60 protein-coding genes and 1 pseudogene (2 of these 61 running past the window's edge) are annotated in these 55,390 nt (G+C 63.2%); 49 read left to right on the forward strand and 12 right to left on the reverse strand.

What is annotated here, in order from left to right:
- Window positions 1-41: the 5' portion of an amidohydrolase gene (locus tag BQ4436_RS05550; RefSeq protein WP_070976036.1), read on the reverse strand. The gene continues 1,192 nt to the left of window position 1, outside the view; only the first 41 of its 1,233 coding nucleotides appear in the window; the start codon lies at window positions 39-41; the stop codon falls past the left edge of the window.
- Between the two features lie 323 nt (window positions 42-364).
- On the opposite strand from BQ4436_RS05550, the gene rpsH reads away from it, so the two are divergent.
- Genes rpsH through rplO form a run of 6 tightly spaced genes read left to right on the forward strand, consistent with a single transcriptional unit; the run spans window position 365 to window position 3,048 of the window.
- Window positions 365-763: a 30S ribosomal protein S8 gene (rpsH, locus tag BQ4436_RS05555; RefSeq protein ID WP_070363078.1), complete on the forward strand. Its 399-nt coding sequence runs from the start codon at window positions 365-367 to the stop codon at window positions 761-763.
- Window positions 764-781: 18 nt separating this feature from the next.
- Window positions 782-1,318 (forward strand): 50S ribosomal protein L6, encoded by a 537-nt coding sequence (gene rplF, locus BQ4436_RS05560; RefSeq protein WP_070975801.1) that lies wholly within the window; start codon window positions 782-784, stop codon window positions 1,316-1,318.
- Between the two features lie 2 nt (window positions 1,319-1,320).
- Complete coding sequence (rplR, locus tag BQ4436_RS05565; RefSeq protein WP_070363076.1) at window positions 1,321-1,725, forward strand: 50S ribosomal protein L18; 405 nt, start codon at window positions 1,321-1,323, stop codon at window positions 1,723-1,725.
- Window positions 1,726-1,765: 40 nt separating this feature from the next.
- Window positions 1,766-2,401 (forward strand): 30S ribosomal protein S5, encoded by a 636-nt coding sequence (gene rpsE, locus BQ4436_RS05570; protein WP_070363075.1) that lies wholly within the window; start codon window positions 1,766-1,768, stop codon window positions 2,399-2,401.
- A 5-nt stretch (window positions 2,402-2,406) separates the two neighbouring features.
- The gene (gene rpmD, locus BQ4436_RS05575; RefSeq protein ID WP_070363074.1) at window positions 2,407-2,592 is read left to right on the forward strand and encodes a 50S ribosomal protein L30; all 186 of its coding nucleotides are present in this window, start codon (window positions 2,407-2,409) and stop codon (window positions 2,590-2,592) included.
- Between the two features lie 6 nt (window positions 2,593-2,598).
- On the forward strand, window positions 2,599-3,048 hold the full coding sequence (rplO, locus tag BQ4436_RS05580; RefSeq protein ID WP_070975803.1) for a 50S ribosomal protein L15: 450 nt from the start codon (window positions 2,599-2,601) through the stop codon (window positions 3,046-3,048).
- Between the two features lie 71 nt (window positions 3,049-3,119).
- On the opposite strand, the gene BQ4436_RS05585 is transcribed toward rplO, so the two are convergent.
- The 4 genes from BQ4436_RS05585 to BQ4436_RS05600 are packed head-to-tail and all read right to left on the reverse strand — an operon-like array spanning window position 3,120 to window position 7,808.
- Window positions 3,120-3,722, reverse strand: a complete 603-nt coding sequence (locus BQ4436_RS05585) for a TorD/DmsD family molecular chaperone (RefSeq protein WP_070975805.1) — start codon at window positions 3,720-3,722, stop codon at window positions 3,120-3,122.
- Window positions 3,722-4,663, reverse strand: a complete 942-nt coding sequence (locus BQ4436_RS05590) for a dimethyl sulfoxide reductase anchor subunit family protein (RefSeq protein ID WP_070363071.1) — start codon at window positions 4,661-4,663, stop codon at window positions 3,722-3,724. The genes BQ4436_RS05585 and BQ4436_RS05590 overlap by 1 nt, the downstream gene beginning before the upstream one ends.
- Window positions 4,664-4,666: 3 nt before the next feature.
- Window positions 4,667-5,311: a DMSO/selenate family reductase complex B subunit gene (locus BQ4436_RS05595; RefSeq protein ID WP_070363070.1), complete on the reverse strand. Its 645-nt coding sequence runs from the start codon at window positions 5,309-5,311 to the stop codon at window positions 4,667-4,669.
- A gap of 25 nt (window positions 5,312-5,336) precedes the next feature.
- Window positions 5,337-7,808, reverse strand: coding sequence for a DMSO/selenate family reductase complex A subunit (locus BQ4436_RS05600; RefSeq protein WP_070975807.1), 2,472 nt, complete (start codon window positions 7,806-7,808; stop codon window positions 5,337-5,339).
- A gap of 277 nt (window positions 7,809-8,085) precedes the next feature.
- Between BQ4436_RS05600 and secY the strand changes: the two genes are divergently transcribed.
- The 13 genes and pseudogenes from secY to eccB all read left to right on the forward strand — a co-directional run bounded on the left by secY (window position 8,086) and on the right by eccB (window position 19,657).
- On the forward strand, window positions 8,086-9,414 hold the full coding sequence (secY, locus tag BQ4436_RS05605; RefSeq protein ID WP_070477568.1) for a preprotein translocase subunit SecY: 1,329 nt from the start codon (window positions 8,086-8,088) through the stop codon (window positions 9,412-9,414).
- Complete coding sequence (locus BQ4436_RS05610) at window positions 9,414-9,959, forward strand: adenylate kinase (protein WP_070363068.1); 546 nt, start codon at window positions 9,414-9,416, stop codon at window positions 9,957-9,959. The genes secY and BQ4436_RS05610 overlap by 1 nt, the downstream gene beginning before the upstream one ends.
- A gap of 92 nt (window positions 9,960-10,051) precedes the next feature.
- Entirely contained in the window at window positions 10,052-10,849 is a 798-nt protein-coding gene (map, locus tag BQ4436_RS05615) for a type I methionyl aminopeptidase (protein WP_070976037.1), read from the forward strand.
- Between the two features lie 14 nt (window positions 10,850-10,863).
- Window positions 10,864-11,637 (forward strand): L,D-transpeptidase, encoded by a 774-nt coding sequence (locus BQ4436_RS05620; protein ID WP_070477570.1) that lies wholly within the window; start codon window positions 10,864-10,866, stop codon window positions 11,635-11,637.
- 196 nt (window positions 11,638-11,833) lie between these two features.
- Complete coding sequence (gene infA, locus BQ4436_RS05625; RefSeq protein ID WP_018017508.1) at window positions 11,834-12,052, forward strand: translation initiation factor IF-1; 219 nt, start codon at window positions 11,834-11,836, stop codon at window positions 12,050-12,052.
- Window positions 12,053-12,231: 179 nt separating this feature from the next.
- Window positions 12,232-12,600: a 30S ribosomal protein S13 gene (gene rpsM / locus BQ4436_RS05630; protein ID WP_070477572.1), complete on the forward strand. Its 369-nt coding sequence runs from the start codon at window positions 12,232-12,234 to the stop codon at window positions 12,598-12,600.
- A 3-nt stretch (window positions 12,601-12,603) separates the two neighbouring features.
- On the forward strand, window positions 12,604-13,008 hold the full coding sequence (gene rpsK, locus BQ4436_RS05635) for a 30S ribosomal protein S11 (protein ID WP_070363064.1): 405 nt from the start codon (window positions 12,604-12,606) through the stop codon (window positions 13,006-13,008).
- A 27-nt stretch (window positions 13,009-13,035) separates the two neighbouring features.
- The gene (gene rpsD / locus BQ4436_RS05640) at window positions 13,036-13,641 is read left to right on the forward strand and encodes a 30S ribosomal protein S4 (protein ID WP_070363063.1); all 606 of its coding nucleotides are present in this window, start codon (window positions 13,036-13,038) and stop codon (window positions 13,639-13,641) included.
- 117 nt (window positions 13,642-13,758) lie between these two features.
- Entirely contained in the window at window positions 13,759-14,772 is a 1,014-nt protein-coding gene (locus tag BQ4436_RS05645; protein ID WP_070363062.1) for a DNA-directed RNA polymerase subunit alpha, read from the forward strand.
- 42 nt (window positions 14,773-14,814) lie between these two features.
- Window positions 14,815-15,195, forward strand: a pseudogene (gene rplQ / locus BQ4436_RS05650) (50S ribosomal protein L17); the annotation flags it as partial.
- Between the two features lie 122 nt (window positions 15,196-15,317).
- Entirely contained in the window at window positions 15,318-16,157 is an 840-nt protein-coding gene (truA, locus tag BQ4436_RS05655; RefSeq protein ID WP_070975809.1) for a tRNA pseudouridine(38-40) synthase TruA, read from the forward strand.
- 58 nt (window positions 16,158-16,215) lie between these two features.
- Window positions 16,216-18,354 (forward strand): DUF6541 family protein, encoded by a 2,139-nt coding sequence (locus tag BQ4436_RS05660; protein ID WP_083329456.1) that lies wholly within the window; start codon window positions 16,216-16,218, stop codon window positions 18,352-18,354.
- Window positions 18,355-18,403: 49 nt separating this feature from the next.
- The gene (eccB, locus tag BQ4436_RS05665) at window positions 18,404-19,657 is read left to right on the forward strand and encodes a type VII secretion protein EccB (RefSeq protein WP_070975811.1); all 1,254 of its coding nucleotides are present in this window, start codon (window positions 18,404-18,406) and stop codon (window positions 19,655-19,657) included.
- Here eccB and BQ4436_RS05670 read toward each other — a convergent pair.
- Complete coding sequence (locus BQ4436_RS05670) at window positions 19,654-20,592, reverse strand: S8 family serine peptidase (protein ID WP_070975812.1); 939 nt, start codon at window positions 20,590-20,592, stop codon at window positions 19,654-19,656. The two genes, eccB and BQ4436_RS05670, sit on opposite strands and share 4 nt — an antisense overlap.
- A 172-nt stretch (window positions 20,593-20,764) precedes the next feature.
- Between BQ4436_RS05670 and BQ4436_RS12005 the strand changes: the two genes are divergently transcribed.
- Window positions 20,765-20,980 carry a hypothetical protein gene (locus tag BQ4436_RS12005; RefSeq protein WP_143000829.1) on the forward strand — a complete coding sequence of 72 codons (216 nt, stop codon included), beginning with the start codon at window positions 20,765-20,767 and terminating at the stop codon, window positions 20,978-20,980.
- Here BQ4436_RS12005 and eccD read toward each other — a convergent pair.
- Window positions 20,964-21,581, reverse strand: coding sequence for a type VII secretion integral membrane protein EccD (eccD, locus tag BQ4436_RS05675; RefSeq protein WP_070975814.1), 618 nt, complete (start codon window positions 21,579-21,581; stop codon window positions 20,964-20,966). The genes BQ4436_RS12005 and eccD overlap by 17 nt on opposite strands.
- Window positions 21,582-21,662: 81 nt before the next feature.
- Window positions 21,663-22,454 carry an EsaB/YukD family protein gene (locus tag BQ4436_RS05680; protein WP_176754818.1) on the reverse strand — a complete coding sequence of 264 codons (792 nt, stop codon included), beginning with the start codon at window positions 22,452-22,454 and terminating at the stop codon, window positions 21,663-21,665.
- Window positions 22,455-22,591: 137 nt separating this feature from the next.
- On the opposite strand from BQ4436_RS05680, the gene eccCa reads away from it, so the two are divergent.
- From eccCa to BQ4436_RS05730, 11 genes are all read left to right on the forward strand, one after another.
- On the forward strand, window positions 22,592-24,622 hold the full coding sequence (gene eccCa, locus BQ4436_RS12655) for a type VII secretion protein EccCa (RefSeq protein ID WP_369822029.1): 2,031 nt from the start codon (window positions 22,592-22,594) through the stop codon (window positions 24,620-24,622).
- Window positions 24,623-24,710: 88 nt separating this feature from the next.
- Window positions 24,711-26,339 carry a type VII secretion protein EccCb gene (gene eccCb / locus BQ4436_RS12660; protein ID WP_143000830.1) on the forward strand — a complete coding sequence of 543 codons (1,629 nt, stop codon included), beginning with the start codon at window positions 24,711-24,713 and terminating at the stop codon, window positions 26,337-26,339.
- Window positions 26,336-27,253, forward strand: a complete 918-nt coding sequence (locus BQ4436_RS05690; protein WP_070975817.1) for a type VII secretion-associated protein — start codon at window positions 26,336-26,338, stop codon at window positions 27,251-27,253. Before eccCb ends, BQ4436_RS05690 begins: the two co-directional genes overlap by 4 nt.
- Window positions 27,254-27,407: 154 nt before the next feature.
- Window positions 27,408-27,725 carry a WXG100 family type VII secretion target gene (locus tag BQ4436_RS05695; protein WP_070477585.1) on the forward strand — a complete coding sequence of 106 codons (318 nt, stop codon included), beginning with the start codon at window positions 27,408-27,410 and terminating at the stop codon, window positions 27,723-27,725.
- A 65-nt stretch (window positions 27,726-27,790) separates the two neighbouring features.
- On the forward strand, window positions 27,791-28,075 hold the full coding sequence (locus BQ4436_RS05700) for a WXG100 family type VII secretion target (protein WP_070477587.1): 285 nt from the start codon (window positions 27,791-27,793) through the stop codon (window positions 28,073-28,075).
- A gap of 194 nt (window positions 28,076-28,269) precedes the next feature.
- Window positions 28,270-28,713, forward strand: coding sequence for a 50S ribosomal protein L13 (gene rplM, locus BQ4436_RS05705; RefSeq protein WP_070975819.1), 444 nt, complete (start codon window positions 28,270-28,272; stop codon window positions 28,711-28,713).
- The gene (gene rpsI / locus BQ4436_RS05710) at window positions 28,713-29,243 is read left to right on the forward strand and encodes a 30S ribosomal protein S9 (protein WP_070363052.1); all 531 of its coding nucleotides are present in this window, start codon (window positions 28,713-28,715) and stop codon (window positions 29,241-29,243) included. Before rplM ends, rpsI begins: the two co-directional genes overlap by 1 nt.
- A 95-nt stretch (window positions 29,244-29,338) precedes the next feature.
- Window positions 29,339-30,682: a phosphoglucosamine mutase gene (gene glmM, locus BQ4436_RS05715; RefSeq protein ID WP_070363051.1), complete on the forward strand. Its 1,344-nt coding sequence runs from the start codon at window positions 29,339-29,341 to the stop codon at window positions 30,680-30,682.
- Between the two features lie 122 nt (window positions 30,683-30,804).
- Window positions 30,805-31,140: a hypothetical protein gene (locus BQ4436_RS05720; RefSeq protein WP_070975820.1), complete on the forward strand. Its 336-nt coding sequence runs from the start codon at window positions 30,805-30,807 to the stop codon at window positions 31,138-31,140.
- Window positions 31,134-32,501: a hypothetical protein gene (locus tag BQ4436_RS05725; protein WP_070975822.1), complete on the forward strand. Its 1,368-nt coding sequence runs from the start codon at window positions 31,134-31,136 to the stop codon at window positions 32,499-32,501. The genes BQ4436_RS05720 and BQ4436_RS05725 overlap by 7 nt, the downstream gene beginning before the upstream one ends.
- A complete protein-coding gene (locus BQ4436_RS05730) occupies window positions 32,502-32,807 on the forward strand; it encodes a hypothetical protein (protein WP_070975823.1) in 306 nt (101 codons plus the stop codon).
- Here the strand turns inward: BQ4436_RS05730 and BQ4436_RS05735 are convergent.
- Entirely contained in the window at window positions 32,796-33,650 is an 855-nt protein-coding gene (locus BQ4436_RS05735; protein ID WP_070975825.1) for a dienelactone hydrolase family protein, read from the reverse strand. The genes BQ4436_RS05730 and BQ4436_RS05735 overlap by 12 nt on opposite strands.
- A 128-nt stretch (window positions 33,651-33,778) precedes the next feature.
- Between BQ4436_RS05735 and BQ4436_RS05740 the strand changes: the two genes are divergently transcribed.
- From BQ4436_RS05740 to BQ4436_RS05785, 10 genes are all read left to right on the forward strand, one after another.
- A complete protein-coding gene (locus BQ4436_RS05740) occupies window positions 33,779-34,438 on the forward strand; it encodes a GAP family protein (protein ID WP_070975827.1) in 660 nt (219 codons plus the stop codon).
- A 20-nt stretch (window positions 34,439-34,458) separates the two neighbouring features.
- On the forward strand, window positions 34,459-36,006 hold the full coding sequence (gene alr / locus BQ4436_RS05745) for an alanine racemase (protein ID WP_083290813.1): 1,548 nt from the start codon (window positions 34,459-34,461) through the stop codon (window positions 36,004-36,006).
- A 20-nt stretch (window positions 36,007-36,026) separates the two neighbouring features.
- Complete coding sequence (locus BQ4436_RS05750) at window positions 36,027-36,527, forward strand: hypothetical protein (RefSeq protein ID WP_070363044.1); 501 nt, start codon at window positions 36,027-36,029, stop codon at window positions 36,525-36,527.
- A complete protein-coding gene (gene tsaB, locus BQ4436_RS05755; protein WP_070975829.1) occupies window positions 36,527-37,195 on the forward strand; it encodes a tRNA (adenosine(37)-N6)-threonylcarbamoyltransferase complex dimerization subunit type 1 TsaB in 669 nt (222 codons plus the stop codon). The genes BQ4436_RS05750 and tsaB overlap by 1 nt, the downstream gene beginning before the upstream one ends.
- On the forward strand, window positions 37,192-37,665 hold the full coding sequence (gene rimI, locus BQ4436_RS05760; RefSeq protein WP_070363042.1) for a ribosomal protein S18-alanine N-acetyltransferase: 474 nt from the start codon (window positions 37,192-37,194) through the stop codon (window positions 37,663-37,665). Before tsaB ends, rimI begins: the two co-directional genes overlap by 4 nt.
- Complete coding sequence (gene tsaD / locus BQ4436_RS05765; RefSeq protein ID WP_070363041.1) at window positions 37,662-38,714, forward strand: tRNA (adenosine(37)-N6)-threonylcarbamoyltransferase complex transferase subunit TsaD; 1,053 nt, start codon at window positions 37,662-37,664, stop codon at window positions 38,712-38,714. The genes rimI and tsaD overlap by 4 nt, the downstream gene beginning before the upstream one ends.
- A gap of 166 nt (window positions 38,715-38,880) precedes the next feature.
- A complete protein-coding gene (gene groES / locus BQ4436_RS05770; RefSeq protein ID WP_070363040.1) occupies window positions 38,881-39,180 on the forward strand; it encodes a co-chaperone GroES in 300 nt (99 codons plus the stop codon).
- Between the two features lie 21 nt (window positions 39,181-39,201).
- Window positions 39,202-40,812, forward strand: coding sequence for a chaperonin GroEL (gene groL, locus BQ4436_RS05775; RefSeq protein ID WP_070477601.1), 1,611 nt, complete (start codon window positions 39,202-39,204; stop codon window positions 40,810-40,812).
- A gap of 136 nt (window positions 40,813-40,948) precedes the next feature.
- Entirely contained in the window at window positions 40,949-41,533 is a 585-nt protein-coding gene (shbA, locus tag BQ4436_RS05780) for an RNA polymerase sigma factor ShbA (RefSeq protein WP_070477602.1), read from the forward strand.
- Window positions 41,530-42,288: a hypothetical protein gene (locus BQ4436_RS05785; protein ID WP_070477604.1), complete on the forward strand. Its 759-nt coding sequence runs from the start codon at window positions 41,530-41,532 to the stop codon at window positions 42,286-42,288. Before shbA ends, BQ4436_RS05785 begins: the two co-directional genes overlap by 4 nt.
- Here BQ4436_RS05785 and BQ4436_RS05790 read toward each other — a convergent pair.
- On the reverse strand, window positions 42,285-42,707 hold the full coding sequence (locus tag BQ4436_RS05790) for a DUF5319 domain-containing protein (RefSeq protein WP_070363036.1): 423 nt from the start codon (window positions 42,705-42,707) through the stop codon (window positions 42,285-42,287). The two genes, BQ4436_RS05785 and BQ4436_RS05790, sit on opposite strands and share 4 nt — an antisense overlap.
- A gap of 104 nt (window positions 42,708-42,811) precedes the next feature.
- Here BQ4436_RS05790 and guaB point away from each other — a divergent pair, with 104 nt between their 5' ends.
- The 4 genes from guaB to guaA all read left to right on the forward strand — a co-directional run bounded on the left by guaB (window position 42,812) and on the right by guaA (window position 48,609).
- On the forward strand, window positions 42,812-44,335 hold the full coding sequence (gene guaB, locus BQ4436_RS05795) for an IMP dehydrogenase (RefSeq protein ID WP_070975831.1): 1,524 nt from the start codon (window positions 42,812-42,814) through the stop codon (window positions 44,333-44,335).
- 36 nt (window positions 44,336-44,371) lie between these two features.
- Window positions 44,372-45,526, forward strand: coding sequence for a GuaB3 family IMP dehydrogenase-related protein (locus BQ4436_RS05800; RefSeq protein WP_070363034.1), 1,155 nt, complete (start codon window positions 44,372-44,374; stop codon window positions 45,524-45,526).
- A 24-nt stretch (window positions 45,527-45,550) separates the two neighbouring features.
- Window positions 45,551-46,843, forward strand: coding sequence for a PAS domain-containing protein (locus BQ4436_RS05805; protein ID WP_070477610.1), 1,293 nt, complete (start codon window positions 45,551-45,553; stop codon window positions 46,841-46,843).
- 212 nt (window positions 46,844-47,055) lie between these two features.
- The gene (gene guaA / locus BQ4436_RS05810; protein ID WP_083329458.1) at window positions 47,056-48,609 is read left to right on the forward strand and encodes a glutamine-hydrolyzing GMP synthase; all 1,554 of its coding nucleotides are present in this window, start codon (window positions 47,056-47,058) and stop codon (window positions 48,607-48,609) included.
- Between the two features lies 1 nt (window position 48,610).
- Here guaA and BQ4436_RS05815 read toward each other — a convergent pair whose 3' ends face one another.
- The gene (locus BQ4436_RS05815) at window positions 48,611-49,687 is read right to left on the reverse strand and encodes a PspC domain-containing protein (protein ID WP_070363031.1); all 1,077 of its coding nucleotides are present in this window, start codon (window positions 49,685-49,687) and stop codon (window positions 48,611-48,613) included.
- Between the two features lie 111 nt (window positions 49,688-49,798).
- On the opposite strand from BQ4436_RS05815, the gene BQ4436_RS05820 reads away from it, so the two are divergent.
- Window positions 49,799-50,926, forward strand: a complete 1,128-nt coding sequence (locus tag BQ4436_RS05820) for an ATP-binding protein (RefSeq protein WP_070363030.1) — start codon at window positions 49,799-49,801, stop codon at window positions 50,924-50,926.
- Window positions 50,923-51,558 carry a LuxR C-terminal-related transcriptional regulator gene (locus tag BQ4436_RS05825; RefSeq protein ID WP_070363029.1) on the forward strand — a complete coding sequence of 212 codons (636 nt, stop codon included), beginning with the start codon at window positions 50,923-50,925 and terminating at the stop codon, window positions 51,556-51,558. Before BQ4436_RS05820 ends, BQ4436_RS05825 begins: the two co-directional genes overlap by 4 nt.
- Here BQ4436_RS05825 and BQ4436_RS05830 read toward each other — a convergent pair.
- Window positions 51,555-53,450, reverse strand: coding sequence for an FAD/NAD(P)-binding protein (locus tag BQ4436_RS05830; RefSeq protein ID WP_070975834.1), 1,896 nt, complete (start codon window positions 53,448-53,450; stop codon window positions 51,555-51,557). The genes BQ4436_RS05825 and BQ4436_RS05830 overlap by 4 nt on opposite strands.
- A gap of 109 nt (window positions 53,451-53,559) precedes the next feature.
- Between BQ4436_RS05830 and BQ4436_RS05835 the strand changes: the two genes are divergently transcribed.
- Both BQ4436_RS05835 and BQ4436_RS05840 read left to right on the forward strand, forming a co-directional pair.
- Window positions 53,560-55,215 (forward strand): TIGR04028 family ABC transporter substrate-binding protein, encoded by a 1,656-nt coding sequence (locus BQ4436_RS05835; protein WP_255366137.1) that lies wholly within the window; start codon window positions 53,560-53,562, stop codon window positions 55,213-55,215.
- Window positions 55,200-55,390: the 5' portion of an ABC transporter permease gene (locus tag BQ4436_RS05840; protein ID WP_083290815.1), read on the forward strand. It continues 823 nt past the right edge of the window; 191 of the gene's 1,014 nt are visible here — the first part of the coding sequence; its start codon is at window positions 55,200-55,202; the stop codon falls past the right edge of the window. Before BQ4436_RS05835 ends, BQ4436_RS05840 begins: the two co-directional genes overlap by 16 nt.

Here is a 55,390-nt window from a genome sequence, read left to right on the forward strand (position 1 = left end):
GTGGCGGAGAGGGCGTCGAAAAGTTCGTCGAGGTGCTTCATAGCACCGACTATACGGCGCAGCGACCGGGCCAACGTGACTTGTTTCTTGTATAGAGGGAGTGTAATGTGGCCAAACGGACTTGTGCACAGATGGTTGTCTGCGCGCAAAATCCGAGAGAACATTGTACATCCAACTTTGTTGCAGGCCCCCCGCCGAGAAGCGGACCGCGTGCAAGGGAGGCGGCGAGCGCCCCGCGTTATTGAGCGTGGGGAGCGTGAAGTAGCCCCCGACAGATCATGCGGAAAACGCGACCTGGCACGACATAGTTTTGCTGGTCAGGTGGGTAGGGAACCGCAACGAGAAAGGTAAACGGTCACATCTTATGACGATGACTGATCCAATCGCAGACATGCTGTCTCGCGTGCGCAACGCGTCGCACGCACAGCACGAGAGCGTGACAATGCCTTCCTCCAAGATCAAGGCAAACATCGCCGAGATCCTGAAGCAGGAAGGCTACATTGCTGATTACAAGGTTGAGGACGCCAAGGTTGGCAAGCAGCTGACCCTGGACCTCAAGTACGGCCCGACCCGTGAGGCTGCCATCGCTGGCCTGCGTCGCGTGTCCAAGCCTGGTCTGCGCGTGTACGCAAAGTCCAACGACCTGCCGCAGGTGCTGGGTGGTCTGGGTGTGGCGATCATCTCCACGTCCCAGGGTCTCCTCACTGACCGTCAGGCCCAGGAGAAGGGTGTAGGCGGAGAAGTTCTCGCCTACGTCTGGTAAAGGGAGGTTGAAAAGACTATGTCGCGTGTAGGTAATGCACCCATCGCCATCCCGAATGGTGTCGAAGTTAAAATTAACGGTCAGGTCGTAGAGGTCAAGGGCCCTAAGGGTTCCCTCAACTTCGAGATGCCTGAGCCAATCACCGCTGCGGTTGAGGACAACGAGATTGTCGTCTCCCGTCCGGACGATCACCGTAAGCACCGTGCGCTGCACGGTCTGTCCCGTTCCATGGTCAACAACCTCGTTGTTGGCGTGACCGAGGGCTACAAGATCAACATGGAGATCTTCGGTGTCGGCTACCGTGTCCAGGCCAAGGGCAAGAACCTCGAGTTCTCGCTCGGCTACTCCCACCCGATCCTCATTGAGGCTCCGGAAGGGATCAGCTTCGCAGTCGATGGCAACACCAAGTTCTCCATCGAGGGCATTGACAAGCAGCAGGTTGGCCAGATCGCGGCTAACATCCGCCGCCTCCGTAAGGATGACCCATACAAGGGTAAGGGCATCCGCTACGAAGGTGAGCAGATTCGCCGCAAGGTCGGAAAGACGGGTAAGTAATCATGAGCAATTCTGCAGAGAACACCAAGCGCACCCCGGTCGGCAAGGATATTTCCTCCCGCCGCCGCGAGGCTCGTGCACGTCGCCACTTCCGTATCCGCAAGACGCTGCGCGGCACCCCGGAGACCCCACGTCTCGTTGTGCACCGCTCTTCGCGTCACATCCACGTCCAGCTGATCGACGATCTCGCTGGCCACACGCTCGCAGCGGCATCCTCCATCGAGGCTGACGTGCGCGCAATGGAAGGTGACAAGAAGGCAAAGGCAGCCAAGGTTGGCCAGCTGATCGCTGAGCGCGCCAAGGCTGCAGGCATCGAAGCTATCGTCTTCGACCGCGCAGGTTACAAGTACCACGGTCGCGTCGCAGCTCTTGCCGACGCCGCTCGTGAAGGTGGTCTGAAGTTCTAATGACCACCGCAATCATCACCATCAACGGAAGGATCGCGTAATGGCCGAACGTGAACGGCGTGACGGCGGACGCTCCGCCGACAACCAGAACAAGAAGAATGAGCGCAACAACCGCGGTGGCCGTGGCCGTCGCGATGATCGTCGCAACCAGAATGATGACCGCGACAAGTACATCGAGCGGGTCATCACCATCAACCGTGTCGCAAAGACCGTGAAGGGCGGACGCAACATGTCCTTCACCGCTCTCGTCGTCGTTGGCGACGGCAAGGGCATGGTCGGCGTTGGCTACGGCAAGGCAAAGGAAGTTCCTGCCGCTATCCAGAAGGGTGCAGAAGAAGCACGTAAGAACTTCTTCCGCGTCCCGATGATCGGTGGCACCATTCCTCACCCAGTCCAGGCAGAAGAGGCAGCAGGCATCGTTATGCTGCGCCCGGCTGCACCAGGTACCGGTGTTATCGCCGGTGGCGCAGTTCGCCCAGTGCTCGAGTGCGCTGGCGTCCAGGACATCCTTGCTAAGTCGATCGGTTCTGACAACGCTCTGAACGTTGTTCAGGCAACGGTTGCAGGTCTCAAGCAGCTCGTACGCCCTGAGGAAGTCGCTGCGAAGCGCGGCAAGGACCTCGAGGACGTCGCACCTGCTCGCATGCTGCGCGCACGCGCAGGACAGGAGGCGTAAGAACAATGGCTTTGAAGATCACATTGCACCACGGCAAGGTTGGCGAGAAGCCACTGACCCGTAAGAACCTCGAGGCGCTCGGTCTGCGCAAGATCGGCCAGTCCGTTATTAAGAAGGACAACGCCGCAACCCGTGGACAGATCCTGAAGGTTCGCCACCTCGTTACCGTCGAAGAAGTTGCAGGGGAGTAGAACAACATGGCTGAAATTATCAAGCTCCATGATCTGCGCCCAGCAAAGGGCGCTAACAAACCAAAGTTCCGCGTAGGTCGCGGTGAAGCAGGCAAGGGCGGCAAGACCGCTGGCCGTGGTACCAAGGGCACCAAGGCTCGCAAGCAGGTCTCCGCAGCATTCGAGGGTGGCCAGATGCCACTTCACATGCGCCTGCCGAAGCTCAAGGGCTTCAAGAACCCGAACCGCGTGGAGTACCAGGTAGTCAACGTTCAGGCGCTCGCAGAAGCGTTCCCGGACGGCGGCACCATCACCATCGACGACATCGTCGCAGCTGGCCTGGTTCGCAAGAACCACCCAGTCAAGGTGCTGGGCAACGGCGACATCAACGTCAAGTTGGACGTCACCGCTACCAAGTTCTCCAAGTCTGCGGTTGAGAAGATCGAGGCAGCCGGCGGGTCCACCACCCAGGCATAAGCCTTCATCTTCGCGCCACAGCGCAGAGAAAAGCTCCCCACTCGTCAACGACGAGGTGGGGAGCTTTCGTATTAGAGGGTTTCGACGGCGGCCAGCACGCCCCGCGTAAGCCCAGGCAGCGCCCGGTAGATCGCGGTGTTCGCATGCTTTTCGACGCCCCCAAGCACCTGCTCAGCGAAGCGGGCGGGGTGCTCGGCGGTGAAGGAGCGAAGAACCGCCAGCGCTGCGGCTTGATCGGCCTCGGAGGACGCGTTGAGCGCCAGGGCGCACATGTGGCTGATACAGCGGAACTCCAGCCCGATGTGGTCCGGCGGGAGGTTATCGGCGCCGGGGTCAAAGCCGACCTGGTGGTAAACGGCGGCGACGGCCACGGCGTCCTCATCCATGACGAGTCCGTCCTTGGAAAAGTACGGGGACTCATACGGCTGGGCAAGCGGGGAGCTTACGCCAATGAACAGGTAGAGGTGGTCTCGCTGCAACGCTTCGGCGGTGTCGCGCTCCGCTTCCAGCAGGGCGTTGATGGCTTGCTGCGAGGCGTCGTCCTCGAGCGGCCATGATTGCAGGAAGGAGGGGTCGGAGAGGGCGTCGAGAAGCGGGCCTTGCGGCTCGTCGAGGAAGAGCTGCCCCACGATGTCTGCTGCGATGTGGCAGCGTTCAAGTAACTCTGTGTGCATCAGATTCCGATCCGGTCAACTGCGCCGTAGAACATGAAGCGGCCGAGCAGCTCCGCGATGACCACCAGGATGTACGCGACGGTGATCCACAGCATCGCGCTCGAGGTGGGGCGGCGGGTGCGGCCGCCGAACGCCAGGATGAGGCCCACGATGAACGCGCCGACCAGCAGCAGACCAATGCGGATGACGAACGCGGTCATGTTGAATTCAAACTGCGCCGGGTTCGGGCCCGCGGGGCGGCCGTAGTTGAACACCATCACGATGAAAATGAGCGGCACGACGACGGTCAGCGCGATGCCGATCCAGCGCAGGGACGCGTGGATGAGGTCCCAGACCTCTTCCTTCTGGGCGTCTGTCTGGTCTTCGTTGCGCGCGGACGGAATCAGCTTTTTGATGAGCTCTGAGTCCTCGAGCCAGTTGTACGCCGTGAGCGCGACCGCAATCGCGAGCAGACCGGTGACCGCGGCGGAGAGATAGAACGCCGCCGGGGTAGTCCAGTGGTTCCACGATGGGATCGTGGGCAGCATGTAGAGGCGCGCCATGGTGGCGATGAACCCGATGCCGGCAATCGCGGTGATGACCGCGATGGTTGTGCGGGTGCCCACGGAGCCCCAGTCGAAGAACTGACAGGCCGCGAACAGGAAGCCGAGCGCCGCGAAGATGCAGCCGCCCACGAGCTCCTGGGTGAGTCCGGAGGAACTGATGTGGCGCATCACGTTCAGCGCGTTGATCGGGTTGCCGAGGTGGAAGAACGCGAGGCAGAAGCCTGCGATCATGATTGGGCCGATTGCGTAGAGCGCCGGCACACAAATCCGGTTAATCGCGTTCGCGGAGTAGCGGGTGCGTCCCACCATTGTGATGACGCCGAGGACGAAGAACGCGCCGACCGCCATCTGCCCGAACGTAGTGAAAAACGTGAGGGGCCATTCGTGCATATTCATGAGTTAGACCTCTTCCGGGTTCATGATCTCGCCGGCGTCCAACGCGTCCCAGCGTTTCGCGTCCTTGTGCGGCTTGATGGTCAGGCGTGGTTCGGTAAACGTTGGGTCCGGCAGCGGCGCGATGCCGGCGACGTCGCCGTGTTCCTTGCGCAGCTCGTCGATAGGCCCCCAGTCGAGCGCGCGCGACGGGCACGCGGCCACGCACGCGGGGTCTTTGCCCTCGGCGCGGTAGTCGGCGCACAGGTCGCACTTCGTCATGACGCCCTTTTCAGGGTTGAACTGTGGCGCGGAGTAGGGGCACGCCCACTCGCAGTAGCGGCAGCCCACGCACTTGTGCGGGTCGACGGAGACGACGCCGTCCTCGCCGATGTGCATCGCGGTGGTCGGGCAAACCTTGGTACAGATCGGGTTGTCACAGTGGTTGCAGGACACCGATGTGTAGTAGGTGAACGTGTTGGTGGTCAGCTCGCCGTCGGCGTTGCGGTTCCAGTCGCCGCCCGAGTACTCGACCACGCGGCGCCAGTTCACGCCGATCGGTGTGTTGTGCTTGTCCTTGCAGGCGATCTGGCAGGCTTTGCAGCCGTTGCACAAGGTCTGGTCGAAGAAGAAACCAAGGCGCTTGCTCGGCTTGTCGTTGTTGTTAGCCATGTTGTTGTTTCACTCCTTGGTGTTGTTATTTCGCTTTTTCAACCTGGCACAGCGCCGTGTGCTGCGCGTTGCCCTTGGCAAGAGGGGAGGGATGCCAGCTGGTCAGCGTATTGACGGATGCCCCTACGTCCACGCCGCCGTCCTTCGGGTTGAACCAGGAACCCTGCGGCACCGAGATGACACCCGGTGCGATTCGCGGGGTGACGCGGGCGATGGAGCGGATCCGGCCACGCTTGTTGTAGGCGTAGACGGGGTCGTCGTTCTTGATGCCGCGTTCCTTGGCGTCGATGGGGTTGATCCAGAGGACCTGCGGGTGGGCGTCGTCGCGCAGCCAATCGACGTTGCCGTAGGAGGAGTGGGTGCGGCCCTTGGTGTGGTGGCCGATGACCTGCAGCGGGTACTCCTTGTTCTCTGCGGCTTCCTCGGCGCCTTCCCAAGTTGCGACCTGCTCCGGCAGCGGTGTCAGCTTGTCGCCTGCGATGTTCGGGTCAAACTCCCACTCCTTCGACATTTCGTAGAGCTCGGAGGAGAAGATCTCGATCTTGCCACTCGGGGTCTCCAGGGGGTTGGCCACTGGGTCCTCACGGAAGTCTTTCAGTGCGACCGTGGTTTCGCCTTCTCGACGCCACACACCCATCTTCTTGAGCTCCTCAAAGGACGGAAGCTCCGGGATCTCCTTGCGGGATTCGTCGAGGGTGTAGCGCAGCCACTCTTCCTGGGTGCGGCCTTCGGTGAATTTGTCGCGCACACCGAAGCGTTCAGCGAGATCGGCGACGACGTCGTAAATCGGCCGACAGTCGTACAGTGGCTTGATCGCGCTGGAGGCCAGGATGGTGTACTCCAGGTTGCCCGCCGAGCCCTGCTGGATGATGTCGGTTTGCTCAGCGGTGGAGCAGTCCGGCAGAACGTAGTCCGCGTAGCGCGCGGACACCGTCATCTGGATGTCGCTGACGACGATGAGTTCGGCCTTGGAGTCGTCGCGAAGCAGCTCGACCGTGCGATTGAGGTCGCCGTGCTGGTTCGTGTTGGTGTTGCCGGCGTATTGCCAGATCATCTTGATCGGGACGTCGAGTTTGTCCTTGCCGCGTACGCCGTCCTTCGTCTTGGTCATCTCTGGGCCGTGGTCGACGGCCTGTGGCCACATTGCAACCGAGATCGAGGTCTCCACCGGGTTCTCGTACTGCGTGTTGAACGGGTACGTCATCGGCAAGCTTGCCGAGCCCTCGCGAGCGCCGGTGCCTCCACCAGGGATACCGATCTGCCCGAGCAGCGCTGCCAGCGTAAACACCGCGCGCGACTGGTTCTCGCCGTTCGCGTGGCGCTGCGGACCCCAGCCCTGGGTAATTGCGGTTGGCTTTGCGGTGCCCATCTCGCGGGCAAGCTGGCGGATCTTCTGCGCGGGTACACCGCAGACGCGGGCGGCCCACTCAGGAGTCTTTTCGACGCCGTCCGGCCCCTTGCCCTCAATGTAGGAGCGGTACGAGCCGTTCTTCGGCGCGCCCTTCGGCATGTGGTCCTCGTCAAAGCCGACACAATACTTGTCCAGGAACGCTTGGTCGTGCAGGTTCTCGGAGAGCAGTACGTGCGCGATACCTGCCACGAGCGCTGCGTCGGTGCCCGGGCGGATCGGAACCCATTCGTCGCCAAGGCCGACTGCGGTCTCGGAGTAGCGCGGGTCGATCACGATGGTCTTCACGCCGTACTTGCGTTTCGTCTGCTGGGTGACGAACGTCTCGCCACCACCGGACATGCGGGTCTCAAGCGGGTTGTTGCCGAACATGACCTGCAGCTTGGAGTTCTTCACGTCGTCGAAGGAGTTCGACGTGACCCAGGAACCGTAGTGGTACGGGTAGGCTGCCGTGATCTGCGCGGTGGAGTAGTCGGCGTAGTGGTTCAGGTAGCCGCCGATGAGGTTCATAAACCGTGCGAAAGGAGTCTCGACAGGCGGCCAGGAGCGCGCGACGGTGCCGCCGATGGTCCCCGTGCCGTACGCGAGGTAGATCGACTCGTTGCCGTATTTGTCCAGGATGCCCTTCATCTGGTCGGCGATTTCGTCGAGCGCCTGCTCCCAGGAGATTTCGATCCACTCGCCGTCGCCGCGCTTCGTGCCGGGCTTGCGCTTCAGCGGCGTCTTTAGCCGGTCCGGGTTGTAGATGCGGTGGCGGATTGAGCGGCCGCGCACGCAGGCGCGGATCTGCTGCGAGCCGATGGAGTTGTCGCCGCCATCGTCCGGAAGGACGCGGGTGACGCGCCCGTCCACAACTTGGAGGCGCAGTGGGCAGCGGGAGCCGCAGTTGACGGTGCAGGCGGACCAGACGAACTTCGGGTCGGTGCTCGTGCCTTCTGCGGCCTCTGCGGCGCCGACACCTGGGGTGCCGCGCAGGAGCGTGCCAGAGACGGCCGTCGTCGCTACGGCCGCGCCTCCTACGAGGCCTGACCATTGGAGAAATTTACGCCGACTCACGGGAGTCGGCGTTGGTGTAGGTGCTGTGCTCATCGCTGTCCCTTCGAATGCGAGGATTTTCTACAGAAAAGTCGTGAATAAATGTAATACCAATTACCTATTTTTGAGTGTAGTGATTTTCAATCGAAAGTTGGAAACCCTCGCGGGGGTGCTGGCCGAATCGGGGGTTTGGCCTGCTAACTGGTAGAGTAGTGGGGTCAATCCTGTCTGGAGTGTCCCGTCAGCCCGCTACGGTGGTTGTGACGTGCACTTTTGGCAACCGTACTGTCCACTATCTCCTGCGTGAGTGCTGCAGGAGCCAGGAGGCTTTGTGTCCGCTATATTGCAAGCGTTCAAGGACCCGGATCTTCGGAAGAAGATTCTGATTACCCTTGCGTTGATGATTCTGTACCGCATTGGTGCCCAGATTCCGACGCCTGGTGTCGACTACGCGTTGATTAACTCCCGTCTGGAGGAAGTCGCTCAGGGTGACAACGCCACGATGTTCTCCATCATCGGGCTGTTCTCTGGTGGTGCGTTGCTGCAGTTGTCCATCTTCGCGATTGGCATCATGCCGTACATTACGGCGTCGATTATCGTGCAGCTGCTGACCGTGGTGATTCCGAAGTTCGAGGAGTTGAAGAAGGAAGGGCAGTCGGGCCAAACCAAGATGACGCAGTACACGCGTTATCTCACGGTTGCGCTGGCGCTGCTGCAGTCCGCAGGTATTGTGGCGCTGGCCGACCGTGAGCAGCTCCTCGGCCAGGGGATTCCGGTGCTTATTGAGGACCGCAACATCTGGACGCTCATCATGATGATCATCGTCATGACGTCGGGTGCGGTCCTGATTATGTGGCTCGGCGAGATCATCACTGAAAAGGGCGTTGGCAATGGTATGTCCCTGCTGATCTTCGCTGGTATTGCGACGAAGCTTCCGTCCGAGGGTGCCTACATCCTGAAGAACTCCGGCGCGGTTACCTTCGCCATGGTCGTTGCGGCGATCATTGCGTTGGTCGTCGGCATCATCTTCATCGAGCAGGGCCAGCGTCGTATCCCGGTGCAGTACGCCAAGCGCATGGTTGGGCGCCGTCAGTACGGCGGTTCTTCTACGTACCTGCCGCTCAAGGTCAACCAGGCTGGCGTTATTCCTGTGATTTTCGCCTCCTCGCTGATGTACGTTCCTGTCTTGATCACGCAGATCGTGACCATGAACAACACGACCCCGCCGGACAACTGGTGGATGAACAACGTCATGGCGTGGCTGCAGAACCCAGGCTCCTGGCAGTACATCCTGGCGTACTTCGCCATGATCATCTTCTTCTCCTACTTCTACGTCTCTATCCAGTACGACCCGGTCGACCAGGCAGAGAACATGAAGAAGTACGGTGGCTTCATCCCAGGCATTCGTCCGGGTCGCCCAACCGCCGAGTACCTCGCGTTTGTGATGAACCGTCTCTTGTTCGTTGGCGCGCTCTACCTTGCACTCATCGCGATCCTGCCGAACCTGGCGCTCGACGCCGGCATTGGCGGCGCTGGCCGCGGTGGCATGAGTGCGTTCGGCGGTACGGCTATCCTGATTATGGTGTCCGTAGCATTGACTACGGTCAAGCAAATTGAATCCCAACTTCTCCAATCCAACTACGAAGGACTGTTGCGATAATGCGACTTGTACTACTTGGCCCTCCCGGCGCTGGCAAAGGCACTCAGGCAGCCATTCTCTCCGAGAAGCTCGGCGTTCCGCACATCTCCACCGGTGACCTGTTCCGTGCGAACATCGGCCAGGGCACCCCGCTTGGTGTCGAAGCGAAAAGCTACATCGATGCTGGCAAGCTTGTGCCGACCGATGTCACCGCACGCATGGTGGAAGACCGACTCAGCCAGGAAGATGCTGCGAACGGCTTCCTGCTCGACGGTTTCCCGCGCACCGTTGAGCAAGCAGAGATCCTGAAGGAGCTGCTGAGCAAGCAGGGCCTGAAGCTGGACGGCGTGCTCAACTTTGTTGTCGACGAAGACGTGGTGGTCGAGCGCATGCTCGCGCGTGGCCGCGCGGACGACAATGAGGAAACGATCCGCACCCGCCTCAAGGTCTACCGCGACGAAACCGCGCCGCTGATTGACCACTACGGCGACGAGATCATCTCCATCGACGCCGTTGGTGACGTTGATGAAATCAACGAGCGCGCGATGGCGCAGCTGAAGAAGTAACATACAGCGTCTATATAGGCGCAAGGGCCGGTAGGGACTCGACGAGTGCCTACCGGCCCTTTTACGCAGTAACTCTAGGAAGGAAGCGAATGATGGGGTTCCGGAAGCGCAAGATTGTCGCAAAGACACCTGAGCAGCTCGACGCGATGGAGAAGGCAGGCCGAATCGTCGGCTTGGCGCTGCAGGAGGTGCGGGCGGCGGCCGCCCCCGGCAAGTCGACGCTCGACTTAGACAAGGTCGCCGAGACTGTTATCCGTGATCACGGGGCCACGCCCACATTTTTGGGGTATCAGGGCTTTCCGGGGTCGATCTGTGCGTCAGTCAACGAGGTAGTCGTGCACGGAATTCCGAACAAAGAGACTGTGCTCCGCGAGGGAGACCTGGTCTCCATCGACTGTGGCGCGACCTTGCATGGTTGGGTAGGGGATTCCGCGTGGACGTTCGGTGTGGGTGAGCTCGAAGCGGACGTCGAAAAGTTGAACCAGGCAACCGAATGGGTGCTGCACGAGGGGCTGAAGGCGATGGTGCCGGGCAACCGGTCGACCGACGTGTCGCATGCACTCGAACGCGCGACGTACGCAGCAGAGGAGAAGTTCGGAGTGGAGCTCGGCATTGTGGACGGGTACGGCGGCCACGGGATCGGACGCACGATGCACGAGGATCCATACCTTGCCAACGAGGGAAAACCCGGACGCGGCCCTGTGATCCAGGAGGGGTCGGTGTTGGCGATTGAGCCGATGCTGATCCTCGGCGGAGAGATCGACACGGAGGTGCTCGGTGACGACTGGACTGTCGTTTCCATCGACGGCGCCCCGGCATCGCACTGGGAGCACACGGTCGCCGCCACGGCTGACGGGCCGCGCATCCTCACTGTCCGCGAAGCGAAGTAAGCTATACTGCCCACATGCGTTATCAACCTCGACATGCGAAGCCATCCCAACTGAGCCGCAAGCTTGCCGGTTTGAGTGTTGGAATCGGCGTCGCCGCCTCCATGCTTGCCCAGCCAGCGATGGCGGAGGCGCAGCAGATGCCAGCGATGTCTTCGAATGGTGGACTGGGTGCCCTGCTTGAGCAGACGCAGTCTCAGCTCTCCAGCATCGGCTCCAGTACGCCCGACGCACGTGAGCGAGCATGGCAGACCCGCAACTCGCTGCGCGCGCAGGCCGACGGATTGGCGGCAATCAACAAGGACCTGCCAGCCCAGGCGAAGGCAAGCATCGATGCTACTGTCGAACGCTTCTACCCAGGCCTGATCGCCGAGAAGACTCCGAAGCCAGCGCCGAAACCAGCTGCACGCCCGGCGCCACCTGCACAACCCGCGTTCGATTACGGCCCATGTCCGAAGGATGCGAAGGTGTGTGTGGACACCGGCGGACGCCGTTCCTGGCTGCAGAATAACGGCCAGATGTACTACACGGCTGACCTGATCGGTCCGGGCAGGCCTGGCCTTGATACGCCGAAGGGTACGTTCTACGTCAACCGCAAGGTGAAGGATGAGATCTCGTGGGAGTTCGGCAATGCGCCGATGCCGTACGCGACGTACTTCACCAACAACGGTATCGCGTTCCACCAGGGGGATCCGTCGATTCTCTCGCACGGCTGCGTTCGCATGTACCGCGCGGACGCCCAGCGCTACTTCCAGGATCTCGCTATCGGGGACAAGGTCTTCGTCTTCTAGCTGCTCCATTCTTTTCGACGCCCACCTGCGGACTTAGCTTCGCAGGTGGGCTTGTGTTTGCGCTGGTGACGGGATATAGTTGACCACTGGTGTTTATGCACCACGTAGTACAAGTATGTTTTACGTCAGCTACCAGCGGAAACACTGCGCATCAATGAGGATCGCTGTGTTCCGTGAGCTATAGGAAGTGGAGTGTATGGCAAAAGAAGGCGCCATTGAGGTAGAGGGTCGCATCGTCGAACCTTTGAAGAATGCTATGTTCCGTGTCGAGCTCGACAACGGGCATGAGGTCCTTGCTCACATCAGTGGCAAGATGCGCCAGCACTACATCCGCATCCTTCCTGAAGACCGGGTCATTGTGGAGCTGTCTCCATATGACCTGGACCGTGGGCGTATCACGTACCGCTACAAGTAATTTCGTTTGAAGCCTCCTTACCCAGACGCGTGGCGTTGCTGCGCGTCGCTTACCTTTGGCTACGGTGGCCAAAGCCACGTGTATCACGGCCCATCCTCCGGTACGGTCCGGATAAAGAGTCGGTTGGCGTGGGCGGATAGGGAGAAAACCGCCGTAACAACCCGAAAGGTACGTTCCACATGGCACGTCTAGCTGGTGTTGATCTTCCGCGCAATAAGCGCATGGAGATCGCACTTACTTACATTTATGGCATCGGCGCAACCCGCGCCAAGGAGCTGCTCGAGAAGACGGGCATTTCTCCAGACCTGCGTACGGACAACCTGAGCGACGATCAGCTGTCCGCACTGCGTGACGCAATCGAGTCCTCCTACACCGTAGAGGGCGACCTGCGTCGTGAGGTGCAGGCAGACATCCGCCGCAAGATTGAAATCGGCTCCTACCAGGGCCTTCGTCACCGTCGTGGCCTGCCTGTTCGCGGGCAGCGCACCAAGACGAACGCTCGCACTCGTAAGGGCCCGAAGAAGACCATCGCAGGAAAGAAGAAGTAATCCATGCCTCCTAAGACTCGTTCCGGTGCGCGCCGTGGTGGCCGTCGCATCGTAAAGAAGAACGTGGCTGCTGGCCACGCATACATCAAGTCGACCTTTAACAACACCATCGTCTCGATCACGGATCAGACCGGTGCTGTTATCTCCTGGGCTTCCTCCGGCCACGTTGGCTTCAAGGGATCCCGCAAGTCCACGCCGTTCGCTGCTCAGATGGCAGCTGAGAACGCTGCTCGCAAGGCGATGGACCACGGTATGAAGAAGGTTGACGTTTTCGTCAAGGGTCCAGGCTCCGGCCGTGAGACCGCAATCCGTTCGCTCCAGGCTGCTGGCCTGGAGGTGTCCTCGATCTCTGACGTGACCCCACAGCCGTTCAACGGCTGCCGTCCGGCGAAGCGTCGTCGCGTTTAAGGCAGAAAGGAAAAGAGGTAATACATCATGGCTCGTTATACCGGCCCTGCTACCCGTAAGTCCCGTCGCCTCCGCGTCGATCTCGTCGGCGGTGACATGTCCTTTGAGCGTCGCCCGTACCCTCCGGGGCAGGCTGGCCGCGCTCGCATCAAGGAATCTGAGTACCTGCTCCAGCTCCAGGAGAAGCAGAAGGCTCGCTTCACCTACGGAGTGATGGAGAAGCAGTTCCGTCGCTACTACGAGGAGGCCAACCGCCTCCCAGGCAAGACCGGCGACAACCTGCTGATCCTGCTTGAGTCCCGTCTGGACAACGTTGTATACCGTGCAGGTCTGGCGCGCACGCGCCGCCAGGCACGTCAGCTTGTTTCCCACGGTCACTTCACCGTGAACGGCAAGCGTATCGACGTTCCTTCTTACAAGGTCACGCAGTACGACATCATCGATGTTCGTGACAAGTCCCGCAAGATGCTCTGGTTCGAAGAGGCCCAGGACAACTTGCTGGACGCCGTTGTTCCGGCATGGCTCCAGGTCGTTCCGGACACCCTGCGCATTCTCGTGCACCAGTTGCCGGAGCGCGCTCAGATCGAGGTGCCGCTGCAGGAGCAGCTCATCGTCGAGCTCTACTCGAAGTAAGCCCGCTTACTTCACCCCGCACTGCGTCGATACGTACGTATACAAGTGGTGCGATATCTTTCCGAAAGTCCATATTCTCGCGGCTTCATATAGTGGTAGCCGGAAAAGGAGAAGTTCATGCTCATCTCACAGCGTCCGCAGCTGACCGAGGAGTACATCGATACCAACCGCTCGAAGTTCATCATTGAGCCACTCGAGCCAGGTTTTGGTTACACGCTGGGTAACTCCCTGCGCCGTACGCTGCTGTCGTCCATTCCGGGCGCAGCGGTTACCTCGATCAAGATTGATGGTGTGCTCCATGAGTTCACCACCATCAACGGTGTGAAGGAAAACGTTTCCGAGATCATCCTCAACATCAAGGACATCGTGCTGTCGTCGGAGTCCGACGAGCCAGTCGTGATGTACCTGTCCGTTGAAGGCCCAGGAGTCGTTACCGCCGGCGACATTGAGACGCCAGCTGATGTTCAGATCCACAACCCGGATCTGCACATCGCTTCGCTCAATGAGCAGGCACGCCTTGAGATGGAGCTTGTCGTGGAGCGTGGCCGTGGCTACGTCCCAGCGATGCCGAACTCTGGTGGGGAAGCCGGCCGCATTCCGGTCGACCAGATCTACTCGCCAGTGACCCGTGTTGCCTACAAGGTTGAGGCAACCCGTGTTGAGCAGCGCACTGACTTCGACAAGCTGATCATTGACGTGGAGACGAAGAACTCCATGTCTGCTCGCGACGCGTTGGCTTCGGCCGGTTCCACCCTGGTGGAGCTGTTCGGCCTGGCACGTGAGCTGAACACGGCAGCAGAAGGCATCGAGATCGGCCCGTCCCCACAGGAGACGGAGTACATCGCGGCTTACAACCTGCCGATTGAGGATCTCAACTTCTCCGTCCGGTCCTACAACTGCTTGAAGCGCGAGGGCATCAACACCGTCGGCCAGCTGGCTGAGTGCTCTGAGACCGACCTGATGGATATCCGCAACTTTGGCGAGAAGTCCATCAATGAGGTCAAGATCAAGCTCGCCTCCATGAGCCTGACGCTGAAGGACGCTCCGGAAGATTTCGACCCGACCCAGATCGAAGGCTACGACGCCGAGACTGGTGACTACGTCGACGACACCGCGGAAGAAACCGAGTAAACCAAGAGCACGCGCTCACAATCCCATACGAGGAGTACGAAAATGCCTACCCCGAAGAAGGGTGCCCGTCTCGGAGGGTCCGCCGCCCACCAGAAGCACATTCTGTCTAACCTGGCGCAGTCCCTGTTCGAGCACGGCGCCATCACGACGACCGATGCAAAGGCGAAAGCACTTCGCCCATACGCTGAGAAGCTGATCACCAAGGCGAAGGGCGGTTCCCTGCAGGAACGCCGCGCTGTTGCTGCGAAGCTTCCGAACAAGCAGATCGTTGCATACCTGTTCAACGAGCTTGCACCGAAGTTCGAAAACCGCAACGGCGGCTACACCCGCCTGATCAAGGTTGCACCTCGCTCCGGCGACAACGCTCCAATGACCCAGATTTCCCTGGTTCTGGAGCCAGCTGAGGCGAAGGCTTCCAAGGAGGACTAGTCCTCCGCTGAGTGAGCTTTTCTAGCTCAACCACATGAGACCCCGCGTCCACCTTCACGGTGTCGCGGGGTTTTCGCATTCCAAAAGCACGCGACCAGTTTGCTAGCCTGTAACGAATGAACACGATGCGGCTGCGTTTCGACATCGCCTATGACGGCACCGACTTTCACGGCTGGGCCCGGCAGAAAGGCGACCTGCGGACCGTCCAAGGAACCGTGGAGGACGCGCTCGCGCTTGTGCTGCGCCACCCCGTCGCCCTGACGGTCGCGGGCCGTACGGATGCGGGGGTCCACGCCCGTGGCCAGGTTGCGCACGCAGACATCGACCCGGCCGCGTTGCAGCAGCGCTCTCTTGACGGTGATCCTGCACGCCTGGTGCGTCGCCTTGCCAAACTGCTACCGGACGACATCCGAGTTCAACAAGTCCGGGAGGTTGCCCCTGAGTTCGACGCTCGCTTCTCGGCGATGGCGCGTCACTACATCTACCGCGTCACTACCAACCCAGCGGGGGCGCTGCCGACACGGACGCGTGACACTGCGGTGTGGGCTCGCCCGGTCGACGTGCAGCTAATGCAACAGACCGCCGACGTGCTGCTCGGGCTGCACGACTTCGCGGCGTTCTGCAAGCCGCGACCGCACGCGACGACGATCCGCGACGTGCACAGCTTCCGCTGGGTAGACGCTTCCACGGAGGCGGAGCCGCAGCTCTACGAGGCACACATCAGTGCCGACGCGTTCTGTTGGAACATGGTGCGCGCACTGACCGCGACGTGCCTCACGGTCGGGCAGGGCAAGCGCGACCTGGCGTGGGCCACTGGACTGCTCGACGCCACTGAGCGGCGCGCCGACGTACCGTTAGCCCCCGCGAAGGGGCTGACCTTCGACCACGTTGTGTACCCACCAGAGCAGGAGTGGGAGGCACGAGCCAACACAACTCGTGATCGGCGTTCGCTCTGAGAGCGCAAAGCGATAAGATTTCACCAGTCTCAACGTCTTAGGTCTCGAAGGAGTACGCGTGGTCACTGCCGGGATGTTCATAGCAGCGGTACTTGTGTTTGTGCTGCCAGGATTCCTGGTCAACGTCATCTCCGGCATGCGTGTGCCGGCGTCGGTGGTGGCGTCGATACCCGTGAGCTTCGGCATTATTGGCTTCAGCGCCTGGTCTTGGGGCCTGACGTCGGCGAGGTTTTCGCCGTGGACGTTCTCTGTGAGCGTGGTGTTTGTGATGTTGTGTGCTGCGGGGTGGCGCTACGCGTTTGCGCGCCGCGCCCACGAGCGCTGGACTGGCACTGGGCAACTGTCGTGGCGTCGGGCGCTGCTGCCGGGGACTCCGCAGGAGCGGCGCGAAGGCAGTGTGGTTGACCCCGTCTGGGTGCTGCCGCTGCTTGGTGTGATTGCGGGGTCGGCGATGCTGATCAGTGACAAGCTGCGGTGGCTGCAGGGAACTCCGCTGGGTTTGGCCAATATCGTGCAGGGTTGGGATTCCCAGTGGCACGCCAATACTGTGCGCTTCATCATGGATGAGGGGATTGCGTCGCCAACGCGCATGGGGGAGCTGATGTACCAGGAGACGCACAGTTCGCTGTTGTATCCCTCGGGGTACCACGCGGGGGTTGCGTTGTTTGCCAAGACCGCTGGGATGGCGCCGATCCCCGCGCTGAATGTGGCGCAGGCGATCGTGCCATCGGTGGCGGCTTGCGTGTCCGTGGCGTGCCTGGTGTTTGCGTTTCTGCGGTCGCGGGGGCTGACGGCGCAGATCGCGGCGGGGTTCGCGCCGCTGCTGGTGTACGGTGCGCCGCAGCTGATGTGGGTGTCGGATTTTGTTGGCATGTGGCCGTACATGATGGCAGTTGCGCTCACGGGCATTGTGATTTGGCAGTTCCTGGAGGTGCCACGGCATCACAACTCGGCGTTTGCGGCGGCCATCGGGTTCTTCGGGGTGGTGGCGGTGCACCCGTCGCCGGTGACCACGATTGCGCTGGCGGTGGCCTTCGCTTGGTGCTTTTCGACGCTTCTTCGTCCCGTCCGTTCACGCCTCGTGGACACTGTCTGGTTAGCGGCCCCGGCGCTTGCCGGTGCGGTGCTGTTCCTGCCACAGATGTTTGCTGGTTCCGAGCAGGCGCAGGAGGTCGCGGGGTGGTCTACTCCGGAGGATGGCACGGCGCCAAATCCGTGGGCGCTCGCGATCACGATGGATACGCGCCACGTCACTGAGTACTTCCCGAACTACAACCCGACTGTGCTGCTGTGGCTCGCGCTCGTGGGGGCGGTGGCGGTTGTGGCGTGGCGTCGCCAGGTGTGGCCGGTGGCGTTCTACGTCCTGTCACTTGCGACGGTGGTGCAGGCAACCGCACCGCTTCCGCCGGTGCTGGACGTGGTGCCTTCGCTGGTTTCGGGGCTGCACTACAACACGGCGCACCGCCTGGTGTTGCCGGTGGTGATGTGCGTCATCGTCGCGGCGGCCATAGGGGCCTCGGTGATGATTCGGATGCTGACGTTGGCGCCGGTTGCCGCGCGTGAGGGCACGGTGGTGGCGAAGGGGGCGTCGACAATTGGGGCGGTGCTCGTGTCCCTCGTGGTGGCTGCGAGTACTGCGACCGCCGTGCACGCGAATGCAGCTCAATCGGCGGAGGGCATTTACACCGCTCCGCGCGTTGGCGGTCGAATGGTCAACGATGACGACCTGGCTGCGTTCGACTGGCTCGCGACGCAGCCTGTGGCGTGGGAAGGCGTGACCTACGGCGAGCCCGCGGACGGGCATTCGTGGCTGTATGCCTACACCGGCGTGCCGACGCTCTCCCGGCACTACCTGTGGCCAGCGAAGACACGAGGCGACGACACCGCAACCGCGTTGTTCGACGTAGAGATGCTCGGGCGCGGGGTGCTCGGCGACGCGACGGCGAAGAACGCCGTGGACCGGGCCGTTGAACGGCTGAACATCAAGTTTTACATCGCATCGCCGCCGTCGTTCTGGGCGCAGCAGCCGCCGCGCGTGAATTTGAACAATGCCACGGCCAATAGCGCGCTGACCCCGGTGTACGTGAAGGGAGACACGGTGATCTTCGCGGTGAACGAGGCGTTTACGCGCGCCGAGCTCGCGGAGATGCAGCACGACGCCGTCAAGCACGGCTCGGAACCGCTGGAGCTTTGGTAGTGTAAGGCAGCGTTATTGGTTATCGGGGGATACAACATCGGGGGTATACATGTCGCAGCGATTGTTGCCAACAACGCGACCGCAGGTGTCGGGGCACAGGTTCATGCAGCGCCGTGTGGAGCACGGCCTGATCTACGGCGATATCCGGATGATCCATGACCCGCTGGCGGCGCGGCGCCGCGCGGGGATCTTCGGGGCGGTCGGGGTGGTGCTGATCGCCGCGGTGATGGGGCTATTCGCCTGGATGAGCCCGAACCCGCACCCCGGCGAAGCCCCGATCGTGCGAGCTACTGACGGCGGCCTGTTCGTGCGTGTCGACGGCACCTTGCACCCTGTGACGAACTTGACTTCCGCTCGCCTCATCGCCGGGGAGGCCGCCGAGCCTGCCCGCGCCGGTGGGGACTACTTGGCCACGGTGCCGCGCGGCCTGCCAGTGGGCATCGTCGCGGCTCCTGGGATGTTTGCCCCTGAGGCCACGGAGGCGCATGCCTGGTCCGCGTGCCACACCGAGGGCAAGGTCACGGTGGTCGCGGGTCAGGCGCCTGCGCCGCTACCGAGGGGTACGGCGGTGCTGGCGGTGGCGGATCACCGTGAGTGGGTCGTCGATGCGCACGGTCGCAGGCAGCTGCCGCCATCCACCACGCCGGAGGGGCGCATCATGCGCCGTGCCCTGGGGATCGACGCCACGACGCCGCGCTGGTCGCCGCCGAACGCGGTGCTTGGTGCCCTGCGCGAGGGGCCGGCGTTCACGCTGCCACCGCGCCTCCCTGAGGTACTGCGCACCCCGGAGGCTGCCTGGGTGCTTACGGAGCACGGCGGTGTGCAGCAAGTCTCTGACACAGCCGCCCAAGTGCTTCTCGACGCCGGCGCCGCCCCCCGCAACGTCAACCGCGCAGACATCGCGCATTCCCCGGACGCACAGCCGCCACTGGACCTGCGCATCCCGCACGAGGCTCCGCGCTGGGTGCAACCCACACAGGACACGGTGTGCGTGAACGACAAACGTGGCGCAGCCACCTGGCCGAAGGACGCCGGTGGCGTGCTCGAAGGAGCGATTGCGCTGGCGGGGACGGGCACCGCGACCCACTTCACGGGACTGCGCGAGGGTGCCGTCGGCGTGGATACAGGGCAAGGCCTGCTCGTGGTGTCGCCGGAGGGCACCCGCCACGAGGTCGCCGGGCGGGACACGCTGGAGCTGATCGGCGTGCGCCACACCGAGGAAGCGCCGTGGCAGATCGTTGCGCTGCTGCCGAGTGGAGCTCCGCTCGAGCGGTCGGTGGCGCTGAAACCGGTGGCGTCTTAGAGCCCGCGGCGTCCGCGGCCCCCACGGAGGGAGCGCGCCACGATCGCCAGCGCGATGCATGCCAAGAGCCCACCGAGCGCCAGTCCGGCGCGCCGGACCGCAAGGGATGCGGTGGGCAACGGTGCGTCGATGGTGGTGACGGTTGCCTCGCGCGGTGGCGTGGGTGGGAGTTGCGTGACGATGTCTTCTGGGCGCAGCGCCCCGCCGTTGGGTTCCGCGGCGGCGTAGACGATCTCACGGACTTGTTGCGGTGAGAGGTGCGGGTAGCGCTCGAGGAGGAGGGCGATGGCGCCACTGACGACGGGTGCGGCGAAGCTGGTGCCCACGTAGGGCTGTACGGTTGGTGTGCCGTCGGGTTGGAGTTCGCCGGTGATGCCGGTGGCGAACCCTGCGCCGTCGGACGCGAGGACCACGGGTGTGGTGCCGCGGGCGGAGAGCGGCGGCTTTGGGGATGCGATGGAGTAGTCGGCGACAGTGTGGGCGTCCTCGCGTGCGCCGACGGCAAGGACCGTGGGCATGTGCGCGGGGAAGACGGCGAAACCGTGGGCGCATTCGTTGGTGGCGTTGCCTGCGGCGGCCACGACGACGGCACCGGAGGTTTCGGCGCGGTGGAGCGCGGCCTCCAGCTCGCGGGTGTCCAGGCTTGCGGCGAGGTAAGGCGGCATGCAGGAGACGATTGAGATGTTGATGACGCGTGCGCGCTCGTCGACGGCGTTGTTGATGGCGTCAGTGAGGGTGGCGAGTGATCCCGCGGCCTGCTCTTCGCGGTAGTGCGCGGAGGTTTGCCGGATTGAGATGAGGTGCGCTGCGGGCGCGATGCCGAGGTCGCGGCTGGCGATGATGCCGGCGACGACGGTGCCGTGGCTGTCGCAGTCGAAGAATGGATCGGGGTCGTCGGGTGTGACGAAGTCCCGGCCGGGTGTGACCGGCGGCAGTTGCGGGTCTGGCTCTTATACACATCTAGGTGGGTATAAGAGACAGATTTTCGCCTCCCCGCTGATGTACGGTCCTGTCTTTAGCACGCCGATCCTTACCATGGAAAAAACGACCCCCCCCGACAACTTGTGGATCAACCACGCCACGGCGTGGCCGCCAACACCACGGCCCGTGGCTGCGGGACGCGGCGACGGATGGGTCAGGCTCCAGTGGCGTGTCGCGGTCTGGCGGCAGGTGCGCGGGGCGGGTGCAGGCGTAGTCCTGGGCCTGCGCCGGTGGGGCCGGGATCGAGATTGGCAGCGTCGTTCCAACGGCGAGTGGGGCGCAGAGGGTGGCGAAGAGGCGTCGAGAAGCAGTGGTGTGCATGGGCTTACAGCCCCCGGATGAGGTCGAACAGCCCGGTGAGGTGCACCGCGAGCGGGATGACTGCGATGATGGCGGCGGCTTCGGCGCGCTCGAACCACACCACCGTGGTTGGCTCGAGGTCAGGCACGCGGCGCGACCAGATGACGGCGGTAGCGCACACAATGGCGATGCACCCCGCTGCCACGAGGAACGCTGGGTGCGGGCTTGGCTCGTATACGGTGGCGAGCACCACGGTACCGAGCGCGCCGAGGGCCAGCGCCGTCAGCGCGATGCGCGGGGTGGGGTAGTGGTGACGCACCGCGTGGATGAGTAGCGCGCCAGCCATGCAACCGGCGAGTGCGACGCGCCAGCCCAGTGCGGCGTCCATCGTGGCAATGCCGTAGAGCGCTGGTAAGCAGCAGGTGGTCACGGCACATGCAATCGCGGCAGATACGGTCAGCGCGGTGCGGCTGCGTGTATCGACGTCATGCTGGTACACATCCGAGCGATCAAATTCCTCGCCAGCGGTGGGGATGCGTGGCACCTTCAAGCCCGCGGCGGCCGTGGCGATATGGGGCGTGAGCATGACCAGCAGCAACCCGAGCAGCACGACCACCGCCGCCCCCGCGTGGTGCTGCGGCAACCACGCACCTGTCTCTTCTCCACATCTAGATGTGTATAAGAGACAGGCGGTGATCGACGCCGCCTCCCCCCCGGGCGGTCGTCACCGCCGTGGAGGCCGACCCCACCCGGGTTGGGCGCTTGTCCCACCCCTTCTCCTGTCTCGTAGACAATCCGAGGGCGGCAACCACGCACCGAGCGGGGCCGCGGCAAGGAGCAGCGCGCACACCGCCGCGAAGGTCGCGACCGCCGCACCGCACAGCCTGAGCATCGCGCCGATGACCACGCAGGACACGGCGGTGATCGCGGCGGCTAGCATCCCGATTGCCGTATCGCTCGACCCGTCCCATGTAGCCGGAGGCCCAGCCACCCAGGCGCCGACTGCGAAAGGGGCCGTGCACAGAAACGCCACGTAAACCGCGCTGCTTCGCGCCGCGAGCGACAACACCAGCGCCGCTGCAGCCGCCAGGCCCGCGCCGAACGCCACTCCGCCGACCGTGCCAGCCACCGCTGCAATGCACAGCAGCCCCAACATTGTTGCGCCTATGTGCAGGCCACGCACATCGCGCGCAGAAGCCGCCGCGGCGCTGAGCGAGTGGGCCGCGTCGCGGATCACGGGCGGTGCCGCCTGCTCCTGTGGGCGCATCACCACCGTCGCGCCGTTTCGCATCTTGAGCTGGTACAACGGCACGTGTCCGTCCAGTGGGATGCCAGCTACGTTGGTGAACTCCCAAGGGCGGTGCAGCTGCGGCAGTTCCACGAAGCGCGCGATCTCGGGTATCAGCTCGTAGAGCGACGAGGACGTCGGCAAACTGAGATCGATATCGCGATGAAGCGAAGCGACGTCGATACGAATGGTGACGTGCACGATGTGATGCGTTGCAGAAACTGCCACGATGAATCCCCCCGGAAAACAAACAAATGCGCGACTTGGCGCTTAACTTGAACAATGTAGCGCACCATCGCCTAGAATGCATGCAGACGTTGCGCGAGGGGGAATGCGTAACCGGGGAAATGCATGAGGGGGAATGCATGCTAGGTCTTGACCACGAACCAGTCGTGACACCATCGACGGCGCACACACTCGCGCCGCCACCACCACTGCCGACCGGCCAACTCCGCGCCGAAGCGGTACCGCAGGCGCACAAGGACCAGCCGATGCCACTGTTGAAAGTACTGCTGCCCGTGGTCATGGTGGTTGCCATCGGGGCGGTGATGGCGCTGATGGTGATGTCCGGGCGCACTGTGAGCCCAATGATGCTCATCTTCCCGGTCATGATGCTCTTCGGCATGGTCACCATGTTTTCGCCACAGGAGCGCCAGGGGGACATCGACGAGACGCGCCGGGTCTACCTGCGCCACCTGGACGCCCTCGCTCACCGGGCGCGCAGCAACGCCGAGGTCCAGCGCGAGCACGCCGAATATCTCCACCCGGCACCGAACGCCCTGCTCACGGCGGTGCCTGCGGAGCGTGTCTGGGAACAGTACGCCGCCTCGCCGTACGCGCTGCAGGTGCGCATTGGTGTTGGCGCGGTGGCACTGCATACCCCAATCGAGGTCGACGACCCTGGCTCGCCCGAGGACCTCGACCCGGTGTGCGCGGTGAGCCTGCGCAGGACGGTCGCCGCGGTGAACACGATCCAAGAGATGCCGATCGTGGTGGCGCTCAATGCGTTTCCCGTGATCACGATGGTGGGGCCGCGTGCGGCGGAGGTCGCGCGCTCGATCATTGCCCAGCTGGCGTTTTTCCACGGCCCGGAGCTCGTCGGCATCGACGCCGCCCAGGCGCCGAGAGAATTTGAGTGGGTGAAGTGGCTGCCGCACTCCGCCACGCCGGAGGCGGCCGAGTTCCAAGTCATACTTCTCGACGCCACCACCCACCCCTCCGTGATCTCCTTCAGCACCAGTGCCTCCAGCAGCGAGAACGTGTGCGTGCTGGTTATCCACCCGGACCCGGACTGGTTGGTGGATGAGGAGGCGTTCCACCTTGTCTGCGACGACGAACTCCACGCGCTGACCGGGATGGGCCTAGAGTTTCTGGGCAGGCCCGACAGGATTAGTGTCGCAGAGGCGGAGCTGATCGCGCGCCAACTGGCGTTCTATCGCCGCCCCGAGCTGCTCAGCGCCGAAAGCGCCTCCCACGGAGGCAAGCTGCTCCCGATGCTCGGCATCAACGACATCGCCGAGCTCAACGAGCACACCATGTGGACCGGACGCGAAGGCACCCGACAGCGCCTCATGGTCCCGATTGGCTCGACTGCCCAGGGCCAGGCCCTCTACTTGGACCTGAAAGAGTCCGCCCAGGGCGGGATGGGCCCGCACGGGTTGTGCATCGGTGCGACGGGGTCTGGTAAATCGGAACTTCTAAAAACACTCGTTGTGGCGCTCGCCGCGACGCACTCGCCGGAGGAACTCAACCTCGTGCTCGTGGACTTCAAAGGCGGCGCAACCTTCCTCGGCTGCGAGTCCTTGCCTCACACCTCGGCGGTCATTACCAACCTGGAGGACGAATCCATCCTGGTTGAGCGCATGTACGACGCCATCTCCGGTGAGATGAACCGACGTCAGGAGCTACTGCGCAAGGCGGGGAACTACGCCAATATCACCGACTACACCGCGGCCCGGCTCGCGGGCGAGGACCTCGCGCCGCTGCCGGCGCTAGTGATCATCCTGGACGAGTTTTCTGAGTTGCTCAGCCAACACCCGCACTTCGCTGACCTGTTCGTGGCCGTCGGCCGACTTGGCCGCTCGCTGGGCGTGCACCTGCTACTTGCCTCCCAGCGCTTGGAGGAGGGCAAGCTGCGCGGGCTGGACTCGCACCTTTCTTACCGTATCGGCCTCAAGACGTTCTCCGCGGCCGAATCCCGCCAGGTGCTCGGCGTGCCGGACGCCTACGAGCTACCCAGCGAGCCCGGCGCGGGCTTCTTGTCCACGGGCTCAGGCGACTTGGAGCGTTTCCGCGCGGCGTACGTGTCGGGGCCGCTGGAGCGCGCCCGCGGCGTGACCAGGCGCGAGGTGCGCTCGCCCGCGGTGGGGGGGGAGGTCAAGACCCTGTCTCTATAACACAGTGAGGGGTGTAGAAAAGAGAGGGTCGCCCAGGCGCGAGGCGGCCGCGGAGGTTCGCCTGTTCCACGGGTGGGAGCCCCCGCCGGTGGAGGATGCGAAGGAGAGTGTCGGCGTCGATACTGATGCGACCACGACGTTGCTGGCGGCGGTCGTCGAGAAGTCGAGGGAGGTGGCGGATGCACTGGGCATGCGGGCGCACCAGGTGTGGTTGCCGCCGTTGCCTGCACAGATCGAGCTTTCGCAGGTCTACGGTGGCAGTGAGTCGATGCCGAAGCTGCGGGCGATTATCGGGGTGATTGACGAGCCGATCAAGCAGCGCCAGGTGCCGCTCGTGCTGGACCTGTCGGTGGCGGGTGGCCACGTGGCGCTCGCGGGTGGACCGCAGACGGGCAAGTCGATGGCGGTGCGCACGATGGTGGCGTCGCTCGCGCTGCGGCACACCACGGACGAGCTGTGCTTCTACATTATCGACGCCGGCTCCGGCGACTTCAGCGACGTCGCCGAACTGCCGCATGTGGCGGGTGTCGCGCAGCGCACGGACGAGGAGCGCGTGCGCCGTGTCGTCGACGAGCTGGTCGAGATGCTCGACGACCCGCAGCGGCGCACGAAGCGGCACACCGTGTTGATCGTGGACGGCTGGCACACGTTGCTCGCACCGGATGCGAAGACGGAAGACCTGCGTGAACCGCTGACTCGTCTCGCTGCGGAAGGCCCGGCTGTGGGCATCCACCTGGTTGTGACTACACAGCGTTGGAACGCGATCCGCGCGAACGTCCGTGACGTGATCGGCACGAGGATTGAGCTGCATCTTACCGAACCGATGGACTCGGTGATTGATAGGAAGGTGCAGGCGAAACTTCCCGCGCTGCCGGGCCGCGGCATTACCGAAGAGGGGGCGTTCATGCTGGTCGCGCACACCTCCGCGCAGGACGTGGCACACGTCCGCGCAGCGACGCAGGGTCAGCCTCCGGTGCCACGCCTAAGGGTGCTGCCGAGTCACGTGGAGGTTGCGGACCTGCTCACCTCGGGAGGCCAACGTCTGCCACTCGGCGTCGGTGGACCCCGCCTTGCACCGCTGTGGAGCGAGTCTGGCCACCTGCTGGTCATCGGTGCGAGCGGTGCTGGCAAGTCCACCGCGATTGCCTCGGCCATCACCGCGATTGAGGCGATGGGCCGTGAGCAGGCCCGCATGGTGATTCTGGACGTGCGCCGCGCGCACCTCGGGCGGGCGAACCCGGACATGGTGGCGGCCTACGCAGCCTCTACCAGCGCCGTCGACGAGGCGGTCAGCGCGCTGATCATCACGCTGCGCGGCAGGCTACCCGGGGCGGATGTGACCCCGCAGCAGCTCGCGCAGCGTTCCTGGTGGGAAGGCCCGGAGCTCTATCTCGTCATCGACGACCTCGAGCTCGTCCCGGAGGACACCCTGCGCGAGCTGGCCACGCTGTTCCCGCACGCTCGCGACATCGGCCTGCACGTGGTTGCCGCCCGCAAGTTCGGTGGAGTATCACGCGCCATGTTCGGCAGTTTCCTGTCCGCCCTGAAAGACCTGCTTCCGGACGTCATCGTCCTTGACGGTACCAGGGACGAAGGCGCGCTCTTCGGAGTGCGCCCAGCCCCACAGCCGCCCGGCCGAGGCCTGCTCGTCCAGTCAGGTGAGGCCCGTGGCCTGGTCCAAGTCGCAGCACCCTACTCCGAAGGAGCCACCCTATGAAACCCGATCTCCGCATCACCATGACGCCCACGAACACCGTGTTCACCGGCGCCGCCAACGTCCACCGTTTCGACGGCCCCGGCCCGCGGGAAGTCGCGCAGTACGTGCGTGGCCTGTTCGGGCCAGATCCGGGCGGCGCCGTGATTCAGATCGCCGCGAGCCCCGAGGACCTCGATCAGTTTGAGCAGGCCATGAGCGGCTACGACGTCACCATCACCGGCGAGCCCCTCGAAGTGGAAGTCGATCCACCGACTGAGGAGCAACCCGCGATTACGGCCGCAGACCTTGCGCCACGTCGCGCGTGGTGGCCGTTCGCCGCGCTTGGCGCCGCAGTGGTTGTGGTCGCAGCAATCTGCGGGTTCGTGCTCTTTCGTTTCTTATCGACGCCCTCTTCGCCCACGTCTGCTCAGGCTTCAGAAGGGGCGACGTCGACCACTGTGCTGCACAGCCAGCCGACGGCCTCGCGGGCGTCAACAAGCCCCTCTTCTTCTGTTGCGAGCGAGCCTACCGCCGTGCGGATCGCGCAGGACGGACTTGCGATTGAGCTGCCTCCCGGGTTCCAACTCGCGCAACATGAGCAGGGCTGGATGGCAACAGGCGCCGACCCCGACATGCGCGTACTGATCTCCGCAGAGAACCGCTACACGCTGCCGCCCGAGCAGTTCGTAGCGCAGCTGCTCGGGGGTATCGAGCGTGACCCCGAGCTCACGCTCGTGGATCACAACCTCCACGCCGTGACGTACCGCGAGACCGCCCCCGGAGGCGCCGAAACGCTGTGGCGAACCTGGGCGCAGGATTCTTACCAGCTTTTCGTGGCGTGTCAGACGCGGCAGGCGCCCAGCAGGGTGCAGCAGGCGACGTGTCAGATGGCCTTCGACACCGCCGAATTCACGCCACCGACAGGGGAGGGGTGAGGCAAACTCGCAGCATAACCGTGGTGGGAGGGTGGGAAGAAAAGTTTCTTCAACATTGAGGGAACCGGAGCACCAAAACGTGCGTCCAACTATATGAACAGCTTGGAAGGCTGTCGTTACAACCAAGACACAGTACCTAGTAGGGGGATTGAACATGGAACAGTTCAGAACAGAAGCCGACGTCATGCGCGCAACTGCCGACCGGGCAGATGACACCAACGCAAACGTCAACCGAGAAATCGACCGCGTGCAGCAGGTCGCGGAGTCCACGCGCAGCTACTGGGTGGGCAATGCGCAGCGCAGCTTCGATGACCTGATGGTCCGCTACGACGACGCGCAGCGACGCCTCTCCGAAGCGCTGCGTGACATCGCGAACAACATCCGCGACAACGCCAAGAACTACGAGAACACCGACGCTACGAACACCGACAACTTCCGTTCGCTGTCCGGTTCCGCGGGCTTGGCGCTCTAAAACGCTCTCAGCGGTTCTCAGCAGACACAACGACCATCTTCCGAATGTAAAGGGACATACTCATCATGCAAATCAAGTACGACTTCGCCCAGATCGCCAACGCAGCTGAAGACATGCGCTCGTCGGCGACCCGCATCACCAGCCAGCTCAACGAACTGAAGCAGATCATCCAGCCGATGGCGCAGACCTGGGAAGGCACCGCAGCGTCCGCGTACCAGGCACACCAGGCGAAGTGGGACCAAGCCGCAGAGGATCTGAACACCATTCTGAACCAGATCGCCAGCACCGTTGAAGACGGCAACTCCACCATGCTCGCGGTAAACAACGCCGCGGCAAACAGCTGGGGATAACAACACAGAAGCTTGCTGAACAGCAAGGCGCCAGGGGGAGCGTCTTGCTGTTCAGTGCTTTGTGCTGTAAAGTTTGCAGCTTGTGTGCCGTGCTGCTTGTCGGGTCTCCACCGGCCGCCGTCTGAGCAGGATACAGCGCACAGTTTTATACGTTATGGCCGGCAGCCAACTAGACAGACTTGAAGGAGTCATGCATGTCTACTTACCACCCAAAGAGCGGTGACATTACCCGTAAGTGGTACGTCATCGACGCCACGGACGTGGTCTTGGGCAAGCTTGCGTCGACTGCAGCGGATATCCTGCGCGGCAAGCATAAGCCACAGTTCGCACCGAACGTTGACACCGGCGATCACATCATCGTGATCAACGCCGAGAAGGTCCACATCTCCTCGAACAAGCGCGATCGCGAGATGCGCTACCGCCACTCCGGCTACCCGGGTGGTCTGACTGCTATGACGCTTGGTTGTGCGCTCGATGAGCGTCCGGACCGCGTTATCGAGGAAGCTGTCAAGGGCATGATGCCGCACAACAAGCTTTCCCGCGAGTCCATCAAGAAGCTTCACGTCTTCGTCGGCTCCGAGCACCCATACGAGGCTCAGAAGCCGGAAACCTACGAGTTTAAGCAGGTGGCACAGTAATGGCTGATCAGAACAACATTGCAGCTGAGACCGACATCGACGCGGCAACCGCGGCGACGGAAGAGTTCAACTACACCATCGGTGACGCTATTGCTCCAGAGGTCGAGGAGACCCAGGACACCGTTGAGGTTGCACCGCTGCACGAGGGCCCAATCCAGACCGTTGGTCGTCGTAAGCGCGCAATCGCTCGCGTGACCGTCGTTGAGGGCGAAGGCAAGATCACGGTCAACGGCCGTGAGTTCGAGGACTACTTCCCGAACAAGCTGCACCAGCAGGACATCCTGCTGCCGCTGACCCTGCTCGAGCGCGAGGGCCAGTTCGACATCAAGGCAAACATCAAGGGCGGCGGCCCAACCGGTCAGTCCGGTGCGCTGCGTCTGGCGATTGCCCGTGCACTGAACATCTACAACCCGGCTGAGCGCCCAACCCTGAAGAAGGCTGGTCTGCTTACCCGTGACGCTCGTGCGGTCGAGCGTAAGAAGGCTGGTCTGCACAAGGCCCGTCGTGCACCGCAGTACTCCAAGCGTTAATCACTACGCTGGTTGTATCATCAACCGCCCCCTGGCACTGGCCGGGTGGGCGGTTGTTGTTTTTGTATAGCTGTCGGTAGTGCATAATAAACAGCATGACTCGATTGTTTGGAACTGATGGTGTCCGAGGTCTCGCCAATGAGCGACTGACGGCGTCGTTGGCACTGAAGCTCGGTGCCGCCGCCGCGACCGTACTAACGAAGGACCGTGAGTCCTCGAAGCGCCGCCCGACGGCGCTGATTGGCCGCGACCCACGCGTGTCCGGCGAAATGCTTGCGGCAGCGATGGCTGCGGGCATGGCGTCGAAAGGTGTGGATGTCCTGCGTGTCGGCGTGATTCCTACTCCCGGCTTGGCGTACCTCACTGATGACTACGGTGCGGACATCGGTGTGATGATCTCCGCGTCCCACAACCCCATGCCGGATAACGGCATCAAGTTCTTCTCCGCGGGTGGCCACAAACTGCCTGATGAGGTCGAGGACGAAATTGAGAGGGCTCTCGACACGCTTGAAGAAGGTGGGCCAACCGGCACCCGTATCGGCCGCGTGATCGAGGAGGCGCCGGACGCGCAGGATCGTTACCTGGCGCACCTCAAAGAGGCGATGAGCACCAGCCTGAAGGGCATCAAGGTCGTTGTGGACTGTGCGAACGGTGCGGCGTCCGAGGTCGCCCCGAAGGCGTACGAGGCCGCCGGTGCCGAGGTTGTGGCGATCTACAACGAGCCGAACGCTTTCAACATTAACGATGGCTCCGGTTCCACTCATATGGACAAGATCCAGGCAGCCGTCGTCGAATACGGTGCTGATCTTGGCGTGGCACACGACGGTGATGCGGACCGCTGCCTCGCCGTCGACGCTGAAGGCAACATCATCGACGGTGACCAGATTATGGCGATCTTGGCCTGCGGCATGAAGGCCGAGAACAACCTGCGCGACAACACGCTCGTAGCCACGGTCATGAGCAATCTGGGACTTACCCTCGCCATGGAGCGCGAAGGCATTGCACTGAAGCAGACCGCGGTGGGCGACCGTTACGTTCTCGAGGAGCTCAACCGTGGGGACTTCTCGCTTGGTGGCGAGCAGTCCGGCCACATCGTTGTCCCGGAGCACGCCACGACTGGCGACGGCACGCTGTCCGCGCTGCTGCTGATGGAACAGATGGCGGAAACCGGCAAGAGCCTCAAGGAACTCGCACAGGTGATGCAGGTGCTGCCACAGGTACTCATCAACGTGCCGGTGTCAGAGAAGTCCAAGATTATGAGCTCGCAGGAGGTGCTGGCTGCGATCGATGAGGCCGAGGAAGAGCTCGGGCACTCGGGTCGCGTGCTGCTTCGTCCTTCCGGTACTGAGGAGCTGTTTCGCGTCATGGTGGAGGCCGCCGAGGAAGAACAAGCCCGAAAGGTGGCGGGTCGCCTCGCAGCTGTCGTTGCGGCAGTGTAGAGTCCGTTGGTAAGAAATTTGGCCTCGCGGGGAACCGCGGGGCCGTTGGGGGAGTCTAACTAAGAGAAGTAGTTAGAACTGTCGGTGGTGAGCCGACGTGGATTTTGGGGGAAATTTTGAACATGGTGAACACGGTAAACACTGTGCACAACAAGGGCGTCAGCCTCAACGTTGACGCGGTGCGGTCATATTTTGCCGACGCCATCTCCGCCTACGAAGACACCGCCACGGACTTTGCCCGCCAGCAACCAGACCTGGGTGCGGACGACTTCGGTGCCGGTTTTGCCTTGCAGGGCCAGCGCATCACGGCGGCGGTGCAGGCGGTCTATGCGGACTCGCTCCGGTTGTTGCAGGAGCGAACGCAGCAGTGGGAGGGGATTCGCAGCCTTGCACAGGAGGTCCGCGACGCTGACGAGGACGCCACCGATGGCATTTCGGGGGTGGGTTCCGCATGGTAACCAGCGACGTTGTCGAACAAGGGGTGCAGCGCTTCTCTCAGTCAGTTGCGACGGCCCCAGCCCTGGAGGGGCCTGAGCGCGACCAATTGCAGGCACTAGCGAAGGAAGTCATTCGGGAGCTGCAGGCCACCCGCTGCCAGGACCTACGCGGCTTCCACCAGGTCGGTGTCTCGCTGTCACAGTTCAATTGTGACGCCGTGGGCTACAGGTTTTCGTTGAAGGCGCCTTGCCAGGATACGCCGGGCAGTAAAGAGTGGTTTGAGCAGATCGGCGTGGGGTCGCGGGAGCGATGCTCGGCAGATTCGGAGACGCAGCACTTTACACGCCTAAATGAGCTGGGAAGCTCGATTACCTCGTGCTGCAGCGCTATAGATGACGTCAAGAAGACGTCCAACCTGGCGGTGGAACAGTTCGTGGTCCTTGCGCACTCGCACCTTGAGATACTTGCGAAGCTTGGAATCGCCACCCTGATTCGCCCATTGGTGCAGGTCGTAATTGATGCGATGCGGCAGGCGAGCCAGACAGCGAAAGAATGCAACGTGGCTGTCGCTGAGTGCCTCGATGCGATCGCGGTGTGCGTGGAGGAAGCACAACAGCCTTGCAGTCAGGCGCCCGGCGGAAAGCCAGCTGGAAGTGCGCCTGCTGCGGCGCCAGCGACGGCTGCGCACGCAGCCGGAAGCACCTCGACTGCCAGCGCGAGTGTTGCCGCACCACCTTCCGCCCCAGCACCAGCACCAGTGCCTGCCCCTGCTCCTGTGCCGCCGGCACCGCCGCAGCCGTGCGAGCGCCTTGTTTCTCTGGAGAGCGTCGGCACGCAGTCCGCGTCAGCGGCACTGGCAGGTGCGGCAGGGATCAACGTGGCCTTTAACTTCGACGTCGATGTGCATGTTAACGCGCCCATCGAGGCCGTGACACGCGACGCAGCGGCGTTGTTCGCACCGGTACAGGAGCAGTGCGACGCTGCGCAGGCGTTCACGGGCGCGTTTGCGCAAACGGGCGCGGCTGTCGTCATTGAAAGCATCAACGTCTTTGCGGCAAATACCGACGCGGCCTGGCAGTGCGCGACGGAGGCTGTGGAGGTGCCGTGTGACGTCGCGGAACCAACACCACCGGCACCACCGACAGCACCGGCACCCGAGCCCGCTCCTGCGCCGGAGCCTGCACCGGCAGTCGACGAAAACGGTGTGTTCGTGCCACCTGAGCAACTCGGCGAGGTGGAGCAGCCACCAGTGCCGGCAGAAAAACAAGCGATGACGGCACCGGCGGCAGCAGAGACGTCATCAGAACAACACGCTGAGCAGCAGCCAGCAGATACAGACCCGGCTGATGCTTGGGGCGTCAAGAAATTGGGGGAATGGTAAATGGATTTTTCAAGGTTTGCAGCAGAGTACCGTCAGCGCACGGCGATGCGGATGGAGAACTTTGAAAAGATGATCGCTGAGCACCATCGCCAAATGGAGATGATGCTTACCGAGCAGCGAAGGGCCGCCGCGCTTGGCTACAAACGCCAACCTGTTGTCATTCCACAGGGTGGCGAGCGGTTGTTCCCGTTTCGCCGCCCGCCGCAGGGCGGAATCGCGTCGATCCGTACCGAGGCACGCCCCAACGCCCCGGAAGCACCGGGGGAGATGAAGCGTGCTGGTCAGCCCGGCACGTTAGAAGAATGAGAAGAGGCTGTCGTCCTTGGTGAGGCCCGCCAGCTCAGCGAGGTCCTCACCGGTATAGGACGTGACGTTCTTTCCTTCGGCGTCCGGCTCGGAGTAGGAGGAGTACTTCTTCTCCCCGGCTAGCTGGTGCAGGAGGAACCCGGTGAGCAGGCCGCGCACTGTGGTCTGCAGGGAGGCGCTCGACTTGCCCAGGCCGAGCAGGCGCTTGGTCAGTGAGTCCTCCGAGAAGCTCTGCTGCTCGCCTTTCTTGACGCTGCGGTAGGCCACCTCGCCTGCCCAGTTGTATGCGAGCTTGGCGGGGTTGCCTGGATCGAAGAGCGAGTCACCGTCCTCGCCGGGGCCGATGATGAGCCCTGGGCGAAGTGCGCGCCGGGCCGCCTCTACTGCGGAGGGCGCCACGTTCGCCGGATAAATTGCGGCGACTGCCTGCACCTTCGGGTTTTCTACCGCGGTGAGTACGGCAGCGCCGCCGCCCATGCCGTGGCCAACGACGCCGAGGCGCTGTGGGTGGATGCTAATCTTGCCGTTCCCGAGGCGCACCCCAGTCAGGATTTGCAGGGCGGTTTCTAAATCGGCGGCGAAGCCAGCGTGGTCGGGGCGCCACCCCTTTTCAGTATCTGGCGCGGCGACCGCAATGCCCCAACTGGCCAGGTGGCGAAGTGTGCCGTGGTAGTCGTCGACACTCTGGCGCCAGTCGTGGCCGAAGGCGACGGCTGGCAGGTTCTTACCTTCCGCAGGCGTGTAGACCTTGCCTGGCAAACCGGTGTAACCGAGGTCGCCTTCCAGCACCTTGTGGGGGCCTCGCTTGGACAGTTCAGCTAACTTCTTCAATTTCGCAGACACGCAACCCACCCTACTTGAATTCTGCAGTACTGAAATAGCGCTTCAGCGTTTTTGTGGTTTAGGGTTAGGGGCCAGATCGAGAGACGGCCGAGATTCCGCCTGATGGAGCCACGCGAAAGGAGCGAGACATGCTTGGAGCGTTATCCTTTGCGTTTATTGATTCCATCAACGTGCTGTTGATCGGGGTTATCGTGGCAGTCGGGGTGGTTGCCTCCCAAGCGAAACGGCAGTATGCGAAGATCACGGCGCTGCTCATTGCTGGCGACTGGCTTGGGGTGGCGAGTCTCGCGGCGGTGATGCTGTTTGTGTTCGATGGCCTCGGTCCGGTTGTGCAAACGTTTGTCGAGGGTCCCATTTTCGGGTGGCTCCTCATCGCTACTGGTCTCCTGACCGCGGTGCTGGCGCTGCGTGGGGGAGATAACCACGCGTTGATTGAACGGGTGATGCGCCCGCTGCGAGCACCCAATGCGCTGACGGTGCTGACGGGGTTTGTGCTGGGGATCGTCCAATCGGCGACGTCGATGCCGTTCTTTGGTGGCCTTGCGGTGCTGTCTGCGACGGGCATCGATACGACGACGAAGTACAGCTTCCTGGTGCTCTATGCCACGGTCGCGCTGTCTCTGCCAACGCTGTGCGCCCTGCTGGTCGGTTGGGTACGGGCGAAGCCGGACTCGGTTGCTGGACGAGGTTTCGCGTGGGCGCGCTCACACCCGGATACGGTTGGTTTGACCGCGACGTGGGTGGTATCGCTGCTGCTAGGTGTAGTCGGCGTGGCGCATTTGCTGTGATCGTTGTTCAATAGATGCCCATGAACGCTTTAAAACTTCGCATTGACCTGGCGGCGATTGCCCACAACACGAGGCAGATGCGCCGTCAGGCTGGTGGCGCGCGTTTGATGTGCGTGGTGAAGGCGGATGCCTATAACCACGGCGCGGCGAAGTGTGTCCCCATCATGGAGGCGAACGGTGCGGATGCGTTCGGCTGCGCGACGATCGCGGAGGCGGCTAGTGTGGCGAAGCTGACGTCGAAACCCGTGATGGCGTGGCTGTGGGCTCCGGGGGAGGAGCTGGTGGAGGGCATCGAGATGGGTGTGCCGAGTCTTGCGCACCTGCGCGCGCTTATTGACGCCCCCTTCGTACCCACCGTGCATCTGATGATCGACACGGGGATGAACCGCTCGGGCGTAGATGAGGAACAGTGGCCGGAGCTGTTCGCGATGGCCGCCGAGGCGCAACAGGCCGGTCAGATCCGTGTGGCCGGGCTGATGAGCCATTTTGCGTGCGCGGATAACCCAGCGGACCCGTACACGGACCGGCAGCTGGCGACGTTCCGTGAAGCGCTCAACCAGGCGCACGAGGCGGGGCTAGAGGACCTGGTGAACCACGTGGCGAACTCGCCGGCGACGTGGACGAGGGACGACGCCCGCTTTGAACAGATCCGTCCCGGGATTGGCCTGTACGGGTTGGAAGCAATCGACGGCACCGACAACGGGCTGCGGCCCGCGATGAGCTGGGTCGCAACAGTGACCGCGGTCAAACCGATCCGCGCGGGGGATCCGGTGAGCTACTCAGGGACATGGACTGCGCCCGAGGACGGGTTTACCGCCGTGGTGCCCGCCGGCTACGCGGACGGCGTGATGCGCATCTGGCAGGACCGGATGGACGTCACCATTGACGGAGCCCGCTACCCCCAGGTGGGTCGGGTGTGCATGGATCAGATTGTGGTGTGGCTGGGCGCAAACGAAGCCGGTGTCGCGCCGGGCGATGAAGCGGTACTTTTTGGCGCCGGCGGCGTGAGTGCGGACGAGTTCGCGCTGCGGGCGAACACCATTCACTACGAGGTGCTGTGTGCACCGAAAGGACGGACAGTGCGGGAGTACGGCGGCAGGCGTGTCTGCGAGACGCGCGAGGAAACGCAAGCGTTGGGGCGTGAGCTGGGGGAGACCTTGCGCGCCGGGGACGTGGTGATTCTCGACGGCCCGCTCGGCGCCGGGAAAACCACGCTGACGCAGGGCATTGCCGAAGGGATGCAGGTCAAGGGGCGTGTGACGAGCCCAACCTTCACCATCGCCAGGGAACACCGCGCGAAGGAGGCGGAGGGGGCGTCGTTAATTCATGTCGATGCCTACCGCCTGTTGGGGGAGGGCAGCTCTGGCGACCCGCTGGGTGAGCTCGATGCTCTCGACCTTGAGTCGGAGCTCGACCGCAGCGTCGTGGTGGCCGAGTGGGGTGGTGATCTCGCAGCTCACATCGCCAGTGAATACCTTTTGGTCACCATTGACCGCACCACGCTCGTGGAGCAAGACGAAGACAGTGAGGGCCGCATCATCACATGGCGGTGGGTGCACACAGAATAGGAAGATGTAGGCTGTAGGCTATGCTGAAGCTGAACAATACTAGCCGTGGTTGGGTCGCTATTGCGTGTGCACTGTGGGTGATTGTGCTCGTTGCTCTCATTTTCATCCCACTGACCAAGCCGTCCCCAATGGCGGCTGCGACGCCAACGAATTCTCTTTCCCGCTCCCTTGAAGAGGTCAAGCCTGGTGGCGAAGCCGTTGCGGGCCAGCTCATCGACCTGACTCGCGTCTACGACAAGGACTACATCGGGTTCACCACGCTGTGCCCGAACGAGCCGGACCAGCTGCTGCTGAGCAAGCTGCAGGCGCTGAACCTTGACCAGGACCGCTTCGATTTCTCCGGCGACTGGGGTTACATGCTGCTGTTCGACGAGGACCAGAACGCGGAGATCGACCTGGACAAGGTGGAGCTTTCCAAGGTGAACATCTGCTCCATCCCGCAGTCGGAGATGTTCCCAATGAATACGCCGCTGCCGTTCCACAAGGACGGTAACGGCTGGGTCATGGGAGTAGCGGCTTAATGCTGACGCTGGCGCTCGATACAGCCACGCACGACCTCGTTGTCGGCGTGGGCGAGCAACAGTCGCGCCGCATGGATGCACAGCGGGTAATCAGAACCCGCTCGCATAACGAACTTTTGGTCCCCACTGTCAACGAACTACTGGCGGAAGCGGGCTGCACCTACGGTGCGCTCGAAGCCGTCGTTGTTGGCGTGGGGCCTGGCCCGTTTACGGGGCTTCGCGTAGGCATGGCCACCGCGTCCGCCTTCGGGCAGGCGCTGGGTGTGCCGGTGTACGGGGTCTGCACCCACGACGCCATCGCCGCGGAAGCCGGGGACACCACCGGGAAAAGCGTGCTAGTGGTCACTGATGCGCGCCGCCGCGAGGTGTACTGGAGCCTCTACCGTGACGGACAGCGCGTCGACGGCCCACACGTCAGCGCAGCCAGCGCGATCGACGTTGAGGGTGACGCCGTTGACATGCTCGTCGTCCCGGACGCGCTGCGTGAGACTGTGACTGTCGCGGCTGGTGAGGTACGCGATCTCGCGCCGGGTGTTCGCGGCTTGCTCGCCGCGTGCGATCCATCAGATACGCCGGAGCCACTCACACCGCTGTACCTGCGCCGCCCGGACGCCGTGCCGCCGAAGCCGCGCCCGCGCTCTGCTGCGCTGCCGGACATCAAACTGTGAATATCCGGGAGCTCACACCCAGCGACGCAGACGCAGTCGCGGCGCTGGAGGCGGTGCTGTTCGCTGGCGAGACCCCGTGGTCGCGGGAGGTGCTGCTGACGCAGTTCGCGCAGCCGTACACGTTCTATATCGGCGCCTTCGACGACGAGGGCGCACTTCTGGGGTATGCGGGCCTTGCGATGCTGGGCCCGCGCAACGACCCGGAGTTCGAAATTCACACCATCGGCGTCGCGCCCGAGGTGCAGCGCCGCGGGGTGGGCAGGGAGCTGATGGACCAGCTCGTCCACACCGCCGACCTTCTCGACGGCCCGATGTTCCTCGAGGTGCGCACCGACAACTCCGCGGCGCTTGGCATGTACGAGCGCTACGGCTTTTCCGTGGTTGGCACCCGAAAGAATTACTATCAACCTTCTGGCGCGGACGCGTTTTCCATGATGCGTCCGCGGAAGATCGAAAGGGAGCAGGCATGATTGTTGCCGGGATTGAGTCCTCATGCGACGAGACGGCCGTTGGCATTGTCGACGTCCACTCCGACGGCACCATGGAGATCCTTGCGAACCAGGTGGCGTCTTCGATGGAGCAGCACGCACGCTTTGGTGGCGTGGTGCCCGAGATCGCGTCGCGTGCCCACCTTGAGGCGATGCCGCAAGTGATGGCCGCGGCACTGGAAGAGGCCGGTATCGATGCCCCGGACGTGGTTGCGGCGACGATCGGGCCTGGTCTTGCCGGCGCGCTGCTGGTCGGCGCGTCCGCTGCGAAGGCCTACGCGGCGGCGTGGGGTGTGCCGTTTTACGCCGTGAACCACTTGGGTGGGCACGTGGCGGTGGCGAACCTGGAGGGCCAGGAGCGGCTCCCGCACTCGGTGGCACTGCTGGTCTCTGGTGGGCATACGCAGTTGTTGGAGGTTGAGGCCGTTGGCAAGCCGATGCGCGAGCTTGGCTCCACCCTTGATGACGCCGCCGGCGAGGCCTACGACAAGGTCTCGCGCCTGCTTGGGCTTGGCTACCCGGGCGGCCCGGTCATCGACCGCTTGGCGGCGAAGGGTAACCCGGATGCGATTCCGTTCCCGCGCGCGCTCAGTAAGGCCGACGATCTGCGGGGCGAGCACCGCTTCGACTTCTCGTTCTCCGGCTTGAAGACTGCCGTGGCGCGCTACGTGGAAAAGGCGGAGCGCGAAGGCTGGGTGGTCAACGTGGAGGACGTGTGCGCGTCGTTCCAGGAGGCGGTGTGTGACGTGCTCGTGCGCAAGGCGCTGCTGGCACTGGAGGAGACCGGTGCGAAGACGCTGTTGCTCGGCGGCGGGGTGGCGGCGAACAGTCGCCTGCGAGGACTTGCCCAAGAACGTTGCGAGAAGGCTGGCGTGGAGCTGCGTGTACCGCGCTTCGGGCTGTGCACCGATAACGGCGTGATGATCGCGGCGTTGGCGGGCCAGCTCATCCATGAGGGGGCCAAGCCTTCGGAGCTGTCCGTGGCGACGGATACGTCGTTGGAAGTGGAGATCCCGCTCGTTCACCAGTAAAGATTGGTGAGTGTCGTCACAATGTTGAGTGTTAGCACTCGCAGGGGTAGAGTGCTAACAAGGTTGTGGAGAGCGCAGTTGTACACCCGCGACGACGGCTGGGCCTTCAAATAACCGCAAAACTACTGAACTGATAGATACAACATTGAAGGAAGGCGTTCAGATCATGGCAAACGTCAACATCAAGCCACTGGAAGACAAGGTTCTGGTACAGATCGCTGAGGCGGAGACCACGACGGCATCCGGCCTGGTTATCCCTGATTCCGCTGCTGAGAAGCCACAGGAGGCAGTTGTTATCGCTGTCGGCCCTGGCCGCTTGGATGAGCAGGGCAAGCGCATTGCTGTCGACGTCAACGAGGGCGACACCGTGATCTTCTCCAAGTACGGCGGCACCGAGCTGAAGTACAACGGTGAAGAGTACTTGCTGCTTTCCGCTCGCGACCTGCTGGCCGTCGTCGAAAAGTAATTGAAGGGGGCGTAGCCACCAATGGCAAAACTTATTGCATTTCATCAGGAGGCCCGCGAAGGCATCAAGAAGGGCGTTGACACTTTGGCGGATACCGTCAAGGTCACTCTTGGCCCGCGTGGCCGAAACGTTGTGCTTTCGAAGTCGTGGGGTGGCCCGACCGTTACCAACGACGGTGTGACGATCGCCCGCGACATCGACCTCGAGGAGCCGTTTGAGAACCTCGGTGCGCAGCTGGTGAAATCCGTCGCAGTGAAGACGAACGACATCGCCGGTGACGGCACCACGACCGCGACGCTGCTCGCGCAGGCGCTGGTCACCGAGGGGCTGCGCAACGTCGCTGCTGGTGCGAACCCGATCCAGCTCAACAAGGGCATCCAGGCTGCGGCCGAGAAGGTCATCGAGGAGCTGAAGTCGCGTGCGACGGAGGTTTCTTCGTCCGCCGAGATCGCCAACGTTGCCACCGTTTCCTCCCGCGACCCTGAGGTCGGCGAGATGGTTGCCGGTGCGATGGACAAGGTCGGCAAGGACGGCGTCGTCACCGTCGAGGAGTCCCAGACGATCGACTCGTTCGTCGACGTCACCGAGGGTGTCTCCTTCGACAAGGGCTTCCTCTCGCCGTACTTTATGACGGACCCTGACGCCGGCCAGGCGGTGCTGGAAAACGCCCGCGTGCTGCTGGTCCGTAACAAGATTTCCTCGCTGCCGGACTTCCTTCCGCTGCTGGAAAAGGTTGCGGAGGCATCCGTCCCGCTGCTGATCATCGCCGAGGACGTCGACGGTGAGCCGCTGCAGACGCTCGTGGTGAACACGCTGCGCAAGTCCCTGAAGGTTGTCGCCGTGAAGTCGCCGTACTTCGGCGAGCGCCGCAAGGCCTTTATGGATGATTTGGCTGTAGTGACCAATGCGACGGTCATCGACCCTGAGGTTGGCATGGCGCTCAAGGACGCCACGCTGGATGACCTTGGCTCGGTGCGCCGCGTCACCGTGACCAAGGACGACACCGTGCTTGTCGACGGCGCCGGTTCCGCTGAGGACGTCGAGGAGCGTCGCAACCAGATCCGCCGCGACATCGAGGCGACGGACTCCACCTGGGACAAGGAGAAGATGGAGGAGCGCCTGGCGAAGCTGTCGGGTGGCGTCGCCGTCATCCGCGTCGGTGCCGCGACTGAGACCGAGGTCAACGAGCGCAAGCTGCGCGTCGAGGACGCCATCAACGCTGCCCGCGCGGCAGTCGAAGAGGGCATCATCGCCGGTGGCGGTTCCGCACTGGTCCAGATCGCACGCGACCTGGAGGAATACGCGGAGACCTTCGAGGGCGAGCAGAAGACTGGCGTGTTGGCGGTTGCCCGCGCGCTGGTGAAGCCGGCGTTCTGGATTGCGGACAACGCTGGGCTGGACGGCTCAGTTGTTGTGTCGAAGATCGCAGACATGGCGAACGACGAAGGCTTCAACGCCGCAACGATGGAGTACGGCAACCTGGTTGAGCAGGGCATCATTGACCCTGTGAAGGTGACACACTCCGCTGTTGTCAACGCTTGCTCGGTAGCCCGCATGGTGCTGACCACGGAGGTTTCTGTGGTGAACAAGCCGGAAGAAGTTGAGGAACACGCACACGGTCACGCGCACTAATTAGTGTTTGTGACGAGGGGAGCCCGGACGGATACATGCCGTTCGGGCTTTTGCGTGCCTGATGGGTCAGGCTTTGGGAATGGCATGCTCGGCGCTGTACCCTTAGGCGATACTGGAAAGGAGTCGGGCGTCGCGTATGAGCGGTATAGATACTGATGACGTGAATGCGCAGCTTGCGCAACTGCTGCCTGCTGCACAGTCCGGTGATGATCGGGCGACGCAGCGCGTCGTGGCGCTCATTTATCCATTTGTGCTGCGCTACGCCCGCGCCCGCATTGGCGGTGGGCGCACCCCGACCCCGGAAGACGTCACTCAGGACGTGTGCTTTGCGGTAGTCAAGGCGCTCAGTACCTATAAGGACCAGGGCAAGCCATTCATGGCATTCGTGTACGGGATTGCATTTAATAAGGTGACGGATGCGCACCGCAGCTATGCGCGAGACCGAATGCTGCCCACCGAAGATATCCCCGATGGGGTATCGCAAGAGGCGGATCCAGAGGGATATGCGCTGGATGTCGACGCGAGTAACAAAATGCGCGAGCTGCTCGATGTACTCAATGAGAAAGCGCGAAATATCATTATTCTTCGCGTATTTGTTGGCCTTTCGGCGGAAGAAACAGCAGAGATTGTTGGCGGGACAGCTGGGTCGGTTCGTGTCTCACAGCACCGTGCCCTGGCTCGCCTGCGTGAGGCCCTTGAAGAAGAGGAGTCTGCGAAATGACACGTGATGCTCACCGTATCCCGCAGTTTGATGAGCTGTTGGCGGATGACGCCCTGTTGACCAAAGCGTCACGTGGAGAGGACCCTAGCGACGGCACCGATCCGCTTTTGGGCCTGATGGGTGCGCTGCGCGAGGACGTCGAGCGTCCGATGCCGGAGCCGCCATACATAGCGCCCGTGGCGGCGCCTGCGCGCAAGCAGATGAACCCGTGGCTCAGTGGGCTTGTGGGCGCGGCAGCAGCCACCGCAATCGTTGCTGGAAGTGGGGCAGTGTTGTACAACGCGACTCCTGATTCCCCTCTGTGGCCAGTAGCCTCAACCGTGTTTGGGGAGCGTGCGTCGGTCATGGAGCTTGCGAGCACGCTCGACGAGATGGAAGTAGCCAGCGATGAGGGTAACGGCGACGCTGTGCGTGCCCTGGTGCTGCAGGCCAAGGCGTTGCTTGACTCCATGGATGCGAAGAAGACGCAAGGGTCTGAGCCCACGGTGGCGTCGACAATCCCTGAGGTGACGGTGACGCGCACCGTGACTGTGACGGTGACACCTGAGCCGCGCGAACCGGTGACGGTGACGCAGGTGGTCACGGAGCAGCCTGCCGTCGAGCAGCATTCCTCCGCGCAGCCGACAGTGAGTGCGGAACCGAGCGGTGCGCACGTGTCGGCTACTACAGGCAAGGACGCCGCGCCGGAATCGCCAGTGGCGACGACCTCCCCCAAGCCGGTTGAGCCCTCGGCGTCAGCCTCGCCGCAGCACTAGCGCCCGGCGGACTCGATGCCGTCCATGTACCCCAGCGCGTAATCCCACGTGACATAGGCGTTGACGTCCGGGTTAGCGCTTGGTTCGTGGACGGGCGGCAGCGCGTTGTTGAGCGTGGAGATCATGTTTTGCTCCATGATGTCCCAGTCGTAGTAGTGCGTCTGCTCGCAGTCTTCACACATGAAGAAGATCCCGAGGATGCCGCGGGGGCGCAGGATACGTTGTGCGTCGCGGACGTGGGCGAGGTCGTGAATGATCGCCTGCCGCTCCTCGCTGCTTAAGGGCTCCGGCTGTTCGTCGTCCTCGATGAACGATGCCGGGTCGTTCGGGTCGTTTGCGAACGGGTCGAGTGGCATCATGTCGTCGTAATTCACACCGATCAGCCTATTGTGTGGGGAGTAGCAAGGCCAATTAGCCATGTGCGTTGGGATTTTTCGACGCCGCTGTGTGTCGTGTCGCGCGACGTTATATCATGGCTGAAAACCAATGTCGGGTACACCGCGCGCGGAAGGAGAAGTTGTCAATGGCAAACGAGCGAGTTCTTACAGGTGGGGATGACCCGCACAAGGTTGCACTGCGGGGCTTGACCTTTGATGATGTGCTGCTGCTGCCAGCCGAGTCTCACATTGTGCCGGCCGAAGTGAGCACGAGCTCGCAGTTCAGCCGCAACATCAAGCTGGGTATCCCGATCGCATCGGCTGCGATGGATACGGTCACGGAGTCGCGGATGGCGATCGCGATGGCGCGCCAGGGTGGCATTGGCGTGCTCCACCGTAACCTGAGCGCTCAGGACCAGGCGGAGCAGGTTGACATCGTAAAGCGTTCTGAGTCCGGCATGGTCACCAACCCGGTGACCGCCACACCAGACATGACGATTCGTGACGTCGACGCGCTGTGCGGCCGTTTCCACATCTCGGGCCTGCCGGTGATCGACGCCGACGAGCGCCTGGTGGGCATCATCACCAACCGCGATATGCGCTTCGAGCCGGACTACGACCGCAAGGTCGCAGAGGTGATGACAGCGATGCCGCTGGTTGTGGCGGATGAGGGCGTCGATAAGCAGGAGGCACTCGCGCTGCTGTCGGCGAACAAGGTGGAGAAGCTGCCGATCGTGGATAAGGCAGGCAAGCTGGTTGGCCTGATCACGGTGAAGGACTTCGTGAAGAGCGAGCAGTACCCGAACGCGTCGAAGGACTCGAACGGCCGCCTGCTTGTTGCCGCTGGTATCGGCACTGGTGAAGAGTCCTACGAGCGTGCCGCGCTGCTCGTTGAGGCGGGTGTCGACGCCCTCGTCGTCGACTCTGCGCACGCACATAACAACCGCGTGCTGGAGATGGTGTCCCGTGTGAAGAAGGACTTCGGCGACCGCGTTGACGTCATCGGTGGCAACCTGGCAACGCGCGAGGCTGCACAGGCGATGACTGACGCCGGCGCGGACGCGATCAAGGTTGGCATCGGTCCTGGCTCCATTTGCACCACCCGCGTTGTTGCGGGCGTCGGAGCGCCACAGATCACGTCCATCCTGGAGGCTTCTGTGCCTGCTCACAAGGCTGGGGTACCGATCATCGCAGACGGTGGCATGCAGTTCTCCGGCGACGTTGCTAAGGCGCTCGCGGCTGGTGCATCGACCGTCATGCTCGGCTCCATGCTCGCAGGCACCACTGAGGCACCCGGTGACGTTGTCGTCGTTGGTGGCAAGCAGTACAAGCGCTACCGTGGCATGGGCTCGATGGGCGCGATGCAGGGCCGTGGCCTGACCGGCGAGAAGCGTTCCTTCTCCAAGGACCGCTACTTCCAGGCAGACGTCACCAGCGAAGACAAGCTGGTGCCGGAGGGCGTCGAGGGCCGCGTTCCGTTCCGCGGAGATATCGACGCCATCACCCACCAGATCGTCGGTGGTCTGCGCGCCGCGATGGGCTACACCGGCTCCGCCTCGATTGCAGAACTGCAGACGAAGCAGTTCGTCCAAATCACCACGGCTGGCTTGCGCGAATCGCACCCGCATGACATCACGCAAACGGTTGCAGCGCCGAACTACCACAACTAATCCTTTCTGACTGGCTCCTGAAGGAGAGAACCTGACATGCGTGAATATGTAGAAATTGGCATCGGACGCGAAGCCCGCAAGGCCTACGACCTTGACGATCTGACCCTGGTTCCGACGCGGCGCACCCGCTCGTCGAAGGACGTCAACACGGAGTGGCACATCGACGCCTACTCCTTTGACATGCCGCTCGTATCCCACCCGACCGATGCCCTGGCGAGCCCCGAGTTCGCCATCGAGATGGGTAAGCAGGGTGGACTTGCGGTGCTCAACGCCGAGGGCATCCTGGGCCGCCACGCGAACTTCGAAGAGGCGATCAACGAGGTCTGCGGGCAGGCGCCAAATCCCAAGGACCTCGAGCAGGAGAACTACCACGAGATTCCTAGCAAGATTGCCAAGGCTACGGCGACGCTGCAGAAACTCCATCAGGCGCCAATTAATTTGGACGTGTTGAGTGAGCGCATTGCGCAGGTCCGCGCGTCGGGCGCGACCGTCGCTGTGCGCGTGAGCCCGCAGAACGTGCGCGAGCTTGCTCCGGCAGTGATCAAGGCCGGTGCAGAGATCCTGTTCGTGCAGGGTACGTTGATTTCCGCCGAGCACGTGCAGCCCGGTGGGGAACCGCTGAACTTGAAGGAGTTCATCGGCTCCCTCGACGTTCCGGTCATCGCAGGTGGTGTCTTCGACTACACGACGGCCACGCACCTGATGCGTGCTGGCGCTGCCGGCGTGATTGTTGGTTCGGGTCGTTCCTCTTCCGGCCTGGCGCTGGACGTTCCCCTTGCAACTGCGATTGCTGACGTGGCTGCAGCTCGCCGCGACTACTTGGACGAGACCGGTGGCCGTTATGTCCACGTCATCGCTGATTCGGCACCGTCGAACGCCGGAGACATCGCGTTGGCACTCGCCATGGGCGCCGACGCCGTCATGGTAGGCAGTCTGTTCGCGAAGGCGAACGAGGCCGCTGCTGGCGGCGCGTATTGGGAACCGGCGGCTGCGCACCCGCGCTTCCCGCGCGGCGAGGTTGCCAACTGGGAGTTCGGCGATCGTCTTCCGCTGTCTGAGATTTTGTTCGGTCCATCGAGCGATTCGGGCGCTGCCACGAACTTAGTGGGCGGTTTGCGCCGTATTATGGCGAAATGTGGGTACACTGATCTCAAGTCGTTCCAAAAGGTCGACGTGACCGTCCGCCCGTAAACAGATTGACCTAATATATCGAATATGGCCTACGAAGTAGTTATTAAACGAGATGCCCCTGACGGCCCACACCACGAGGTTGATGTCAACCACATCTTCTTCTCGGTGACGGACAGCAAGGGCATTATGACCCATGTCAATGAGGTCTTTATTCACTACGCGCAGTATCCCGAAGTCGAGATGATCGGGAAGCCACACAATCTCATTCGCCATATTGAGATGCCTGGTGGCGCGTTCAAGCTGATGTGGGACGTCATTGAGGACGGCCGACCGTTCGCAGGCTATGTCCGTAACCGCGCAAAGAGCGGCTCTGCGTACGACGTGTTTGCTACCGTGACGCCTCTGCCAAATGGCGACTACCTCTCGGTGCGCACCCGCCCGATGACCGAACTGTTCAAGGTCGTCGGCGACGTGTACCAAGCGGTGAACGACGTTGAGTGGAAGGCGCGCCACGAGGGCGTTGGCCGTCGCCGCCGTGCAGAGCTTGGCTTGGACAAGCTGCAGGAGCTTGTGCCTGATTACGACGCCTTCGTTGCCGAAGCGCTGCCGGCCGAGGTGCTGGCGCGTGAGGAAGCGGGCTTCGACCTTCCAGAGGGCACCGGTGAGGTGTACGAGGCTACCAAGCGTCTCTACCGCGAGCTGGACCGCTTCATGGAAATCCAGTCGTCCATTAAGGAAGCCGCTGAAGAACTGGCAAAGGCCAGCCAGACTTTGGTGGAAGAAAACGCTGTGACCAACAGTGTGAAGGGCGAGATGGAAAACGTCATGGCGGAGGGCGCTGCCCGTACGCTGTTGCTTGCACCGCTGCAGGTGTGGGCGACGATGCGTGGCATCATCGACGAGAACGCGCAGTCGCTCAACGAGGTCGCTGGCGAGTTGGCGAAGAAGGCGGCGTCCGCGCGTATGGCGATTGCGCTGGCTCGTCTGCATACTGCGCAGACCGCGATTTTCTCCCTTGAGGCGAACCGCGGCGAGGTGCTCTCTATGCTGTTCGACGCCCTCGAGGTGGACGTGAAGCAGATGGACGACGCAGTCTTCCTGCACTCCTCCCTGGCGAACCGCGTGGACCTGAAGGTGAACTCGATTTCCGAGCTGACCAAGATGCCGCTCGAGATGATTCGTCGCTGGTCCCAGACCACGGCGCAGGAGCCGTTCGGCGAGAACATCGAGCCGCTTGTTGCTCAGGTGCACCGCGCTATCCAGGCTGCTGATAACTCTATCGAGCGCCTGCACGCTTCCTCGCAGAAGCTGGGCTCCGACCCGGCGATTGACGGGGTGCACGATGCGCTGGAGAACCTGCGTGCGCTGCTGAAGTAGTCTGTTGTAACGCCGCAACGCTGAAGACACCACCTGCCTGGCGGGTGGTGTTTTGTTGTTTCGAAGGGATTCCCGCACCAGATTCCAGTATTTCGGCCGGGTGCATTGGTGTTTCCCCAGGTCCCGAATTGTGCGCGCGGGAATGTGGTGCGCAGGACACTGTCATCGGGCTCACGTACACATTAGGTGCTGCGTAGGTTAAGATTTGGTGCGTGACTACAGCTCAAACTCGCCCTGTTCTTGTTGTTGATTTCGGTGCGCAGTACGCGCAGCTCATTGCGCGTCGTGTGCGTGAGGCGCACGTGTTCTCCGAAGTCGTTCCGTCCACGATCTCCGCTGCGGAGGTGAAGGAGAAGCAGCCGCTGGCGCTTGTCCTATCCGGTGGCCCGTCGTCCGTGTATGAGGATGGCGCTCCGCAGTTGGACCCTGAGATTTTCGAGTTGGGGATTCCGATCTTCGGCATCTGCTACGGCTTCCAGGTGATGACGCGGGCGCTCGGCGGAAAGGTTGAGCAGACCGGCGCCCGTGAGTACGGCCGCACGGCGATGAACGTCAAGGGCGGCGTGCTGCACGCCGACTTGCCGGAGGAGCACAAGGTGTGGATGAGCCACGGCGATTCGGTGACGCAGGCTCCGGAGGGCTTCGAGGTCACCGCGTCTTCGAAGGGTGCGCCGGTCGCCGCGTTCGAGAACGTGGAGCGCAAGTTCGCCGGTGTGCAGTACCACCCGGAGGTGATGCACTCGCCGCACGGCCAGGAGGTGCTGACGCGCTTCCTCACCGAGATCGCTGGTCTGGAGCAGAACTGGACGGCATCCAATATTGCGGAGCAGCTCATTGAGCAGGTTCGCACCCAGGTTGGCGACGGCTACGCCATCTGTGGCCTGTCCGGTGGTGTGGACTCGGCTGTTGCTGCGGCGCTGGTGCAGCGTGCGATCGGGGACCGCCTGACCTGTGTGTTCGTGGACCACGGCTTGCTGCGCCAGGGTGAGCGCGAGCAGGTGGAGAAGGACTTCGTCGCCGCGACCGGCGCGAAGCTCGTGACTGTCGACGAGCGCAAGGCCTTCCTGGACAAGTTGTCTGGTGTGACCGAGCCGGAGGCCAAGCGCAAGGCGATCGGTGCGGAGTTCATCCGTTCCTTCGAGCGCGCTGTGGCTGATGTGTTGTCGGACCACAAGGTTGATTACCTGGTGCAGGGCACGCTGTACCCAGACGTCGTGGAGTCTGGCGGCGGCACCGGCACCGCGAACATTAAGAGCCACCACAACGTGGGCGGCCTGCCGGACGACGTCGAGTTCGAGCTGGTCGAGCCGCTTCGTCTGCTGTTTAAGGACGAGGTCCGCGCGGTCGGCCGCGAGCTGGGCCTGCCTGAGGTGATCGTGAACCGTCAGCCGTTCCCGGGCCCGGGCCTGGGCATCCGGATCATCGGTGAGGTCACCGAGGAGCGCCTGGAAACCCTGCGCGCTGCTGACGCGATTGCTCGCGAGGAGCTGACCAAGGCTGGACTGGATGACCAGATTTGGCAGTGCCCGGTTGTGCTGCTGGCCGATGTGCGTTCGGTTGGTGTGCAGGGCGATGGCCGCACCTACGGCCACCCAATTGTGCTGCGCCCTGTCGCATCTGAGGACGCGATGACCGCGGACTGGGTACGCATCCCGTACGAGACGCTGGAGGTCATCTCGACCCGCATCACCAACGAGGTGGCGGATGTCAACCGCGTGGTGCTGGACGTGACCTCCAAGCCGCCGGCCACCATCGAGTGGGAGTAAGTCAGTTTCTTTCGCCCGCGTCCTCGCGGGCGTAGTACGCGGACACGGATCCGACGCGCTGCGACACGTTAATCGTGAGTAGTGCGCTGTCTGTGTTCGCGTTTTGTCGTTCTTCGGGGCATGCGGCCTCGCCGATGTTCACCTTGCAGTTGATGTCGACGGGGACGTTTTCCGGCAGGATGATATCGGTGCTGCCGATGTTGTTCGCAATGTTGACCGTTTTCGGCTCACTCAGCGGTTCGAGATCGGTGAAGTCGATGTAGGACTCGCCGATGAAGTCGGGGGTGCCCATTGGGTCTGGTAGCTCGTCGACGTCGTACACGGTGATGTACGCGCTGCCGAAGCGGCTGTAATTGCCAAGTCGCACTTCGCTGGTGGCCCCCAGCGCAAACACTGTTGCCGTTGTCAGCACCAGCGTGACGGGGATCCACAGCCAGTAGCGCTTCTTTGGTCGCGCACGCTCCGGCGCTGGCTCGGTTGGTTCGGGTAGGTGCCACAGCCCGGGTGCCGCGCCGAGCGGGTCCCACGCGGGTGGCGTGCCAGGATGCTCGTAGCCTTCGGACACGGTGAGGTGCGAGGTGTCCACGGTGGGGCCTTCGCTTGTCGGCGCCTCCTCGGGGTTCATTGCCAGCAGTCCTGCCGGGGGCTCGGGTCGGCGCTGGTGAGCGAGGTACCAGCCGAGCGAGAACAACACGAACGTAACGAGCACCCCGTTGAGATCGCCTGCGGCTGAGACAGATGGGAAGAAGACCACTAGGCCAAGCAGCAGCCACCAACCGGTGCTGCGGTCCTTCTTCTCCGGTTCGGTGAGTTGTTCTTTCGGCGTGATAATTGCGTTCCACGGGCTGCGGGTCATGCCGAAGCGTGGCATGTTGATCCAGCACAGCAGGTAGAGGAAGAGGCCACCACCGAATATGAGTGCAAGTGCTACGAAGATAACGCGGATCAGTGTCGGGTCGATTTGGTAGCGGGCGCCGATGCCTTCGCAGACGCCGCCGATGGCAGCCTTGCCGCCCTGGTCCTTTGGGATGCGGGGTGGGCGGGTCTCCCACATGCGCTTCAGTGTGTTGGTTTCCATGTCTTTATTGTCCCGTGGTGGGCCCGCGGGCGGTATCGGGAATGACCCTGATTTTTGATTTCAGGGTTTACCCCGATGTGCCCAAGGAACTGTGCGTGTAAAGATGAGTGCATGTCTGCTTTGTATCCCCGGCTGACCCGGGACCCGTCCCGCCGCGTCATTGCGGGTGTGGCTTCTGGCGTGGCGGGACACCTTGGGGTGGATGTGCGGTGGGTGCGGCTGTTTTTTGTTGTCGCCAGTTTCGCCGGTGGGCTGGGGGCGTTACTGTACTCGGGCTTGTGGATGTTCACCCCGGTTGCCGAGAGCACCGAGCCTCGGCAGCGTCCTGGAGCGCTGGATGTTTTCCTCGTGTTGGTGGGGTTTGTGGGCGCGCTGCTGTCCTTGCAGGGCTCCTCGGGTGTTGGATCGGCTGTGCTGTTCGTGGTTGGCGTACTCATAGTGGGTGCGATTATCGCGTTGCAGGCCTACGACCGCGGTACGGCCTCATGGAAGAACCTCGCGGCGCTGTCCTTGGGAGCGCTGCTCGTGATGGGTGGGGTGCTGGCGGTAGCGCTGATGGGGGAAAGCAGCGGGGTCGCCGGTGTGGTTGTCTCTGTGCTGGTGACGGTGCTGGGGGTGGCGGTGCTGGTGGTGCCGTTGATTACGAAGTTGGCGAACTCGCTCGTCGCGGAGCGTGAACAGAAGGCGGTGGCGGACCAGCGCGCGGAGATCGCCTCCCGCTTGCATGACTCGGTGCTGCAGACCTTGGCGCTGATTCAGCGCCAGGCGGGTGACCCGGACGAGGTGGTTCGGCTTGCCCGTGGCCAGGAGCGTGAGCTTCGCGCCTGGCTGTTCGACGATACCGTGTCCAACCACACCACCACCTTCGCCGCGTTGCGCAAGGCTGCTGGCGAGGTGGAGGACGCCTATGGGGTCGTGATTCAACCGGTCACGGTGGGAGACGACTTTCCTTTCGACAAGCGCACCGAAGCGGTCGTGCTCGCCGCCCGGGAGGCGATGGTCAACGCCGCAAAGCATGCGGGGGTGGACACGATCGACGTCTACGCGGAGCACCTCGCGGGCAGGCTCGAGGTGTTCGTGCGCGACCGGGGTGCCGGCTTCGACCCGGAGGCGGTGCCGGCGGACCGGCACGGGCTGCGCGATTCCATCGTGGGGCGGGTTGAGCGGGTTGGGGGAGAGGCGCACGTGGTGTCGTCGATAGGCAATGGCTCCGAGATCGAACTAGCGTTAGACCTATGACGCGCGTGTTTCTCGTAGACGACCACTCGGTGTTTCGGGCCGGAGTGAAGGCCGAACTGGCTGCCGCAGGCGACGGCCAGCTGGACATCGTCGGTGAGGCTGGCACGGTCGCCGAGGCGGTGCGAGGGATCGAGCAGACACAGCCCGACGTCGTGCTTCTCGACGTCCACATGCCCGACGGCGGCGGCCTCGCAGTGCTGAAGCGTGCACCCGGCCCGGCGTACTTGGTGCTCAGCGTGTCCGACGCCGCCGAAGACGTCATTGCCCTAATCCGCGCGGGCGCCCGCGGGTACGTGACCAAGAACATCGCGGGCGCGGAGCTCGCGGAGGCCATCGAGCGGGTACGCGGCGGGGACGCGTACTTCTCGCCGCGCCTGGCGGGGTTCGTGCTTGATGCGTTTGCGAGCAGGCCTGTCGTCGAGGAGGACGACCCGGCGGTGGACTCGCTGACCCGGCGCGAACTCGAGGTGCTGCGCCTGCTGGCGCGGGGCTACACGTACAAGGAGATCGCGCAGCGCCTGTTCATTTCCGTGAAGACGGTGGAGACGCATGCGTCGAGTATTTTGCGTAAGACGCAGACCTCGAACCGCCACCAGTTGACCCGGTGGGCGGTTGCGCGCGACCTGGGCTAGCGTACACCTACCTGCCGCAGCAGCGACTGTGCGGTTTTGTCTGTTTCCTGCAGCATGCGCGGGTCGGTGCCGGGCATTGGGGAGATGGTGGTGTCTGCCCACTGCTTGCCGGTGGGGATGCCTGCGATGTGCAGGCGCGGGTCCAGGGTGCCGTCGGGGTGGATGGTGCGGCGGGTATCTGCGTCGGTTTCGGGGGAGCCGGTGGGCGTGCCGAAGGGCGCGAAGGGGCGGATGCGCTCGCTTTCCAACAGTGACGCGGTCAGTGGGTCGGCTGCGCGGGTGATGTTAGGGGACGGCAGGAAGGCGTCTGCGAGGGTGTCCGCGGTGACGGTGCGCTCGGCGCTGGTGGCCGTGAAGTGTGTGCCCGATTGCGTGACGGTTGGGGTTGGGCCGAGCAGGGTGACCAGGCCGGCGTCGATAAGCGCGAGGAGCTCGCGGGAGCGGAACATCGGAGGACCGGAGCCGACCATCTGGCCGAATGCCATGTAGTCGGAGAGCGCGCCGCGCTGGTCCTCCGGGGTGCCGCGGCCGTTCTCGACGGCGATGGCGGTTGGTTTGCGGCCTGCGGAGATCACCCACAGGGCGGACTTGATGGGGGAGTCCTGAGCGGCGATGGCCTCGGCGATGTCGCGGGCCAGGGCGTCGGCGATGACACAGTTCAGGCTTTCGGTGTCGAGGCCTTCGCACCCGGCGAGGGGGTCGATCCAGTAGGAGATGTCGAAGGGGTCGGTGGTGGCGTCGGCAAGGGATTCGTTGAGTGCGCGGGCGCAGGGCAGGAGGCTGGTGCGGGTGGCGGCCTCAGACACTGGGGCGGCGTCGATGCGCGCGATGATGTCCGCAAGCGGGATCCGCAGGGCGTCGGGGCGTACGCGTGCGAGGGTGGTGTAATAGGCGGCGTAGGAGTCGCGGATGAGTGCGGGCCAGAGCTGCTCGCCGAAGCTGAGTGTTGTGGCGTCGCTGTGCTGCTCGATCGCGGCGCGCAGCCGCGAGAGGTCCGCCTTTGGCGGCAGCGAGTGGTACTCGGATTTCGGCAGGTAAGGGTAGCCGCGGCCAGAGGTAACCACGAGGTGTGGTTCGGCGCCGCTGGGCTCGTAGCGTAGCCCGGAGCGGGTGTCGGCGGGCACGAAGCGGCCGCCGCGGTTGATGGTGCTCAGCGCCATGAGGTCGAAAAAGCCCATGCCAAGGCCGCGCACGATTGCGGTTTCGCCAGCAACCAGCGTATCGACGTCCTGTTCCACCGGGTTGCCCGGCTGAATCCAGTGCCCGCGGAAGGCCACCGGGTGCTCGGGGACGACCCAGCCGGTGGCGAGCACGGTGGCGTCGGCGTGGACGGTGGTGCCGTCCCCAAGCGTGATGGCGTCGTGGCCGTTTTGGGCGGTGATGCGCTGCGCGCGGGAGCGGTGGTTGGTGACGGTCACGTGCTCGGGGAGCTGCGCCAGCGCGACCGTGAGGACCCAGTGGAGGTACTCGCCGTACAGCGCGCGGGATGGGTTGGACTCCGGGCGGGTGGCAGCCAGCTCCGCGCCGAAGTCCGCGGTGACGTGGTCGGGGGTTGGGTGGGCGTCGAACAGTGATTGCTTGGTGGCGGACACGGCGTCGCGCTCGCCGCGCAGGAGCTGGATCCACTCGTACATGGTGGGGCCCTCGAGTACGGGGGCGGTGACGGTCGCGCCGGGCTCGGTGAAGAGGGTGACGGCGCCGGCCAGCGTGTTCATGCACAGCGTGTGGGTCTGTGCGGTGTCCCAGACGCGCCCGGCGCCGTGCTGGGCGTCGTCGATGAGGTGGATTGTCAGCGGCTTGGTGGAATTAGATTCGTTGAGCGTGGCGGCGACGCGTTCGATGATGGAAATGCCGCGTGGACCTGCGCCGACGATGGCGATTGCTGGCTGCACTGTGTGTTCCTTCCTGTTGCGACAGTGACCGTTTAGACTGCTTAGTCTAGACGCATGAGACCGCTCCGTCTAATCTGTGTTAGCGTTATCGCTCATCGAAGGGAGAACAGTGAAGCACACACGTCGAACGCAGGCCGGAGCGCTGCTTGCGGCTACCACGCTACTCGGGTTATGCACCGCATGTGCAGGACAAACAGAGCAAAGCGGGGACATGCAGGCAATCACGTACCTGGAGCCGAACTGGTTTACCTCGCTGTATCCGCCTGCGGCCGGGTTCTACCCGAATGGTGGCGTCGTGAATCAAATAACAGACAGACTGCTCTATCAGGACCCGGAGACGCTCGAGCTGCACCCGTGGATCGCCACGAAGCTACCGGAGATCAGCGAGGACGCGACGGTATACACGTTCGACATCCGCACCGACGTCACCTACTCCGACGGCTCGCCGCTGACCGCGGAGAACGTCGTGGCCAACTTCGACCTCTACGGCAAAGGCGACAAGGAGCGGCTGCTTAACGCCTCCGAGCAGATCTCGAACTATGACTACGGCGAAGTCATCGACGAAGACACGGTGCGCTTCCACTTCACCGCCCCATCGCCGGGGTTCGCCCAGGCGGTCTCCGTGTACAACGCCGGGCTGCTTTCCGACGCCACCCTGGCGCTCGACAACGAATCCTTCGGCCCGGGCAGCGCCCACAACGTCATCGGCTCCGGCCCGTTCGTCATCGCCGGTGAGGAGCTGGGCACCTCCATTGAGCTGCGGGCGCGCGAGGACTACGACTGGGCACCGCCCATCCTCGAGCACCAGGGCCGCGCCCGGCTGGACAGCGTGACGTACCGGCTCGCCGCCGAAGAAGCGATGCGCACCGGCGCGGTCCTATCCGGGCAGGCGGACATCGTGCGCGACGTGACTGCGTCGGCCGAGCGCCACCTCCAAGACCGCGGCGTGCAGATCGTCTCCCGCGGCACGAACGCGATGAACAACCAGATCGCGATGCGCCCGCAGCACCCGTACCTGCAGGACATCCGGGTGCGCCGCGCGATCACGCACAGCGTGGACCGCGAAGAGCTGCTGCGCATCCTGTTCTCTGATTCCTACCCGCTGGCGACCTCGAGCGTGGCCGCCACGGGCTTGGGCTACAAAAACCAGGGCGACGCCTATACGTACGACCCGGAGCTTGCCCGGCAGCTCCTCGATGAGGCCGGGTGGGTCGTGGGCAACGACGGCATCCGCGTCAAGGACGGGGAACGCCTGCACCTGACCGTCAACTACGCGCAGACCCAGCCGCGCGCCCGCGAAGTGATGACGATGGTGCAGTCCAACCTGCGCGACATCGGCATTGAGCTCTCCGTGCTCTCCGGCGACCGTTCGACGCAAAACGTGGCGTCGAAGGACCCGAACAAGGTGCAGCTCTACCACACGATGGTCGGCCGGGCGGACTACGACGCCATCGAGTCGCACTACGCGGTCGGGCGCCGAGACTCCTTCATTAACCAGGATGAAAACGACAACGTGATCGACCAGCACCTCGAAGACCTGCTGCAGACCGTGGTCTCCACACCCGACGACGCCGGCCGGGCCCGCGCAGTGGAAGCCGTCCAAGATTACGTCACTGAGCAGGCCTACACGCTGCCGCTGTTCGAAGAACCACAGGTATACGCCGTCAGCCCACGTCTGTGCGGGTTCGGCGTGGAAGCCGTTGCACGCCCTGCGCTCTATAGCGCCTACCTCCAGGAAGGGGATACGCCATGCCGTACATCGTAAAGCGGGTAGGCCAAGCACTGATCGTGCTGCTGCTGACCTACACTCTCGCATTCTTTCTGCTTTCGGCTCTGCCATCCGACGGTGTCATGGCCCGCTACGCTGACCCGGCACTGGGACTCAGCCAGGCTGAGATTGAGGCGATCCGTTCGGAGATGGGCGTCGATAAGCCGTTGCT

It is taken from the genome of Corynebacterium sp. MC3, from assembly GCF_900099485.1.
Taxonomy (GTDB): domain Bacteria; phylum Actinomycetota; class Actinomycetes; order Mycobacteriales; family Mycobacteriaceae; genus Corynebacterium; species Corynebacterium pseudogenitalium.

Excerpts from the sequence above, each read along its gene's own strand:
- rpsH (WP_070363078.1), top strand. The coding sequence starts at position 365 with ATGACGATGACTGATCCAATCGCAGACATGCTGTCTCGCGTGCGCAAC.
- rplF (WP_070975801.1), top strand. The coding sequence starts at position 782 with ATGTCGCGTGTAGGTAATGCACCCATCGCCATCCCGAATGGTGTCGAA.
- rplR (WP_070363076.1), top strand. The coding sequence starts at position 1,321 with ATGAGCAATTCTGCAGAGAACACCAAGCGCACCCCGGTCGGCAAGGAT.
- rpsE (WP_070363075.1), top strand. The coding sequence starts at position 1,766 with ATGGCCGAACGTGAACGGCGTGACGGCGGACGCTCCGCCGACAACCAG.
- rpmD (WP_070363074.1), top strand. The coding sequence starts at position 2,407 with ATGGCTTTGAAGATCACATTGCACCACGGCAAGGTTGGCGAGAAGCCA.
- rplO (WP_070975803.1), top strand. The coding sequence starts at position 2,599 with ATGGCTGAAATTATCAAGCTCCATGATCTGCGCCCAGCAAAGGGCGCT.
- BQ4436_RS05585 (WP_070975805.1), bottom strand. The coding sequence starts at position 3,722 with ATGCACACAGAGTTACTTGAACGCTGCCACATCGCAGCAGACATCGTG.
- BQ4436_RS05590 (WP_070363071.1), bottom strand. The coding sequence starts at position 4,663 with ATGAATATGCACGAATGGCCCCTCACGTTTTTCACTACGTTCGGGCAG.
- BQ4436_RS05595 (WP_070363070.1), bottom strand. The coding sequence starts at position 5,311 with ATGGCTAACAACAACGACAAGCCGAGCAAGCGCCTTGGTTTCTTCTTC.
- BQ4436_RS05600 (WP_070975807.1), bottom strand. The coding sequence starts at position 7,808 with ATGAGCACAGCACCTACACCAACGCCGACTCCCGTGAGTCGGCGTAAA.
- BQ4436_RS05610 (WP_070363068.1), top strand. The coding sequence starts at position 9,414 with ATGCGACTTGTACTACTTGGCCCTCCCGGCGCTGGCAAAGGCACTCAG.
- map (WP_070976037.1), top strand. The coding sequence starts at position 10,052 with ATGGGGTTCCGGAAGCGCAAGATTGTCGCAAAGACACCTGAGCAGCTC.
- BQ4436_RS05620 (WP_070477570.1), top strand. The coding sequence starts at position 10,864 with ATGCGTTATCAACCTCGACATGCGAAGCCATCCCAACTGAGCCGCAAG.
- infA (WP_018017508.1), top strand. The coding sequence starts at position 11,834 with ATGGCAAAAGAAGGCGCCATTGAGGTAGAGGGTCGCATCGTCGAACCT.
- rpsM (WP_070477572.1), top strand. The coding sequence starts at position 12,232 with ATGGCACGTCTAGCTGGTGTTGATCTTCCGCGCAATAAGCGCATGGAG.
- rpsK (WP_070363064.1), top strand. The coding sequence starts at position 12,604 with ATGCCTCCTAAGACTCGTTCCGGTGCGCGCCGTGGTGGCCGTCGCATC.
- rpsD (WP_070363063.1), top strand. The coding sequence starts at position 13,036 with ATGGCTCGTTATACCGGCCCTGCTACCCGTAAGTCCCGTCGCCTCCGC.
- BQ4436_RS05645 (WP_070363062.1), top strand. The coding sequence starts at position 13,759 with ATGCTCATCTCACAGCGTCCGCAGCTGACCGAGGAGTACATCGATACC.
- truA (WP_070975809.1), top strand. The coding sequence starts at position 15,318 with ATGAACACGATGCGGCTGCGTTTCGACATCGCCTATGACGGCACCGAC.
- eccB (WP_070975811.1), top strand. The coding sequence starts at position 18,404 with ATGTCGCAGCGATTGTTGCCAACAACGCGACCGCAGGTGTCGGGGCAC.
- eccCa (WP_369822029.1), top strand. The coding sequence starts at position 22,592 with ATGCTAGGTCTTGACCACGAACCAGTCGTGACACCATCGACGGCGCAC.
- BQ4436_RS05690 (WP_070975817.1), top strand. The coding sequence starts at position 26,336 with ATGAAACCCGATCTCCGCATCACCATGACGCCCACGAACACCGTGTTC.
- BQ4436_RS05695 (WP_070477585.1), top strand. The coding sequence starts at position 27,408 with ATGGAACAGTTCAGAACAGAAGCCGACGTCATGCGCGCAACTGCCGAC.
- BQ4436_RS05700 (WP_070477587.1), top strand. The coding sequence starts at position 27,791 with ATGCAAATCAAGTACGACTTCGCCCAGATCGCCAACGCAGCTGAAGAC.
- rplM (WP_070975819.1), top strand. The coding sequence starts at position 28,270 with ATGTCTACTTACCACCCAAAGAGCGGTGACATTACCCGTAAGTGGTAC.
- rpsI (WP_070363052.1), top strand. The coding sequence starts at position 28,713 with ATGGCTGATCAGAACAACATTGCAGCTGAGACCGACATCGACGCGGCA.
- glmM (WP_070363051.1), top strand. The coding sequence starts at position 29,339 with ATGACTCGATTGTTTGGAACTGATGGTGTCCGAGGTCTCGCCAATGAG.
- BQ4436_RS05720 (WP_070975820.1), top strand. The coding sequence starts at position 30,805 with ATGGTGAACACGGTAAACACTGTGCACAACAAGGGCGTCAGCCTCAAC.
- BQ4436_RS05725 (WP_070975822.1), top strand. The coding sequence starts at position 31,134 with ATGGTAACCAGCGACGTTGTCGAACAAGGGGTGCAGCGCTTCTCTCAG.
- BQ4436_RS05730 (WP_070975823.1), top strand. The coding sequence starts at position 32,502 with ATGGATTTTTCAAGGTTTGCAGCAGAGTACCGTCAGCGCACGGCGATG.
- BQ4436_RS05740 (WP_070975827.1), top strand. The coding sequence starts at position 33,779 with ATGCTTGGAGCGTTATCCTTTGCGTTTATTGATTCCATCAACGTGCTG.
- alr (WP_083290813.1), top strand. The coding sequence starts at position 34,459 with ATGAACGCTTTAAAACTTCGCATTGACCTGGCGGCGATTGCCCACAAC.
- BQ4436_RS05750 (WP_070363044.1), top strand. The coding sequence starts at position 36,027 with ATGCTGAAGCTGAACAATACTAGCCGTGGTTGGGTCGCTATTGCGTGT.
- tsaB (WP_070975829.1), top strand. The coding sequence starts at position 36,527 with ATGCTGACGCTGGCGCTCGATACAGCCACGCACGACCTCGTTGTCGGC.
- tsaD (WP_070363041.1), top strand. The coding sequence starts at position 37,662 with ATGATTGTTGCCGGGATTGAGTCCTCATGCGACGAGACGGCCGTTGGC.
- groES (WP_070363040.1), top strand. The coding sequence starts at position 38,881 with ATGGCAAACGTCAACATCAAGCCACTGGAAGACAAGGTTCTGGTACAG.
- groL (WP_070477601.1), top strand. The coding sequence starts at position 39,202 with ATGGCAAAACTTATTGCATTTCATCAGGAGGCCCGCGAAGGCATCAAG.
- shbA (WP_070477602.1), top strand. The coding sequence starts at position 40,949 with ATGAGCGGTATAGATACTGATGACGTGAATGCGCAGCTTGCGCAACTG.
- BQ4436_RS05785 (WP_070477604.1), top strand. The coding sequence starts at position 41,530 with ATGACACGTGATGCTCACCGTATCCCGCAGTTTGATGAGCTGTTGGCG.
- BQ4436_RS05790 (WP_070363036.1), bottom strand. The coding sequence starts at position 42,707 with ATGGCTAATTGGCCTTGCTACTCCCCACACAATAGGCTGATCGGTGTG.
- guaB (WP_070975831.1), top strand. The coding sequence starts at position 42,812 with ATGGCAAACGAGCGAGTTCTTACAGGTGGGGATGACCCGCACAAGGTT.
- BQ4436_RS05800 (WP_070363034.1), top strand. The coding sequence starts at position 44,372 with ATGCGTGAATATGTAGAAATTGGCATCGGACGCGAAGCCCGCAAGGCC.
- BQ4436_RS05805 (WP_070477610.1), top strand. The coding sequence starts at position 45,551 with ATGGCCTACGAAGTAGTTATTAAACGAGATGCCCCTGACGGCCCACAC.
- BQ4436_RS05815 (WP_070363031.1), bottom strand. The coding sequence starts at position 49,687 with ATGGAAACCAACACACTGAAGCGCATGTGGGAGACCCGCCCACCCCGC.
- BQ4436_RS05820 (WP_070363030.1), top strand. The coding sequence starts at position 49,799 with ATGTCTGCTTTGTATCCCCGGCTGACCCGGGACCCGTCCCGCCGCGTC.
- BQ4436_RS05825 (WP_070363029.1), top strand. The coding sequence starts at position 50,923 with ATGACGCGCGTGTTTCTCGTAGACGACCACTCGGTGTTTCGGGCCGGA.